The organism is Kouleothrix sp. (genome assembly GCF_046328425.1).
In the GTDB taxonomy this organism is placed as follows: Bacteria; Chloroflexota; Chloroflexia; order Chloroflexales; family Roseiflexaceae; genus Kouleothrix.
Map to the genome: position 1 here is coordinate 1 of NZ_JAXLWP010000026.1, position 57,671 is coordinate 57,671.

48 protein-coding genes, 1 tRNA gene and 1 riboswitch are annotated in these 57,671 nt (G+C 66.1%); of the genes, 13 read left to right on the plus strand and 36 right to left on the minus strand.

Features of this window, described 5'->3' with window-relative positions; all coding sequences use genetic code 11:
• Positions 1 to 275: phosphoribosyl-ATP diphosphatase (gene hisE / locus U0177_RS21740; protein ID WP_409572767.1), on the plus strand; the 275-nt coding region annotated here is incomplete at its 5' end.
• A 9-nt stretch (positions 276 to 284) separates the two neighbouring features.
• Positions 285 to 2,999 (plus strand): ATP-binding protein, encoded by a 2,715-nt coding sequence (locus U0177_RS21745; RefSeq protein WP_409572768.1) that lies wholly within the window; start codon positions 285 to 287, stop codon positions 2,997 to 2,999.
• On the opposite strand, the gene U0177_RS21750 is transcribed toward U0177_RS21745, so the two are convergent.
• The 4 genes from U0177_RS21750 to rpoN form a co-directional block, all read right to left on the minus strand.
• Positions 2,883 to 3,182 (minus strand): GlsB/YeaQ/YmgE family stress response membrane protein, encoded by a 300-nt coding sequence (locus U0177_RS21750; protein ID WP_409572769.1) that lies wholly within the window; start codon positions 3,180 to 3,182, stop codon positions 2,883 to 2,885. The genes U0177_RS21745 and U0177_RS21750 overlap by 117 nt on opposite strands.
• Positions 3,183 to 3,307: 125 nt before the next feature.
• Positions 3,308 to 3,745: a hypothetical protein gene (locus U0177_RS21755; protein ID WP_409572770.1), complete on the minus strand. Its 438-nt coding sequence runs from the start codon at positions 3,743 to 3,745 to the stop codon at positions 3,308 to 3,310.
• Entirely contained in the window at positions 3,742 to 4,038 is a 297-nt protein-coding gene (locus U0177_RS21760) for a YggT family protein (RefSeq protein ID WP_409572771.1), read from the minus strand. Before U0177_RS21760 ends, U0177_RS21755 begins: the two co-directional genes overlap by 4 nt.
• Positions 4,039 to 4,054: 16 nt before the next feature.
• Complete coding sequence (gene rpoN, locus U0177_RS21765) at positions 4,055 to 5,434, minus strand: RNA polymerase factor sigma-54 (protein ID WP_409572772.1); 1,380 nt, start codon at positions 5,432 to 5,434, stop codon at positions 4,055 to 4,057.
• Positions 5,435 to 5,637: 203 nt separating this feature from the next.
• Between rpoN and U0177_RS21770 the strand changes: the two genes are divergently transcribed.
• Entirely contained in the window at positions 5,638 to 6,078 is a 441-nt protein-coding gene (locus U0177_RS21770) for a hypothetical protein (RefSeq protein WP_409572773.1), read from the plus strand.
• Positions 6,079 to 6,214: 136 nt separating this feature from the next.
• Here the strand turns inward: U0177_RS21770 and U0177_RS21775 are convergent, their stop codons facing one another.
• The 4 genes from U0177_RS21775 to U0177_RS21790 form a co-directional block, all read right to left on the minus strand.
• Positions 6,215 to 7,585, minus strand: a complete 1,371-nt coding sequence (locus tag U0177_RS21775) for a sigma-54-dependent transcriptional regulator (protein WP_409572774.1) — start codon at positions 7,583 to 7,585, stop codon at positions 6,215 to 6,217.
• A 168-nt stretch (positions 7,586 to 7,753) separates the two neighbouring features.
• Positions 7,754 to 9,037, minus strand: a complete 1,284-nt coding sequence (murA, locus tag U0177_RS21780) for a UDP-N-acetylglucosamine 1-carboxyvinyltransferase (protein WP_409572775.1) — start codon at positions 9,035 to 9,037, stop codon at positions 7,754 to 7,756.
• Between the two features lie 35 nt (positions 9,038 to 9,072).
• On the minus strand, positions 9,073 to 10,167 hold the full coding sequence (locus tag U0177_RS21785) for a hypothetical protein (RefSeq protein ID WP_409572776.1): 1,095 nt from the start codon (positions 10,165 to 10,167) through the stop codon (positions 9,073 to 9,075).
• Between the two features lie 109 nt (positions 10,168 to 10,276).
• On the minus strand, positions 10,277 to 11,311 hold the full coding sequence (locus tag U0177_RS21790) for a phosphotransferase (RefSeq protein ID WP_409572777.1): 1,035 nt from the start codon (positions 11,309 to 11,311) through the stop codon (positions 10,277 to 10,279).
• A 271-nt stretch (positions 11,312 to 11,582) separates the two neighbouring features.
• On the opposite strand from U0177_RS21790, the gene U0177_RS21795 reads away from it, so the two are divergent.
• Positions 11,583 to 11,996 (plus strand): hypothetical protein, encoded by a 414-nt coding sequence (locus tag U0177_RS21795; protein WP_409572778.1) that lies wholly within the window; start codon positions 11,583 to 11,585, stop codon positions 11,994 to 11,996.
• Positions 11,997 to 12,004: 8 nt separating this feature from the next.
• On the opposite strand, the gene U0177_RS21800 is transcribed toward U0177_RS21795, so the two are convergent.
• Positions 12,005 to 13,255 carry an MFS transporter gene (locus tag U0177_RS21800; protein WP_409572779.1) on the minus strand — a complete coding sequence of 417 codons (1,251 nt, stop codon included), beginning with the start codon at positions 13,253 to 13,255 and terminating at the stop codon, positions 12,005 to 12,007.
• Between the two features lie 7 nt (positions 13,256 to 13,262).
• Complete coding sequence (locus U0177_RS21805; RefSeq protein ID WP_409572780.1) at positions 13,263 to 16,001, minus strand: LuxR C-terminal-related transcriptional regulator; 2,739 nt, start codon at positions 15,999 to 16,001, stop codon at positions 13,263 to 13,265.
• Between the two features lie 230 nt (positions 16,002 to 16,231).
• Here U0177_RS21805 and treS point away from each other — a divergent pair, with 230 nt between their 5' ends.
• Complete coding sequence (treS, locus tag U0177_RS21810; protein WP_409572781.1) at positions 16,232 to 18,301, plus strand: maltose alpha-D-glucosyltransferase; 2,070 nt, start codon at positions 16,232 to 16,234, stop codon at positions 18,299 to 18,301.
• A gap of 332 nt (positions 18,302 to 18,633) precedes the next feature.
• A complete protein-coding gene (locus U0177_RS21815; RefSeq protein ID WP_409572782.1) occupies positions 18,634 to 18,915 on the plus strand; it encodes a helix-turn-helix domain-containing protein in 282 nt (93 codons plus the stop codon).
• Between the two features lie 25 nt (positions 18,916 to 18,940).
• On the opposite strand, the gene U0177_RS21820 is transcribed toward U0177_RS21815, so the two are convergent.
• On the minus strand, positions 18,941 to 20,383 hold the full coding sequence (locus U0177_RS21820; RefSeq protein ID WP_409572783.1) for a glycoside hydrolase family 32 protein: 1,443 nt from the start codon (positions 20,381 to 20,383) through the stop codon (positions 18,941 to 18,943).
• A gap of 424 nt (positions 20,384 to 20,807) precedes the next feature.
• Between U0177_RS21820 and U0177_RS21825 the strand changes: the two genes are divergently transcribed.
• Positions 20,808 to 21,227, plus strand: coding sequence for a DUF6194 family protein (locus tag U0177_RS21825; protein WP_409572784.1), 420 nt, complete (start codon positions 20,808 to 20,810; stop codon positions 21,225 to 21,227).
• Between the two features lie 51 nt (positions 21,228 to 21,278).
• On the opposite strand, the gene U0177_RS21830 is transcribed toward U0177_RS21825, so the two are convergent.
• The 15 genes from U0177_RS21830 to U0177_RS21900 form a co-directional block, all read right to left on the minus strand.
• Complete coding sequence (locus U0177_RS21830; protein ID WP_409572785.1) at positions 21,279 to 21,848, minus strand: putative immunity protein; 570 nt, start codon at positions 21,846 to 21,848, stop codon at positions 21,279 to 21,281.
• 389 nt (positions 21,849 to 22,237) lie between these two features.
• Positions 22,238 to 23,269 (minus strand): LLM class flavin-dependent oxidoreductase, encoded by a 1,032-nt coding sequence (locus U0177_RS21835; protein ID WP_409572786.1) that lies wholly within the window; start codon positions 23,267 to 23,269, stop codon positions 22,238 to 22,240.
• Positions 23,270 to 23,504: 235 nt separating this feature from the next.
• The gene (locus U0177_RS21840) at positions 23,505 to 24,851 is read right to left on the minus strand and encodes an NtaA/DmoA family FMN-dependent monooxygenase (RefSeq protein ID WP_409572787.1); all 1,347 of its coding nucleotides are present in this window, start codon (positions 24,849 to 24,851) and stop codon (positions 23,505 to 23,507) included.
• 173 nt (positions 24,852 to 25,024) lie between these two features.
• The gene (locus U0177_RS21845) at positions 25,025 to 26,179 is read right to left on the minus strand and encodes an LLM class flavin-dependent oxidoreductase (protein WP_409572788.1); all 1,155 of its coding nucleotides are present in this window, start codon (positions 26,177 to 26,179) and stop codon (positions 25,025 to 25,027) included.
• Between the two features lie 12 nt (positions 26,180 to 26,191).
• On the minus strand, positions 26,192 to 27,298 hold the full coding sequence (locus tag U0177_RS21850) for an LLM class flavin-dependent oxidoreductase (RefSeq protein WP_409572789.1): 1,107 nt from the start codon (positions 27,296 to 27,298) through the stop codon (positions 26,192 to 26,194).
• The gene (locus tag U0177_RS21855) at positions 27,295 to 27,786 is read right to left on the minus strand and encodes a GNAT family N-acetyltransferase (RefSeq protein WP_409572790.1); all 492 of its coding nucleotides are present in this window, start codon (positions 27,784 to 27,786) and stop codon (positions 27,295 to 27,297) included. Before U0177_RS21855 ends, U0177_RS21850 begins: the two co-directional genes overlap by 4 nt.
• 41 nt (positions 27,787 to 27,827) lie before the next feature.
• Positions 27,828 to 28,394 (minus strand): NADPH-dependent FMN reductase, encoded by a 567-nt coding sequence (ssuE, locus tag U0177_RS21860; RefSeq protein WP_409572791.1) that lies wholly within the window; start codon positions 28,392 to 28,394, stop codon positions 27,828 to 27,830.
• A 163-nt stretch (positions 28,395 to 28,557) separates the two neighbouring features.
• Positions 28,558 to 30,381 (minus strand): ABC transporter substrate-binding protein, encoded by a 1,824-nt coding sequence (locus U0177_RS21865; RefSeq protein ID WP_409572792.1) that lies wholly within the window; start codon positions 30,379 to 30,381, stop codon positions 28,558 to 28,560.
• A 90-nt stretch (positions 30,382 to 30,471) separates the two neighbouring features.
• A complete protein-coding gene (locus U0177_RS21870; protein ID WP_409572793.1) occupies positions 30,472 to 31,413 on the minus strand; it encodes an ABC transporter permease in 942 nt (313 codons plus the stop codon).
• A 2-nt stretch (positions 31,414 to 31,415) separates the two neighbouring features.
• Positions 31,416 to 32,372: an ABC transporter permease gene (locus tag U0177_RS21875; RefSeq protein ID WP_409572794.1), complete on the minus strand. Its 957-nt coding sequence runs from the start codon at positions 32,370 to 32,372 to the stop codon at positions 31,416 to 31,418.
• Positions 32,373 to 32,455: 83 nt separating this feature from the next.
• Positions 32,456 to 33,589, minus strand: coding sequence for an aminotransferase class V-fold PLP-dependent enzyme (locus U0177_RS21880; RefSeq protein WP_409572795.1), 1,134 nt, complete (start codon positions 33,587 to 33,589; stop codon positions 32,456 to 32,458).
• Positions 33,590 to 33,894: 305 nt separating this feature from the next.
• Complete coding sequence (locus tag U0177_RS21885) at positions 33,895 to 35,226, minus strand: cysteine desulfurase (RefSeq protein ID WP_409572796.1); 1,332 nt, start codon at positions 35,224 to 35,226, stop codon at positions 33,895 to 33,897.
• A gap of 126 nt (positions 35,227 to 35,352) precedes the next feature.
• Positions 35,353 to 35,532, minus strand: a riboswitch (SAM riboswitch).
• Between the two features lie 417 nt (positions 35,533 to 35,949).
• Complete coding sequence (groL, locus tag U0177_RS21890) at positions 35,950 to 37,608, minus strand: chaperonin GroEL (RefSeq protein WP_409572797.1); 1,659 nt, start codon at positions 37,606 to 37,608, stop codon at positions 35,950 to 35,952.
• A 134-nt stretch (positions 37,609 to 37,742) separates the two neighbouring features.
• Positions 37,743 to 38,048: a co-chaperone GroES gene (gene groES / locus U0177_RS21895; RefSeq protein ID WP_409572798.1), complete on the minus strand. Its 306-nt coding sequence runs from the start codon at positions 38,046 to 38,048 to the stop codon at positions 37,743 to 37,745.
• Between the two features lie 671 nt (positions 38,049 to 38,719).
• A complete protein-coding gene (locus U0177_RS21900) occupies positions 38,720 to 39,040 on the minus strand; it encodes a hypothetical protein (RefSeq protein ID WP_409572799.1) in 321 nt (106 codons plus the stop codon).
• Between the two features lie 1,405 nt (positions 39,041 to 40,445).
• Here U0177_RS21900 and U0177_RS21905 point away from each other — a divergent pair.
• The 3 genes from U0177_RS21905 to U0177_RS21915 all read left to right on the plus strand — a co-directional run bounded on the left by U0177_RS21905 (position 40,446) and on the right by U0177_RS21915 (position 43,260).
• Complete coding sequence (locus U0177_RS21905; RefSeq protein ID WP_409572800.1) at positions 40,446 to 41,354, plus strand: cation diffusion facilitator family transporter; 909 nt, start codon at positions 40,446 to 40,448, stop codon at positions 41,352 to 41,354.
• 39 nt (positions 41,355 to 41,393) lie between these two features.
• Positions 41,394 to 42,071: a DUF6796 family protein gene (locus tag U0177_RS21910; RefSeq protein WP_409572801.1), complete on the plus strand. Its 678-nt coding sequence runs from the start codon at positions 41,394 to 41,396 to the stop codon at positions 42,069 to 42,071.
• 274 nt (positions 42,072 to 42,345) lie between these two features.
• Positions 42,346 to 43,260: an aminoglycoside phosphotransferase family protein gene (locus tag U0177_RS21915; protein ID WP_409572802.1), complete on the plus strand. Its 915-nt coding sequence runs from the start codon at positions 42,346 to 42,348 to the stop codon at positions 43,258 to 43,260.
• Between the two features lie 264 nt (positions 43,261 to 43,524).
• Here U0177_RS21915 and U0177_RS21920 read toward each other — a convergent pair whose 3' ends face one another.
• From U0177_RS21920 to U0177_RS21930, 3 genes are all read right to left on the minus strand, one after another.
• A complete protein-coding gene (locus U0177_RS21920) occupies positions 43,525 to 45,057 on the minus strand; it encodes an APC family permease (RefSeq protein WP_409572803.1) in 1,533 nt (510 codons plus the stop codon).
• The gene (locus U0177_RS21925; protein WP_409572804.1) at positions 45,057 to 45,395 is read right to left on the minus strand and encodes a hypothetical protein; all 339 of its coding nucleotides are present in this window, start codon (positions 45,393 to 45,395) and stop codon (positions 45,057 to 45,059) included. The genes U0177_RS21920 and U0177_RS21925 overlap by 1 nt, the downstream gene beginning before the upstream one ends.
• 338 nt (positions 45,396 to 45,733) lie before the next feature.
• Positions 45,734 to 46,669, minus strand: a complete 936-nt coding sequence (locus U0177_RS21930) for an NAD(P)-dependent oxidoreductase (RefSeq protein ID WP_409572805.1) — start codon at positions 46,667 to 46,669, stop codon at positions 45,734 to 45,736.
• A gap of 426 nt (positions 46,670 to 47,095) precedes the next feature.
• On the opposite strand from U0177_RS21930, the gene U0177_RS21935 reads away from it, so the two are divergent.
• Positions 47,096 to 48,235: an FIST signal transduction protein gene (locus U0177_RS21935; protein ID WP_409572806.1), complete on the plus strand. Its 1,140-nt coding sequence runs from the start codon at positions 47,096 to 47,098 to the stop codon at positions 48,233 to 48,235.
• Positions 48,236 to 49,555, plus strand: coding sequence for a PAS domain-containing sensor histidine kinase (locus U0177_RS21940; RefSeq protein WP_409572807.1), 1,320 nt, complete (start codon positions 48,236 to 48,238; stop codon positions 49,553 to 49,555). It abuts the gene before it with no gap.
• A 7-nt stretch (positions 49,556 to 49,562) separates the two neighbouring features.
• Here U0177_RS21940 and U0177_RS21945 read toward each other — a convergent pair whose 3' ends face one another.
• The 5 genes from U0177_RS21945 to U0177_RS21965 all read right to left on the minus strand — a co-directional run bounded on the left by U0177_RS21945 (position 49,563) and on the right by U0177_RS21965 (position 54,541).
• Positions 49,563 to 50,633, minus strand: a complete 1,071-nt coding sequence (locus U0177_RS21945) for a M42 family metallopeptidase (protein ID WP_409572808.1) — start codon at positions 50,631 to 50,633, stop codon at positions 49,563 to 49,565.
• Positions 50,634 to 50,950: 317 nt separating this feature from the next.
• On the minus strand, positions 50,951 to 51,955 hold the full coding sequence (locus U0177_RS21950; RefSeq protein ID WP_409572809.1) for a hypothetical protein: 1,005 nt from the start codon (positions 51,953 to 51,955) through the stop codon (positions 50,951 to 50,953).
• 42 nt (positions 51,956 to 51,997) lie between these two features.
• A complete protein-coding gene (locus tag U0177_RS21955; RefSeq protein WP_409572810.1) occupies positions 51,998 to 53,263 on the minus strand; it encodes a glycosyl hydrolase family 18 protein in 1,266 nt (421 codons plus the stop codon).
• Positions 53,264 to 53,295: 32 nt separating this feature from the next.
• Positions 53,296 to 53,661, minus strand: a complete 366-nt coding sequence (locus U0177_RS21960; RefSeq protein ID WP_409572811.1) for a metallopeptidase family protein — start codon at positions 53,659 to 53,661, stop codon at positions 53,296 to 53,298.
• A 262-nt stretch (positions 53,662 to 53,923) separates the two neighbouring features.
• Positions 53,924 to 54,541 (minus strand): RNA polymerase sigma factor, encoded by a 618-nt coding sequence (locus U0177_RS21965; protein ID WP_409572812.1) that lies wholly within the window; start codon positions 54,539 to 54,541, stop codon positions 53,924 to 53,926.
• A 659-nt stretch (positions 54,542 to 55,200) separates the two neighbouring features.
• On the opposite strand from U0177_RS21965, the gene U0177_RS21970 reads away from it, so the two are divergent.
• A tRNA-Gly gene (locus tag U0177_RS21970) sits at positions 55,201 to 55,274 on the plus strand.
• 66 nt (positions 55,275 to 55,340) lie between these two features.
• Here the strand turns inward: U0177_RS21970 and U0177_RS21975 are convergent.
• Positions 55,341 to 56,444 carry an ABC transporter ATP-binding protein gene (locus U0177_RS21975; RefSeq protein ID WP_409572813.1) on the minus strand — a complete coding sequence of 368 codons (1,104 nt, stop codon included), beginning with the start codon at positions 56,442 to 56,444 and terminating at the stop codon, positions 55,341 to 55,343.
• A gap of 77 nt (positions 56,445 to 56,521) precedes the next feature.
• Positions 56,522 to 57,535, minus strand: coding sequence for a LacI family DNA-binding transcriptional regulator (locus U0177_RS21980; protein ID WP_409572814.1), 1,014 nt, complete (start codon positions 57,533 to 57,535; stop codon positions 56,522 to 56,524).
• Positions 57,536 to 57,671 lie beyond the last annotated feature (136 nt).

Consider the following 57,671-nt stretch of genomic DNA (forward strand, 5'->3'; position numbering starts at 1 on the left):
CCATCCTGGCGCAGCTGAGCGATGTCATCGCCCAGCGCGCGGCCGAGCGCCCCGAGGGTTCGTATACAACCAAGCTGCTGAATGGCGGCGTCGACCGGATCGGGAAGAAGATCGGCGAGGAGGCGGCTGAGGTGATCATCGCCGCGAAAAATGCCGCGCCCGACGAGCTGACATGGGAGATGGCCGATCTGCTGTATCACAGCCTGGTGCTTCTGGTACAGCAGAATCTGCCGCTCGACGCGATCTGGCGCGAGCTGCGGCGGCGGCACAGCTAAAGGATTGCTATGGAGACGCAGGCGGGATGGGTGCTGGTGGTCGACGGCGACCAGTCGGCGTATGCGCTGTACCGGCAGGTGCTCGGCGAGCTTGGTTTTGCGGTCGACCTATGCGGCAACGGCACACAGGCGCTGCTCGCGCTTTCGCGGCGGAACTTCGACCTGGTGCTGATCGACCCGCGTGCGCCCGATGTCCAGGGCATCGACGTGCTGTCGCAGGTGTACCGGCAGCCCGCGCCGCCGTCGGTGGTGGTGCTGAGCGCCGATCTGCAGCCCGATATGCTCGAGGCTTCGGTGAGCCAGGCCGGGCCTGGCCTGCTGGCCAAGCCATTCGACGACGGCCAGCTGCGCGCCACGATCGAGGCAGTCGGGCGCGAGCGCGACGCCAGGCTGAGCCAGGGCATCGGCCAGGCCAACCGCGCCGTGACACGCACCGGCGACGAGATGCACCCGCTGTATCTCCAGATCGTGCGGATCGTGCTGGCGCGCTTCCAGGCCGACCGCGTGTCGCTGATGCTGTGGAACGACGGCAGCGACCTAATCAACGTTGTGGCCTCCGAGGGCTTCCCATTTGCCAAGCCCGGCGACACCTCGGCGCTGCTGCACGATAGCCTGTCGGGCTGGGTCATCCGGCATATGGAGCCGCTGCTGCTCGAGCCCGATAGCCCGCTGCCGTTCGATATGCAGAGCAGCTGGCGCAACAATGCGCTGTTCTCGGGGATGTGTGTGCCGATCGCCGTGCGCGGGCGCGTGCTCGGCGTGCTGACGGCCGCGCGGCGCGCCGAGAAGCAGGCGTACACCAGCACCGATCTCGACTCGATGATCGCGCTCACCTACCAGGCGGCGTGGATCATCGAGTACATGCAGATCCAGCTGCAGTCGCAGCGGCGAACCCAGTTCCTGGTGCGGCTGTACAACCTGAGCAATGCCCTGCTTGCGGCGAAAAATGTGCCGGCGCTGCTGCAGATCACCCTTGAGCACCTGAGCGAGACGCTGCCCGATGCCAGCGGCTATGTCTTGCTGCGCGACGGCGAGTCGCCGGGGATCGAGCAAGTGGCGACGCTGAATGCCAGCGGGCGCGCGCTTACCGACCTCGACGAGCTGCGCGACGACCCTGGCCTGGTGGGGCAGGTGCTGGCCGACGGCGTGCCGCGGCTGCGCCAAGCCACCGATCTGCGCGAGCTGGCGCTGTGGGAGCAGCGGCTGCTCGACGATCGCGAGCAGGTGCTGTGCTGCGTGGCGCTGAAAACCGATATCGCGGTATATGGCGCGATCGAGATCGTGAGCCGCCCGGTGGCGTTTGGCGAAGAAGAGCTGCAGTACCTGGTGGCGGCCGCCGCGCTGATCGCGCCGGCGATCGAGAAAGTGCAGCGCTACGCCACGGCGATCGAGTCGGCTGGGCGCTACGGCGCAATATTTCAGAACGCCCCCGACGCGCTGCTGCTGATCGATCTGGCGTCGGGCACGATCGTGGCGTCCAACCCGGCGGCCGAGCGCCTGAGCGGCTACAGCCAGGCCGAGCTGGCCGCGATCGCGCCGGCCCGGCTGATCGCGCCGAACCGTGCCGGCCGCGCTGGCGTGACGATTGCCGACGTGCTGGCCGGGCGCGTGGCCGACTACGAAGGCTACCTGCGCACACGCAGCGGCTACAATGTGCTGGTGTCGCTGGCCGCCGGCGTGCTCGGCTACGACAACACGCGCTACCTCATGCTGGCTATTCGCAACAGCGCCGAGCTGCAGCGCCAGGCCCAGCGCCAGGCCCAGCAAGAGAAGCTTGACGGAATGACGCGCCTGACCGCCTCGATCGCGCACGAGATCAATAACCCGCTGCAGGCGCTGCACAACACGCTGCACCTGCTCGTGAGCCGCCAGTTTGCCGACGACAAGCGCGAGCGGCTGCTGAGCATGGCCCAGATGGAAGTCGACCGGCTCACCGCGATTGTGCGGCGCATGCTCGACTTGCACCGCCCGGCCGTCGACGACATGCGGCCCAGCTCGGTGCACAGCTTGCTCGACGGCGCGCTGGCCGGCCTGGCGCCGCAGCTGCAGCAGCACCACGTGCTGCTCGAGCGCGACTGGCACGATCGGCTACCGCGCGTGATGGCGATCGGCGGGCACTTGAAGCAGGTGTTCCACGACCTGATTATCAACGCGGTAGAGGCAATGCCCAGCGGCGGCCGGCTGACGATCCGGACGCGCTCTGAAGAGAACGGCGACAGCGCGGCGCGCGTGCTGATCGACTTCATCGACAATGGGCCGGGGATCACCGAGAACGAGGCCAAGCTGATCTTCGAGCCGTTTTACACCACGAAGCGCACCAATGTTGGCCTGGGGCTGGCCGTAAGCTATAGCATCGTCGAGCGGCACGGCGGCTCGATCTCGGTGAGCAGCAGCCCCGGCGGCAGCACGTTCCGAGTCTCGCTGCCGGCCGCGCACTCAATCGAGATCGAGAAAAATGTCCTGACTTCGTTTGCGATGCCTGCCCGGCTTCGCCGGGCGAGCATCGCAAATGAAAATTCGGGGGCGGCAAAGCCGCCCCCGAACCCCCACATACAGCAACTGACTGGCTGGCGTAGGCGGTGGCTCTGGCTTTGTGCGCCACGCGGCTTAGCGACGCGCGAACAGCCGCGAGCGCCCGCTGTTGCGCAACAGCTTCAGCGCGTACAGCAGCGCGACCGAACCGAGCAGCGCCCAGAGCAGGCTGAACGGCTGGTTGCCAATTAGCAGCGGCGGGATCAGGTTGGGAATGCGCAGCAAATTGGCGAGCACCGTGCCGAGATATGCGCCAATCACGCCGACGATAATCGATACCAGCAGAGTGCCGGGGCTGAACGCGACGATCCATTGGGCGATCGCGCCGCAGATGCCGGCGATGACGAGCAGGGTGAGCAGCTGAAGCAGATCCACAATGCCTCCTCGATCGCTGTGTTTCAGAATGCAATTGGCCTGGCGCTGATACTGTAGCGCAACCTGCGCTGCACGTCAATAGACTTTAAGGCCCCGGAATTTCTTCGGGAGCCTCGAAGAGGCGTTCAGCGGCGCGGGTCGTCCATGTCGATCGTGCGCGGGCCGGCGAGCTCGCGGTAGCGCTCGGCGTACGACCAGTGCTGCTCGCCAAGGTTGAACAGCCGCGCGGCGAGCCAGCTGGCGGTGAACGTCGGGATGACATTGGTGAACGGGATGAGCGCTTCGATCACGGCCTTGTTGCGCAAATTGGGCAGGCCCATGCGGTCGAGCACCATCCACATGATCGGCGCCGAGAAGATGTCCAGCCCGAAATCGAGCAAGTCGAGCAGCACCACCAGCGGCAGTGGCACGTAGCGCATCGTGGTGAAGAAATCGGCATCGCGCGGGATGCGCAGCTGGCGGATCTGCCGCACCAGCATCAGCAGTCCGAGCAGCGCGATCACCACGCACACCCCCATGATAATCGCCAGAGTCGAGAGCAGCTGCCACAGGGTTGTGTTCACGAGTTTTCCTCCAGATGGCGCTGGGCGCGCCGCCGCAGCCCGGCAATCAGTAGCGCTGCCGCGATCAGCGCCGCCAGCAGCGCCAGGGTCGAGATCTCGAGCGTGGCGCCAAAGCGCGGCTGCCCGGCGTCGAGCGTGGCCAGCCACGCGGGCGGCGCGGTGAGCGCCAGAAACGGCCCAAACACCGGGTTATCGGGGCGCGCGGCCAGCAGGCGCAGCAGCAGCCGTGCGGCAACCAGCGCGGCCAGCGCGCCAACGGCCCCGGCGGCGATATGACGTATGCGTTGTGGCACTGTGTTGCACCTTCCGCTAGCGCAGCGTCGAGGGCAGGATGCCGAGCTGGCCGCGATACTTCGTCACAGTGCGGCGGGCCACATCCATGCCGCGGTCGCGCAAAATCTCGACGATGTCCTGGTCGGTCAGCGGCGTGCTCTCGTTGGCAATCAGCTCTTGAATTATATCCTTGATCGACAGCGAGGCGGTGAAAAAATGGCTGAACGGCACGATCGCTTTGCTGGGAATCTGCACGTACTTGTTGGCGGTGGCGCGGCTCACCGTCGACTCGTGCACGCCCAGCGCGGCGGCCACCTCGGCGCGTGTCAGCGGGGCGAGGTGGCGCACGCCATAGCGCAGGTAGGCCTCCTGGCGCTCAATCAGAAACTCGGCGATGCGCCGGATGGTCTCGCGGCGCTGGCGCATATTCGTCAGGAACAGGCGCGCGCGCGTCACGAATACGCTGAGGTGCTCGCGTTCCTCGGCCGAGATATTGTGCTGCTGGCGCCCGGCCGACTGGGCAAGCTCCTGGTAGAGCGGGTTGAGGCGCAGGTAGAAGCGGCGCGACTCGACCACCTCGGCCACGAGCTGGCCGTTTTCTTCGCGGATGACCACGTCGGGCAGCACGAACGACGTATCGGCGCTGCTGGCACCGTCGTTGGTGCGCTCGAGCGGGAACGGCCGCAGGTACTGGCGCATGAAATCGCGCGCGGCCACAACGTCGTCGTAGCTGATGCCGAGCGCCTGGGCGATCGCGCCGTAGCGGTGCTCGCCTAGGTCGAACCAGTGATCGCGGATGATCGCGCGGAGGTGCGGGTTGCTGACACCCTGGCGCTCGAGGCGGTCGATCTGGATGAGCAGGCACTCCTGAACATTGCGCGCGCCAATGCCGGCCGGCGCCAGATCCTGCAGCTTCAGCAGCACCTGCTCGATCTGCTCGGGGGCGACGCGCAGCGCGTCGGCAAGCTCGTCTAGCGCGCCATCGAGGAAGCCGTGCTCGTCGAGCGAGCCGATCAGGTAATCGGCGATGCTGTGGTCGGCCTCGGGCAGGCTGATATGCAGGTCGCGCTCAAGCGATTCGCGCAGTGTCGAGGGCGCGGCGATCGCCAGCAGCGGGTCGAACTCGTCGTCGGCGGGCGCGGCGCTCGAGTCATCGCGCTCGGCCTCGGCCAGCTTCATATCTTCGTGCAGGCAGTAAATGCAGGTAGCGCCGCTGAGCGGCCGGCCGCAGCGGCTGCACAGCGCCTCGTCGCTCTCGGCCTGCTCGAGCGCCGGGTTGTCTTCCAGCTCGGTCTGCACGAGCTGCTGGAGCTCTTGTGTTGAGAGAACCAGCATATTATTCAGCGCGATCAGCGCCGGCGATGCTTTCATCTGCTGCTGGGGCAGCAGATTCATGCCCATGCTCATATCCATCATACCTGAAACCTCGCGGCTGCTGTATTCGTCCTATCAGTATCACAATCGGCGCATCAGCCGGGCATCAGCGCGGACTCATCGCCGGTTACGACCCGCAGGCGTACACTCGATGGCGATGGCACGTTATCTGCTGACAGGGGCCGGTAGACGCGGCGCTACGGCTGGAGCTTACCAGAGCGGGCGCCGGAGCAGGAGGGCATCGAATGATCAACGTACCCGCCCAAGGAGTCGCGCAAGCGCGGCCGGTGCCAGTTCTGCGCGCCAACCCGGCGCTGTTTTGGGGAATCTTTGTGCTTGTCGGGGCCGGCATTGCCGTCGCGCTTCTCCTGATCATTTCCACGCTTCCTAGCCGCTTGCCACTTGCGCGCAGCGCCGATATTCAAACTGTTCGTGAGGCGATCTGGGCCCGTGTGAATGGCGATGTGAGCGATCCACTGGTCGAGCTTGCGCCCGGCGTCACCGCCCGGCAGAGCGCCATGCGCGGATTTTCGGTGGGTGGCCGCACGTACTACTACTACTTCGAAGGCCAGCCAGGCTTCGACCCGCTGAGCCGCGGCACGCTGCCAGCTGATGCGATCGAGGTTGTGCTACGCGACGGCTCAGGGCCTCAGGTACTGGTGATCTACCAGGTGCTGCGCCCATAACCTCTATAAGCAATATGTGTGCCATAGCCTGGCGCCCGCGGTGCGCGCTCAGGCCTACCCGAAACCGAGGGTGGAGGCAGATACATCGACGCAGGTGGCCATGCCACCTGCGTCGACGCGTTGGCGGCACGCTGGTTTACTGTGCGGCGTGCAGCCGTTTCTGAAAATCGTCGATCGCCAGGCCAAGCCGCTGGGCGGCGTCTTTTTCGTCGCCGTCGCTCTGCTGAAGCGCTTCGTAGATCATCACGCGCTCGACCTCGGCGAGCACGTCGAGCAGCCGCTCGCGGTTGCGCACGCGCGTGGCCAGATCGACCTGGGTGGGAATGCCGTGCTGCGAGAGGTTCAGATCGTGGCTGGTGATCACATTGCCCTGCGAGAGCACCACGGCGCGCTCGATCTCGTTTTCGAGCTGGCGCACATTGCCGGGCCAGTCGTAGCGCTCGAGCCGCGCAAGCGCCTCTTCCGAGATCTTGGTAAGCGGCGCGCCGGGCTTGTAGCGGTACTTATCGAGGAAATGCTCGACCAGGATGGGGATATCGCCGCGGCGCTCGCGCAGCGGCGGCATGTGGATGTTGATCACATTCAGGCGGTAGTAGAGGTCTTCGCGGAAATTGCCCTGTTTGACTTCATCGAGCAGATCGCGGTTAGTCGCGGCGACGACGCGCACGTCGACCTTGACCACGCCGGTGCCGCCGACGCGCTCGATCTCGCCCTCTTGCAGCACGCGCAGCAGCTTTTTCTGCACCGGCAGGGTGATCTCGCCGACTTCGTCGAGAAAGATCGTGCCCTTGTGGGCCTGCTCAAAGCGGCCCTTGCGCTGGGCCACCGCGCCGGTAAAGGCGCCTTTCTCGTGGCCGAACAGCTCGCTTTCGATGAGCGTCTCGGGCAGCGCCGCGCAGTTGACTTTCACGAGCGGGCCGTTGCGGCGGGCCGAGTTCTGGTGGATCAGGTTGGCGGCCAGCTCCTTGCCGGTGCCGGTCTCGCCGGTGATCAGCACCGAGGCATCGGAGGCAGCGACGCGGCCGATCGTCTTGTAGATCTGGCTCATGGCTGGGCTGCGGCCGATCATGCGCTCGCGCAGATCAGCGCGCTGCTCGAGCGATTTCACGCGTGAGGCCAGCTCCTGGTGCTCGAACAGGCGCTTGATCACCACCAGCACTTCGTCGAGGTCGAAGGGCTTTTGCAGGTAATCGTACACGCCCATCTGCATGGCGCGGATCGCGATCGACGAGGTGCCGTGCGCGGTGATCAGGATCACCGGGATATCGCTACCCTCTTTGCGCAGCCGCTCGAACAGATCGAGGCCGTTGATGCCAGGCATCTGCAGATCCATCAGCAGCAGCCCGTAGCCATGATCGCCCTTCAGCTGTTCGAGCACGGCGGTGCCGCTGCCGACGCCTTTCACCTGGTAGCCTTCTTCGGTGAGCAGGTCGGTGAGCATATCGATCGTCGCGCTCTCGTCGTCGGCGATCAAAATTGTGCCTATCGATTCGTGTTGGGGCGCCACGTCTGTCTCCAAGAGGCTTCATCGGAAATAATCATTCGGAGGGGCAAAGCCCCACCAGGAGAGGATTTTTGGAGGCCTCGGGCCCCAAGCCCCCACCATGTTATTTCCAATAAGGCCTACTACAGGGCCGTTTGGTTGACACTAGCCAGGGATTGCCGCGCTATTGTATCATACTCGCTCGATCTGTGCCCCAAGCTGCTGGAGCCGCTGCTCGATGCGCTCGTAGCCGCGGTCGATCTGGCCGATATTGTAGATCACGCTGCGGCCCTGCGCGCACAGCGCGGCGATCAGCAGGGCCATGCCGGCGCGGATGTCGGGGCTGGGCAGGCCTTCCGGCTCGCCGTACAGCTGGCTTGGCCCCACTACCACGGCGCGGTGCGGGTCGCACAGCACGATCTTTGCGCCCATCGAGATCAGCCGGTCGACGAAGAACAGCCGGCTTTCGAACATCTTCTCGTGGATCAGCACGGTGCCGCGCGCCTGGGTTGCCACCACCAGCGCGATGCTGATCAGGTCGGGGTTGAAGCCGGGCCAGGGCGCCGAGTCGATCTTTGGGATGGCGTTGTGCGCGTCTTCCTGCACGTGCAGATCCTGGCCGTCGGGCACCACAATATCGTCGCCGTCGTCGTCCCAGCGCACGCCGAGCTTGCCAAAGGCGATCCGGGTCATGCGATGGTCGCGCGGGCGGGCGCCGGCGATGCGCAGTGCGCTGCCAGTGACGGCGGCGAGGCCGATGAACGAGGCGACTTCCATGAAATCGGGGCCGATCGTATACTCGCCGCCGCCGAGCCGGGCGACGCCGTCGATCGTGAGCATGTTCGTGCCGATGCCATCGATGCGCGCGCCGAGCATGTTCAAAAAGTGGCACAGATCCTGGATGTGTGGCTCGGAAGCGGCGTTGCAGATCGTGGTGGTGCCCTCGGCCAGCACCGCGCCCATGATCGCCTGCTCGGTGGCGGTGACGCTCATCTCGTCGAGAAAGAGATCGGCGCCGCGCAGCCGCTGGGCGCGCAGGATGTACTCGGTTGGCGTAACCTCGATCGTGGCGCCGAGGCCGCGCAGCGCCAGGAAGTGCGTGTCGAGCCGGCGGCGGCCGATCATGTCGCCGCCGGGGCGCGGCAGCGTGACATAACCGCGGCGGGCCAGCAGCGGGCCGGCCAGCAGGATCGAGGTGCGGATCTTACGCGCCATGGTGGTGTCGGGCTCGGCGGCGCCAACCGCACCGGCCGCGAAGGCCCAGCTGTGGCCGGCGCGCTGCTCGATCGCCACGCCGAGCTTGCGCAGCAGGGCGATTTTGATGCCGACATCGCCGATCTGCGGCAGGTTGTGCAGCACCACCTCGCGCTCGGCCAGCAGTGTGGCGGCCAGCAGCGGCAGCGCCGCATTTTTATTGCCGGCGGGCGTGACGGTGCCGGCAAGCTGGCGCCCGCCTTCGATGATGAACCGTTCCACTCTTCCTCCTGCGAACTTGGCAGTATCTATGGGGCTTACTGTGATGGTGGTAGCTCGCGCGGCTTGCGGCGGAACGGGTTCAGCCGCCCGAGCCGCTCGCCGAGGCTAGGGCGCTCAGCGGCGCCAATCTCGGCGGCGCTGCTGCGCGCGCGCGCGATCAGCTCGGCGGCGCGCTTGCGGCCCTGTGCTATCGCCTCGCTCGAGATGCGCTTGATCTGCTCGGTGGAGACGAGGTCGCCGCTTTCGTACCAGCGCCACGCAGTGACGCCAGTGGTGTAGGTGCCGGCGTAGGACACCGCGATCTTTGGCACCAGGCCCCACACCGGAATGAGGCCAACCAGGCTGCGCGCGGCCTGGCGCCACAGGAACGCCCCGCCGACCACCGGCAGCACCTCGCGGATGCGCGCCTGGAAGTCGGGTGGTGCGCCGTAGGCCAGCGCAAGCCGGTAGACCAGCAGCGCCTGGTTTTTCGTGAGCACGAGGATATCGGCGGCGGCGAAGGGCACATTCACCAGCGGGATCTGCTCGGGCAGGCCCGAGGCCAGCGCGTAGGTGGCGTTGGTGAAGGCCACGCTGCTGATCAGGTCGCGGGCGAAGATCGCGCGCAGGCCGGGCAGCAGGCGCGCCGCGGCCAGGTGCAGCTCGCCGGGCAGGCGCGCCAGCACGGCGGTGGCGAGCCGGTCGGCGGCGTCGAGCGCCTGCGGGTCGAGGATGGCGACGGTGCGCGCGCGCAGCATTGGCGAGAGGAACGCCTGCCCGGCCTGCGTCTGGTCGCCATACAGCAGCGCTACGAGAAACGGCACCGGCAGCGCCTCAAGCCGGCCGAACGCGGCCAGCTCGGCAGCCGAGAGGGTGTTGCGCGCGTCGATCGCCAGTATCAGCATATCGACGGAGCCAAGGCCGTTGGCGCGCTCGGCGGCGCGCGCGAGCGGCACGATATCGAGCGGGTCGGGGCCGGCGGCGGGGTAGCGCTCGTGGCCCTGGTGCAGCAGCCGGTCGAGGGCGTCGAGCGCGGTGTTATGCCCAATACAGGTGATCACGAACGGCCGCTCAGCTTCTTCCCGAATGGCGTTGACGTCGATCTCGCGCAGCGTCGAGAAGATATTTCCGAAATCGCTCCACTTGGGCACGGTACACCTCATTGTTGTCTGAAAGGCTGCCGGCGATATTGCACATGCTATGCCAGCGCCGATCTCGCGGCCAATTATAGCATGGCCGCTGCTGCGCATATGCTGATGGCTAGCTGACACTGTCCGCCTGGCCGAATGCGCGCTGGTCGGTGGCGATGGCGACGGCCACGACGTTGCCGGGCGCGAACTGGCCGGCGATCTGGCGCAGCACTACCGGCCGGTCGTCGCCGCCGGCGGCGCTGGCGAGCAGCTGCTGGCAGCTGACGGCGATGTCTTGCACGATGCGCTCGTAGCGGTAGTAGGCCAGCGCCGCCGGGCTGATAGCCGCCGGGCCATAGCCTGCATAGAACTGGGCCGCCTCCGCGTCGCTGTTCCAGATGCCGCCGATCCCCGCGCCGATATACATCAGGTCGTGCTCTTTCGGCGCCAGCACCAGCGTGTCCCAATCGACCAGGTAGAGCTGGCCGGCAGGGTCGATCAGCAGGTTGCCGGCGTGGATGTCGCCGTGGCACAGGCACAGGTCGGGCGGCTGCCGGCGCAGCATGCCGGCGAGCTGTTCGGCGCGGGCGATCAGCTGCCGGATGGTGCGCTGCTGTGCCACAAGCAGCCGCGCGAACTCGGCCGCCACCGGGTCGGCGAATGGCTGCCCGGCCGCCTGCTGGAGAAAGGCCGCGAGCAGCTGGCGCCAGGCCGGGGTGTAGGTTTCGTGCGGAACCGTGGCGAGCAGAGCCGGCGGCGGCGCCGCGGCGTGCAGCTGGCGCAGGCTGGCGCCGAACTCGGCCCACTGGCGCGGCGACAGCGCCACATCCCAGCCGGACTCGCCGCTGATGAATGGGTAGAGGATTGCGGTGAAGGGCGCGAGCGGCGCCGACAGCGCGCCGGTTGCGCGGGCTGCGATCGGCGCGATCAGCTGGCGCATGCCCGACTGCGCCAGCCAGTACGGGATGCTGACACTCGCCTCGGGGAAGTGGCCGCGGCGCAGCTTCAGAAAGTAGACGCGGCCATCGCTCGCAACGGCACGATACACGGCGGTGTCGGGGTCGGCGCCGAGCGGCAGAAACACAATTTCGGCGATCGACAGGCCATACGCCGCGCCGAGGCAGGCGCTGATCGCGGTTTCGTGAAGGTCGGGTGGTTCAAGCACTGATGGCTTCCTTTCTACTCAGGCGCCTCTGGTGTGCGTGGTATAATTGCACACATTCGCCTGCGGCAGCACGATACATAATCATCCCGCTTGGTGGGGCGCGGGGGCGGCTTTGCCGCCCTCGCGGATGCTGTTTCGCGCTGTGGCAGAGCGGCGGCTCTGCCACAGCGCGAAAAAAGAAAACCTTTGGAGGGTCGCAGACCCTCCAAACCTCCCGCTGGATGATGGCCAATTTCCAAGCCCCTTATTGGAAATACGTAAAGAGAACGCAATGACACAGCGGCTATTTTCAGCATCGGCGGCGCGGATCGCAGGGCAGGTGGCGACGGTTGGCTTTTTGCTGGGGATGCTGCTTCAGCTGCTGCTCGCGCTGGGCGCGCTGCCGATCAGCATGGCCTGGGGCGGCAGCCAGGCGGCGCTTACGCCAGGGCTGCGGCTCGCCAGCCTGGCTGCAGTGGCCGTGCTCGGCGGCTGCGCGCTGATCATTCGCCGCAGGGCCGGGCTCTCGGGGGGCGCGCCTGCCTCGCGGCTGGTCAAGATCCTGGCGTGGGTCATAACGATCTACATGGTACTCAACACATTGGGCAATTTTGCATCGGCTAGCGGCGGCGAGGCCGCGCTGTTCGGCCCGCTCTCGCTGGTGCTGGCGCTCGCCTGCTTTGTGGCGGCGGCGGCGCGTAGCTAGAGCGGCCACTACCCCACCACGGCCGTGCCTGCGCTAGCCTGCACGGCGCGGCGCGCAACCAGCGCCAGCAGCAGGGTGGTGGCGACCCACAGCCCGCCGGCAGCGGCAAACAGCAGCGGCACGCTGCGATCAGCAATCAGGCCGGCGAGCGCTGTCGAGAGCGGCGCGAGCAGCTTGCCGGCGCATAGTGTCGCGCCGAGCACACGGCCAAGCTGATCGGGCGCGGCGCGCTGTTGAATGCTCGTCTGCGCGAGCACGTCGATCAGCCCGATGCCGGCCCCTAGCAGCGCGGCAATCGCCATAAACAGCGGCGTGGTGGTGGCCAGGCTCATCAGCGCGAGCAGCAGCCCGCTTGCGAGAATGCCGCCAAACAGCTTCGCCACGCGGCGCGCGGGCCGCCCGATCACTCCGCCGAGCAGCGTCCCCAGCAGCGACCCGCCCGCGAACAGCGCCATCGCCGTGCCGAGCAGCTCGGGCCCGCCGTGAAGCGGCCCCTGCGCCATGGCCACGAAGCCGACGTCGAGCGGGCCAGCCAGCGCGAGGTTGCCGAGCAGCATCAGGGCGACATACAGCGCCAGCTCGCGGTCGGCGCGAATGCTGGCGGCCACGGGGCGAATATCGTCGAGCAGCGTAGCGCGGGCGCGCGGCGCTTGTGGCATCGGGCGCATCAGCGTCAGCAGGCCTGCCACGGCGAAAAAGCTGGCGCTGTCGATGGCGAATGCCAGCGCGGCGCCCGCGTTCTGCAGCAGCCAGCCGCCCGCCAGCGGGCCGACGATCCCGCACACGAGCATGCTGCCTAGAAACAGCGCGTTGGCCTGCGCCAGCACTTTGCCAGGCACCAGCAGCGGTGTCATCGAGTAGGCCGCAGGGGTGAGCAGCCCTTCGAGGCCGCCCACGAGCACGGCCACCAGCGCGATCGTCCACAGCGGCGCGGTGCCTGCGCCGGCCAGCCCCACCAGCGCCAGCAGCAGCGCCGCCAGCGCCAGGTTGACAAAGCGCAGCAGCCGGCGGTGCGACAGCCGGTCGGCCAGCGCGCCGCCGAATGGCATAAGCAGCGCGCGCGGCACCGCAGCGGCCGACAGCACGAGGCCCAGGGTAGCGGCCGAGCCGCTGCGCTGAGCTACCAGCCACGCAAGCGCGAGCAAATAGCACTGGTCGCCAACCTGCGAGATACTCTGGCCGAGCACGAACAGCCGGAAGTCGCGCGGGAACAGTAATCCGCGGGCTGCTCCAAGCCGATCGGCAATGCGTGAAACCATACTCGCCTCAGCTCTCGTCGAGTAGCCCGAGCTCGCGGGCGCGAGCGGCGGCGTGTGTCCGGTCGCGAGCGTCGAGCTTGCCGTACAGGTGGTGCAGGTGAGTTTTCACGGTGCCGACGCTCAGCACCAGCGCGTCGGCGATCTGCTGGTTCGATTGGCCGGCGGCCACGCGCCGCAGGATCTCGAGCTCGCGTGGCGTAAGTGGCTCGGCCAGCGCGCCAGCGCGCCTGGCTGCGTCGCGCGGCTCGGGGCCGGCGCTGGCCGGCAGGCTGACGGTCGGCGCACCCGCGTCGAGCAGCAGGCGCGGCGCGCCGATCGGCTCGGCCATTTCGAGCGCGCGGCCAAGTGCGGCGTGGGCTGCCTTGGCCTGGCCAAGCGCGCCGCACGCGCTCGCGCGCAGCAGCAGCAGCTCGATCGCGAGCAGGGCATCGCCGCCGTCTTCGGCCGCCGGCAGCCGTTCGTCAATCAGCGCGAGCGCCTCGGCGGCGCGGCCGGCGGCCACCAGGATGCGCAGGTACGTAACGAGCTCGAACGCCTGCGAGAGGAACAGCGCGCCTGGCGGCGGTGTGTAGCCGCCGGCCCACTGCCTGGCGCGGCCAAGATCGCCCTGCACCAGCGCCAGCCGGGCGTCTACGGCGCCGGCCCAGCCCACCACCAGCGGCAGGTTGAAATCGTGCGCGGCGAAGCTCAGAAAGGCTGCGCTGGTGGCGCGCGCCTGCTCGGGCCGGCCCTGGGCCTGGCGCAGCAGCGCCAGCGTGGCATAGCCAAACGGCAGCGCATCGCGCACGCCGCCCTGCTTGGCCAGCGCCACCCCGGCCTCGAGCTGGTGCTCGGCCTCGGCCAGGTCGTCGCGGCCGTAGGCCAGCTCGCCCAAGCCAATCATCGCCCAGCCTGCCGTCGGCAGGCGAACCGCCGCGCCGAGCACGTGCTGCTCGGCGCATGCCAGCGCCTGCGTGAAGGTCGCGGCTGCGTCGGCCCAGCGGCCCAGGCTGCGGTAGAGCAGGCCCAGCAGGCAGCGGGTGGTGATCGCATTGTGGCGGTCTGCGGCGTCGAGCAGGCCGATCGCGGCCTGGTATGGCGCGACCGCCGCGCGCAGCTGGCCGCTCATGTGCAGCGCCAGCGCCAGGCCCATGGTCACAAATCCACGGGCGTGGCGGTCGCCTTCGTCGAGCAGCGCCAGCGCCTCGTTGGCGCGGGCGATTGCGGCGGCATAGCTGCCGCGCACGCGCAGGAGCTGGCTCTCGAGTGCCACCGCCCAGGCGCCGATGCTGCGGCGCTCGGCCTCGGGCAGGCTAGCCGCCGGCAGCTCGGCGGCGATTGCGTCGAGCAGCGGCGGCAGCGCGTCGGGCTCGGCGGCGCCGAACAGCGCCCGCGCCAGCAGGATGCTCAGCGACGGCGAGCGCTGGACCGTGGCGGCCGGCAGCGCGCGCAGCAGCTGGATAAGCTCGGCGAAGCTGCCGTGGCGCAGCAGCTGCTCGGCGCTCTGCTCGATCAGCCCGGCCGCCGCCGCGCTATCGCCGCCAGCAATGGCGTGGCGCACGGCAGCGTCGAGGTAGGCCGGCCCCGAGCGCGCCAGCTCGCCGGCATACCAGGCGGCCGCGCGCTGGTGCAGCGTGGGAACGATCTCCGGCGCGGTTTCGTACAGCCGCGCGCGCAGCACGTCGGCGAACAGCTGGTGGTAGCGATACCAGCGCCGCTCGGCGTCGAGCGGCACCAGAAACAAGTTTTTGCGTTGGAGCTCGGCCAGGATCAGCTGGCTGTAGGCCGGGGCGTGTTGAAGGCGGCTAGGCGCCTGCGGCGCGCCGTCGATCCCCAGCAGCGCATCGCACAGCGGGCCGCACAGCTGCTCGAGGATGGCGGTTTGCAGCAGAAACGCGCGAATATGCGCGGGCTGCTGGCCGATCACTTCGCCGGCCAGGTAGTCGACGATGTAGTGGTGGCTGCCGGCAAACGCCGCCACGAACGCTTCGGGGTCGCTCTGCTCGTGCAGCGCGAGCGCCGCGAGCTGCAGCCCGGCGGCCCAGCCTTCGGTGCGGCTTGCGAGCGCCGCGATCGAGCGTTCGCTCAGGCGCAGCCCCGACACGTCGCGGATCAGCGTGCTGGCTTCGTCGAGGCTGAAGCGCAGATCGTTGGCGCGCAGCTCGGTCAGCAGCCCGCGCGCCCGCAGGCGCGCCAGCGGCAGCGGCGGGTCGGCGCGCGCGGTGATCGCCAGGTGCAGCTGCGGCGGCAGGCGCTCGACCAGCAGCGCCAGCGACTCGTGGATGCTCGCGGCTTCGATAAACTGGTAGTCGTCGAGGATCAGCACGTAGGCGCGCTCTGGCGCATCGCCGGGCGGCAGCAGCGCCAGGCTGTTGAGCAGCGTCGACGCCACCACTGGCAGCGGAGCGGGCTGGGGTGCGCGCAGCAGCCCCAGCGCCGGCGCGCCACAGCCGGGCGCCAGCCGATCGCAGGCGGCGCAGACATACGACCAGAAGCGCGCCGGGTCGTTGTCTTCGGCGTCGAGCGAGAGCCACACGCTGCGCGCGCTGGATGCAGCCAGCCAGGTGCAGATCGCCGTGGTTTTGCCCGAGCCGGCCGGCGCCGAGATCAGCGTGAGCGGGCCGCGCTGGCCCTGGCGTAGCCGCTCGGCCAGGCGCGGGCGCGGCACCAGGCCAGGCCGGATCGGCGGGCTCAGCAGCTTGGTGGCGAGCAACACCGCTGCGTCGCCGCGCGCCTGCTGCTGCCTTGGTTGTCCGCCCGTCGTCATATCTGCCCACCGCTGCCAGCGCACTCACTCATCGGCTGGCAGTATAGCGTGCGGCGCGGCGGCGCGCAAACTCGCCGCACATGTTCACCGCCGAAACCGCCGCACTGCAGGGAAGGTGCAACAGATTTTGCACTTGCCCTGCTAAATTGGCCAGAACCCAGCGCCGAACGCCGTAAAGTGTAGTACTATGATGGGCATACGGTACCGTACTGAATTCGCTGGATGGATATATGACACAGCCCGACCCTGAGTATATCGACTGGCTTGTCGAGCAATCGATGCTCCACAACGCCAAAACGATCGCGACCCGCTACGCCGGCCAGGCGCGCCTGTGGCAGCAGCCTTACGCCGAAACGCGCCCGCGCGCGGCGTCGGCGCTGGCTTCGGTCTGGTTCACTGCCTACCCGGCCTCGATCATCACTCGCGAGGGCGATTCGGTGCTGCACACCCTTGGCGGCGATCAGCTGTGGAGCGCGCTCTCGGCGATTGGCATCCAAGGCGTGCATACCGGGCCAATGAAGCTAGCCGGCGGCATACGCGGCCACGAGTTTACGCCGACGATCGACGGAAATTTTGATCGGATCAGCCTTGCGATCGACCCGGCCTTCGGCACCGAAGAAGAGTTTATCGCGATGAGCCGGGCCGCCGCCGCGCGCAATGCCGTGGTGATCGACGATATCGTTCCGGCGCATACCGGCAAGGGCGCCGATTTTCGCCTGGCGACCATGCAGTTTGGCGACTACCCTGGCCTGTACCATATGATCGAGATCCAGCAGGAGGATTGGCCGCTGCTGCCCGACGTGCCAGAGGGCCGCGAGGCTGTCAACCTTTCGCCGGCCACCGTCGACTTGCTGCGCGACAAGGGCTATATCGTCGGGCAGCTGCGGCGGGTGATCTTTTTCGAGCCGGGCGTCAAGGAAACCGACTGGAGCGCCACCGGCGTGATCGGTGGCGTCGACGGCGTGGCCCGGCGCTGGGTGTACCTGCACTACTTCAAAGAAGGCCAGCCGTCGCTCAACTGGCTCGACCCGACCTTCGCCGCACAGCGCATGATCATCGGCGATGCCCTGCACTCGCTCGACACGCTGGGCGCGCGCGTGCTGCGGCTCGACGCGAATGGCTTTCTCGGCGTCGAGCGCCGCCTCCAGGGGCCGGCGTGGTCGGAAGGCCACCCGCTGTCGCTGGTCGGCAACCGGCTGATCGGCGGCATGGTGCGCAAGGCTGGCGGCTTTTCCTTCCAGGAGCTCAACCTGACGGTCGACGATATCGCGGCTATGTCGCAGGGTGGCGCCGATCTGTCGTACGATTTCATCACCCGGCCGGCCTACCATCACGCGCTGCTCACCGGCGATACCGAGTTCCTGCGCCTGATGCTGCGAACCATGCACGAGTACAGCATCGACCCGGCGTCGCTCATCCACGCGCTGCAGAACCACGACGAGCTGACGCTCGAGCTGGTGCACTTCTGGACGCTCCATGCCCACGATACGTATTCGCTCGGCGGCCAGAGCTGGCCGGGCGAGATCCTGCGCGAGCACCTGCGCACCCAGATGTACGAGCGGCTCACCGGCGAGAATACGCCCTACAACCTGCGCTTTGTTACGAACGGCGTGGCCTGCACTAGCGTGAGCGTGATCGCGGCGGCGCTGGGAATTCGCGATCTCACCCAGCTGACCGACGAGCAGAAGCAGCAGATCCAGCGCATCCACCTGCTGCTCGTGATGTACAACGCGTTTCAGCCGGGGGTGTTCGCGCTGTCGGGGTGGGATCTTGTGGGCGCGCTGCCGCTGGCGCCTGCGGCCGTCGAGGCGCTGATGGCCGACGGCGATACGCGCTGGATCGAGCGCGGCGCCTACGATCTGGTGAATGTCAACCCCGATGCGGCGGCGTCGCAGGCCGGGCTGCCCAGGGCGGCTACGCTGTATGGCCCGATCAACGAGCAGCTGCAGCGCCCCGACTCGTTCGCCAGCCAGCTGCAGCGGCTGCTGGCGGTGCGCCAGGCGTATGGTATCTACGCCAGCCGCCAAATCCTCATTCCCGAGGTGGCGAGCCCCAGCCTGCTGGTGATGGTGCACGAGCTGCCCGACGCGCGCGGCACGCAGGTGACGGCGCTGAACTTCGGGCCGGCGCCGCTCGAGGAGACGATTGTGCTGCCGAATGTCCAGACTGGCCCGGTCGTCGATATGCTCAACGAGACGGTCGAGGGCGACCTGTCGAAGACCGGCGAGCTGACGATTCGCTTGGATGGTTACGAGGGCCTGTCGCTGCGCATCGTCGGCGCGCTGCCAACGATGGGGTAGGCCCAATACCTTTCAAATAGCCACGAAGACTCGAAGGCGCGAAGCATGTGTAGCTTCCTGTTGCCTTCGAGTCTTTGCGCCTCTGTGGCAAACGTTCCCGGTCACCATGTTTGAAAGGTATTGGGGCTGGGCCACAGCTAGCCGCGTTTGTAGCCAGCGTAGTATGGTCGTTCGCCCGCGGTCATGCGCCGCCGAGCTGCTTTTTCTCACTGGCCACTGCACCTGCGAGCGGCGCCGCCGCTCGCATTGCTATGTTTCAAAGGAAGCTCTGGAAGTTCCCATCTACGGGACTAGGGTCGCACTATTTGTGCGATGCTCCGCTTGGAGCGACTATGCCCAAGCGGATGCAGGATCTTCCAGCAGAATACCTCAGCCACAGACGCGCGCTCGCACAGGCGATTGGCGCGCGCGTGCGTGTGCGCCGCGAGCAGCTCGATTTAACGCAGGATGTGCTGCGGACGCGCATGGAGCTCGAGCAGGTATTCGTCAGCCGGACGCAGTATAGCCGGATTGAAAATGGCGAGGCGCTGCCGAATGCCGCCGAGCTGCTGGCGCTGAGCGCCATCCTGGCTGTGTCGCTCGACTGGCTGCTGCGCGGCGCCACGGCGCCGTAGCTGCCTCTCGCCGTGAACCGGCGGCTCACCAGATCGCGCCAAGCTCCCAGGCGTCGAGTGCAACCACAGTGGCGCTACCCCCCGAGGCGAATAGCTCGAGGCCCGCGCTGCTCTCGCGTGTGGGGTAGGCGCGCCCCGACACGCACGCGCGCTCGTTGGCGAACACCTCGACGATCGAGCGATCGACGAAGATCCGCAGCCGCAGCGGCTCGCCGGCCGCCAGCTCGAGCGGCCCGCTATCGACGCCGCCGTGGGCCGAGCCGCTCAGGCTGGCGCGCGTGGTGTCGAGCGCCAGGCGGCGCTCGGCGCAGTGGTAGCTCAGCCGGGTTTGCTCGGCGCCATCCGGCGAGCGCAGCATAAGCGCGCCTACCTCGGCCGCGTCGCCCGGCGCTAGCTCCAGCATGATCTCGATCGTGTCGCTCGACACACCTGCCAGCAGCGCGTTTGTTTCGGCCACACCGACGGCCTGCGCGTGAATGTGCCGGCCGCGCAGCTGCTCAAGCTCGGGCGCGGGGCGCTGCTCGAGCACGCCGGCGGCGCCAAGCGCGAGGATCCGCGGCAGCGACATCGCGCCCGACCAGCCGGCCGCGCGCTGGGCCGCGTCGTCGCGCTGCTCGCGCATCCAGCCAAACATCACCCGTCGGCCGCTCGCGTCGCGGAATGTCTGGGGCGCATAGAAGCTTGAGCCATAATCCAGCTTGCCCAGGCGCGCCGGCGTGAAAGCGTGGCGCGCGTAGTCACCGACAAACGCCACGGGGTAGTAGAGCTGCCCTGCGTCCCACACCGACACAGCCAGCACGTGCTGGCCGCCGAGCTCGAAGAAATCGGGGCACTCCCACATCGAGCCGGTCCATACCGGGGCGGTGGTGCGCGCGTCGCCGACACACAGCGGGCCGACGTACTCCCAGGCGTACAGGTCGGCCGAGCGGTATAGCAACGCCGCGCCGCCGGCGCCACGGATGCCGCTGCCGATCAGCTGATACCAGACCGCGTCTTCTTGCCAGATCGTGTGATCGCGGTACTCCACCAGATCGAGGCCGGGCGGCGGCGCGGCGATAACCGGGTTGCCGGCGAACTTCTGCCAGGTCTGCATCCCATCGGCGCTGGTGGCCACGCAGGCGCGCTGCCCGACCGCGCTGTTGCCGCTGTACACCAGCGTCGGCACTCCGTCGTGATCTACCGCACAGCCCGACCAGCAGCCCAGCTCGTCGGGGCCGCCCGGCTCGGGCGCGAGCGCCAGCGGCAGGTGGCGCCAGTGCACCAGATCGGCGCTGACGGCGTGGCCCCAGTGGATCAGGGCGTGGAACGGGCCTGCCGGGTTGTACTGGTAGAACAGGTGGTACTCGCCATTCCAGTGGATCAGGCCGTTCGGGTCGTTCAGCCAGTTGGCCGGCGGCAGAAAGTGGTAGCGCGGCCGGTGGCGTGGGTCGGGCGCGGCCGTTGGTAGCGCCACAGTGGTTGGATGCACGGGCATACTCCTTCTCACGCCATGCGCGATGCCCGGCCGGGCGCGCCGCCGGCATGGCGTGCACTGGAAGCGTGCTTCGCGTGGCACAGTGCACGGCTACCTGCGCGCGTGCACTCGGGGCGTATCGGCGGCACGGCAAATGCTGAGACAGCATTAAACGGGGTTTGGGGCCTTTGTTACCCAGGCCTCGGCCCGTTTGTGTCCGATAACGGACGTTGTTGAAAATAAATAGGGCTTACGCAGTTGGCGTGTTCTGCCTTCGGCAAAGCGGTACTATCCTCGTGTATTGTATGCGGTTGTTCTGCGCGAAACGTGGAACAACCGCATACAGAGGATGGAGAAGTACCATGCTGCCGCAGGCTGCAATCTCGTCGCTTGACGAAGCGAAGAGCGCAAATGCGTAACTCCTAATGGCGGGGCGCGTATGCTCGACGAAGCAGCGATCACCAGCTACATCACAGGCACGTTTGAGGGTGTCGAAACCATGGCCGCGATGGGCTACACGTTCTTTTTCTACGGCGCCGATCGGATGCTGCCGTTTGCCACGCTCGCCAGCGCCGACAACGAGGGCGATCGGGTGTCGAATCTGGATCGGCCGGGTGTGTTTCGCCTGAATATCGGCGTCAGCAGGTCGACATTTCAGTCGTTGTTTGGCGCCGGCAAGGTCGACACCAGCGCGTATGATTTTACCGCGCTCGACACGCTCATGCCCCACCCCGACTACGCGGCGCAGTCGTTTCTCTGCGTGCTGAACCCCAGCGATGCGACCTTTGAAACGCTCCGGCCACTGCTGAGCGAAGCCTACAATCTAGCCGTCAGAAGAGACGCCAGGCGCCGCGCGTAGCCGAACATGCGTATTTCCAAACCCGACTTCAGGGCCAAAGGCTTGCCGAAATCAGTGCGCCGGCTGCTGAGCGCGGATGCCCGCATCCAGCTCGTAGAGCAGCAGATCCAGCCTGGTCGTGCCTGCTTGGCGAGCGGGCATGTGCAGCAAGACTTCGCGGACTTCCGCCGGGGCGTGCGCGAGCGCCCAGCGAACCTCTGCGTCGCCGACACTTGCATCGCCGGCGTGGTCGAGCTCGAGGGCCAGTGCGGCATACGCCGCCGGCCCGACGATGTGCTTGGTCTGATGCACATCCGCTAGCGGATGTGTGTACGCACTCGCCGCCGCAAAGCCTGCGGCGCGGGCGGCAGCAGCTGCGGCGGGAATGCCGACCTCGCGCGCAGCGGCGTTCGCCTCCATGGCAAGCGAGCGCAGCCGGGCTGTGCGCTTGTTGCCGGCGGCGAACTCGCGGATGCCTTCAATCGCCGCACGGGGCCGCGAGTCGCTCACAGCGCGTGTCTCGAATGTGGGCAGCGCTCTCTCGGCGCAATCCGCGGCCCAGCCTGCAATCGCCCTAAGCGACTCCATGGTCAGCGTGAAATATCTGGACTCACGAGCCATCCGGCTGCTCCTCTGCGGCATTGATAGTGTTGGACGCCGCTGGCGTGCGGCCGAACGTGCGGATGTTGCCGATAGAGCGAGCATCCACAGATGGCACCGATTGCACAGATAATGCTCGTGTCTCCGCCAACGATTGGCCTGGATTGAACAATTCGTTCACTTTGCGATGGGCATGATACACCAACAACAAGCGGTAGACAACCCGGCCGCGCTCGTCCAAGTGCATTTGTATCGCTCGAAGCGAAGAAATGCCATGTCATGCTGAACGAAGCTCCGCTCCCACGACGCCGAATCATCGAGGGAGTGAAGCTTCGCTCAACATGACAATGAAGTACAAGGAAACTTTGTTTACAAAGTAATGAGCCTATCGGCGGCGTGGCGTCTGCGCGCATGGTATGTTCGCTGGCGCTCTAGCGCGCGCTGGCGAGGCCCTGCAGCTCGAACACCTCGGCCAGCAGTTCGTATGAGCGCCGGCGCAGCGCGTGGTCTGCGATGCTGGTCACAATCGTCAGCTCATCGGCCCCAAGCCGGGCCGCCAAGTCGCTCAGCTCGCGCTGCACCCGCGCCGGGCTGCCGTAGACTGTGGTGAACACGCGCAGCTTCTCCTGATCTTCGGGCGTGAACGTGTAGGCGCGCGCCTCTTCGATCGTGGGCGGCGCGCCGCGCTCGCCGTTGATGCGCCGCAGCGCCGTCAGGTCGCCGGCGAGCTTGAGACCCTCGGCCAGATCGTCGGTCTCGGCGCAGATCACCGACACGCTGGCCAGCGCGTGCGGTTGGGCGAAGTACACGCTGGGCTGGAAGCCGGCCTTGTAGGCGCGAATCGCCGGCGCGGCCTCGCCGGGGCTGAAGTGATAGGCGGCCGCGAAGCCGCGCCCGCGCTCGGCGGCCAGCTGGGCGCTGCGCTGGCCGGAGCCAAGCAGCCAGATCGGTGGAAACGGCACGCCTTCCGGCGACGCGATCACGTCGCGCAGCGGGTGGTCGGTGGGGAACGGCGATGGCGCCACCTCGGCGAAACCCTCCAGCTCGGCCACCAGCCGCGCGATGTCGTCGGCCGCGCCCAGCGCCGTCTCGCTGCCGCGCAGCGCCAGCGCGGTGCGCGGATCCTGGTTCGGCGCGCGGCCGATCCCCAGGTCGATGCGCCCAGGCGCCAGGGCCTCGAGCGTGCGAAATAGCTCGGCGACCTTCAGCGGCGCGTAGTTGGGCAGCAGCACGCCGCCCGAGCCGACCCGGATGCGCCTGGTCAGCTGGGCGATCACGCCGATCAGCACCTCGGGTGCCACCGCCGCCAGGCCGGGGAAGTTGTGGTGCTCGGCCAGCCAGTAGCGCTCGTAGCCCAGCTCGTCGGCCAGCTGCGCAAGCTCGAGCGTGTTCCGGATGGCCTGCTCGCCCCCTCCGTGCGCGGGGAGCGGCATCAGGTCTAGGATTGAGAGTGGGATTGGCATAAATGCTCGTTCTTCCTTGATTATTTTAGGACTTACGCAGTTGGCGACCTCAGCCTTCGGCAGAGCGGTACTCTATCTCCATATCGTGTCCATTTTCCGCGCCCCGCGCGGAAAATGGACACAGAAGATGAGCAAGTACCATGCTGCCGCAGGCTCAATTCCGTACCGTGAGGAAGCCGAAACACGCAAGTGCGTAACTCCTATATTTTTAGGACAGCGGCTGGTATAACGCGCGCTAGTGCACCAGCGCCGCGTCGCCGACCCATGGGCTGACCGGCCGCTCCAAGCCGAGGTGCTCGCGGAGCGTGGTGCCGCTGTACGCCGTGCGAAACAGGCCGCGCCGCTGCAATTCCGGCACTACAAGCTCGACAAAGTCGTCGAGATCGTTTGGAAACACGGTTGGCGTCAGCAAGAAGCCGTCGCTTGCCTCTTCCTCAAACCAGTGCTGGAAGTGGTCGGCCACCTGGCTCGGCGAGCCGACCAGCGTCCAGCGCGGAACGGCCTTGTCGATCAGCTCTCGCAGGGTCAGATTTTCGGCGCGCGCCAGCGTCTTCCAGCGCTCCAGGAGCGGCCCATTCACCTCGGGCTGGCTGGTGTCGATATCCGGGAATGGCCCGTCGAGATCCACGCCGGCGAAATCGTAGCCGCTTGGCTCGCTGAGCAGGTAGCGCCCAAGCGCCGGGGTGAACAGCAGCTCGCGGTAGTAGGCCGCCTTGGCCTGCGCCTCGGCCTCGGTCGGCGCGACAACGACAGCCAGCCCGGGCAGCACGCGCAGCTGGTCGGTCGGGCGGCCATAGCGCTCCATGCGCTGCTTGACGTCGGCGTAGTGCGCCTTTGACTCGGCGATGTCGCGATAGGGGCTGAAGATCACGTCGGCGATGCGCGCCGCCAGGTCGCGCCCGTCGTCGGATTGGCCGGCCTGCACGATCACCGGGTGGCCCTGTGGCGCGCGCGGCACGTCGAGCGGCCCGCTCACGTCGAACCACTTGCCGTGGTGGTCGAGCGCATGAACTTTTGCCGGGTCGGCCCGTCCGCCGGCAAGCGCGTCATCCTCCCAGCTATCCCACAGCTGCTTGATCAGCGCGACAAACTCGCGGGCGCGGTCGTAGCGCGTGGCGTGCTCGAGGTGCTTCTCTTTGCTGAAGTTGAAGGCGATCTGGTCGCCGCCCGAGTCCTTCGCCGCCGAGTTGCTGAAGCTGGTGACGACATTCCAGGCGGCGCGGCCGGCGCTGACGTGATCGATCGAGGCCAGCTGGCGCGCCAGCTCGTAGGGCTGGTTGTACGTCGACGAGATTGTCGCCGCCAGCCCGACGTGCCGCGTGACGGCGGCGAGCGCCGGCAAGAGCGCCAGTGTGTCGGGCCGGCCATTGACGATCGAGCCGAAGAACTTGTCGCGGTGCTCGCGCACCACCAGGCCCTCGCCAAAGAAGATGAAGTCGAGCAGGCCGCGCTCGGCTGTTTGGGCGAAGCGCACATAGGTCGCGAAATCGTCGTGCTTGGCATGGTCGGGGTGGCGCCAGGCGATCGTGTGTCCGACGCCCTGGAAGAAGGCGCCGATGTGCAGCTGCTTGCGTGTAGTCATTTCTATTCTCCTTGCAGGCTTGGCGCGCTAGGCGCCAGGCGGCGCAGCCTTGGTGGTACCTCATCCGGCTGGTCGCGTGCTGTGCGTGGGGGTTCGTAGGCGGCTTCGCCGCCCCCAAATTTTTACGATGCCCTGCCCGCCAAAGCCGGGCAGGGCATCGCAAAAGCAAGCGATCAAACAGGGCTGGCATCATAGGCCGTAAATGCCTCAGAGGGCGCACCGGCGTACTGGCTGCCGGGCTGGGCAAGCCCCAGATGCTCGCGCAGGGTGCGCCCGCCGTACTCGGCGCTCAGCAGGCCGCGCCGCCGCAGCTCGGGCACCAGCTCGTCCGCGAGCGCCTCCAGGTCGCCTGGCAGCATGGCCGGCAGCAGGTGGAACCCGTCGGCAGCGCCGGCGCGGAACCACTCTTCCAGCAGATCCGCCACCTGCGCGGGCGTGCCGATCGCGCGCAGCAAATCTGGGCCGCCCGCCGCAGGCGCGCGCGCGTCAAGCTCGGCCGCGCGCGCCTGGGCTAGCTCGGCTGTGGCGCCGAGGATCGGCAGCACGCTCTGCAGCACCCGTACATCGCGGCCGGCTGTGGCAGCGGCCTGCTGGTGCTCGGCGTAAGCCTGCTGGGCGGCCACAAGCGTTGGCTGGCGCAGCACGAGCACATCGGCCAGCGCGGCCGACAGCGGCGCGCCGGGGTCGCCACGGTCGACGGCCACGATCACCACGTGGCCCTGCGGCGGGCGGTAGGTAATCTGCGGGCCGCGGATTTTGAAGTGCGCGCCGACGTGGTTGATATGGTGCAGCTTGGCCGGGTCGAGGTACCGGCCACCCGCGCGATCGAGCACGACCGCGTCGTCTTCCCAGCTATCCCAGAGTTTGCGGCTGACCTCGACGTACTCTGCGGCGATCAGGCGTCGCTCCGCGTCCGGCAGGGCGCGCGGCTCGCCGTAGTTCTGCGCCTCGGCGCTGCTCGCGAGCGTGGTGACATCCCAGCCCGCGCGGCCGCCGCTCACAAAGTCGAGCGTGGCCAGCTCGCGCGACACCGTGAACGGCTCGCTGTAGGTCGTCGGCTTGCTCGCCACCAGGCCCACGCTGCTGGTCTCGGGGGCCAGGCGCGCCAGCACCGTCAGTGCGTCGAGCCGGCCGACCGGCCACTCGCCCGTCACCGCGCGCCCGTCTTCCAGCAGCACAAAGTCAAGCCGGCCGCGCTCGGCGGCCCGCAGCAGCTGGCGGTAGTGGCCAAGCTCGGTCAGGCGCTGCGGCTGGCTGGCCGGCGCGCCGGGGTGATACCCGAGCCCGCCGATCGACGCGCTCAGGATGAGCCGTTTGAGCTCGCTCATACGAGTGACTCCTTATATCAAAAACGCCGGCACGATCCCCGGCGCGCTCGTTTCGAATGCGCCCTGCTGGCGAGCCGCAGACGCGCCGCTCCATACCGTGCTCGGCACCTCGCGGCGCAACACCGGCGCCACGTCGGCGGCAAAGCGCTCGACCTGCTCGCGCTGCTCGGCTTCGGTCAGGCCGTCCACGCTCACGCTGAGCACCTGGTGGCCGAAGGCGGCGTGGTAGCGCAGTATTTTTTCGATCACCTGATCGGCGCTGCCGACCAGCACCGGCCCGTTGGCGATGTTATCTTCCAGGTTTGCGAACGGTGGCTTATTGTGCTGCGCTGCGGCCGTCGCCATGAGCGCGTCGTAGTAGGGCCTGAATCGGCGCACCGCCTCCTCTGGCGTGCCTGCCAGGTACAGGCTGCCCGCGCCGGAGCCGACAATCGCCCGGCTGGGGTCGTGGCCGTAGAACGCCAGACGCTCGCGGTAGTGCTCGATCAGCGCCTGGTACTTCGAGCGATGGTGGAAGGCGTTGGCCGAGAACAGCGGCTCGCCATACCTGGCGGCCAGCTCGGTCGAGCGCGTACTCGAGGCGCTGCCGTGCCAGACCGGGATGGGCTGCTGGAACGGGCGCGGCTGCGTCGTGATGCGGTCGAGCGGCGGGCGATAGCGCCCCTGCCAGGTTACCTCTTCCTCATCCCACAGCCGCCGCAGCAGTGCGTAGCGCTCGGCCAGCGAATCCCACTGCTCGTCCTCGGTGATGCCGAACAGCGGGTAGTGGCGCGGGTCGTTGCCCTTGCCGATAATCAGCTCGAGGCGGCCGCCCGAGAGGTGGTCGAGCGTGGCGTAGTCCTCCGCTACGCGCACCGGGTCGAGCACGCTCAGCACCGTCACGGTTGTCAGCAGGCGAATGCGGTTTGTCCGCGCGGCAATCGCCGTCAGGATGACTGGCGGCGACGACGACAGAAACGGCGCGCCGTGGCGCTCGCCCACGCCGTAAGCTTCGAAGCCGAGCCGCTCGGCCAGTTCGGCCTGCTTCAGGATGTTCTGGAACTTCTGCTGTGCCGTGAGCGTCTCGCCGGTAATCGCGTTGGGCAGGTTCATCACCAGGCTGAACAGCGCAAACTTCATCTGATCCCACCACGCTCGACCAACAGGTCTTTTTGGTAGGCCAGCACGCGATCCCAGGTGCCGCTGAAGCGCGGGATGCTGCGGTAGCCGACCAGCTCGTACAGTGCTGCTGCGTCGAGCTGCTTCGGGCCGGTCTGGAGCTTGATCGTGGTGTAGCCGAACTCAAGCGCCAGGCGTTCCATTTCGGCCAGAATCGCCTGGGCCACGCCTTTGCGGCGAAACGCGCGGCGCGTATACATACGCTTGACTTCGACCGTGATCGGGTCGAGCGGCCGCAGCGCGCCACAGCCGACGGGAAAACCGTCGATCCGCGCGACGATAAAAGCCGCGCGCGGCACTTCGACATCTTCGGGCTTGAAGCCGGCGCTGCCGTCGCTCGTCTCGTAGAGTGCGGCCAGCTCGGCGCTCAGCTCGTCGATCAGCTCTTTCGCATCGGCGCTGCGCACATCCTCGGCGGTAGCGACAATCCGGTCGGTGATCGTTGTCATATACTCCTCGCTACCTTCTGCAATGCAAAGGGCAAAACCTGCTACGCGGCCCGCTCGTGAACGGCCTGCACGAGCGTGGTACCTGTATTGAGCTCGTCGGCGAAATAGCGCAGCGCGCTGTCGAGCCGTGCGTCCAGCTCGGGGTCGAGGTGCAAGCCGTCGCCGGCCAGCTGGAGCTGCGCGTCGACGATGTACACGCCCTGCAAGATATGCTGGCCGCCCAGCGCGGCGAGCACTGGTCGCAGCGCGTAGTCGATCGCCAGCAGGTGCGCCGGCGAGCCGCCGGTCGCGATCGGCAGCACCAGCTTGCGCGTCAGCGCGCCTTGCGGCAGCAGGTCGAGGAAGGCCTTCAGCACGCCGCTGTAGGCCGCCTTGTACACCGGGGTCGCGATGATCACACCGCGCGCCTGGCGCAGCAGCGCGGCCGCCTCCAACACCGCCGGGCTGTCGACGCGCCCATAGATCAGATCTTCGGGCGGCAGGTCGCGCACGCTCAGCGCGCGCGTGTGCAGGCCGTGGCGCTCCAAGGTTTGGCGCACGTGCTCCAGCACAGCCGCCGAGCGCGAGCTGGCCGAGGGGCTGCCCGCGATGGTTAACACATCAAGCATGTACAATCCTTCCAAATTGGCTACTCGTGCAAGCGTTGACTACACGAACGCTTGCTCCTGCCTGGGCAGAGCGCTTCTTTCGTATGGCGTGCGCTTTTCCGCGTGACACGGAAAAGCGCACAGACCGAAGCAGCCGCATATGTCGTATGCGCGAAAAGCTGCGCTAGCCCTTTGTGTCGGTGAGGTATATGCTCAGCTTCTGGCCACGGTACACACTTCCATCCGTCACCGGCGCGCCGGATTTGTTATGCGGGATGCCCTGCACGTACGGCTTGAAGACGTTGGTGAACAGCGGGTAGTACAGCGGGATGTATGCCGCATCGTTCAGCAAGGCTTTCTCGGCCTGCAGGTACAGGTCGGCGCGCTTGGCCCGATCCTGCTCGCCGGCCGCCGAGTCCACCAGCTTGTCGAAGGCGTCGCTCTTCCAGGCAAAGCGCCGCCGCGCCGCCGAGCCATACCAGATCGCGGTGTAGTGGTTGCTCGGGTCGGGGTAGTCGGTGTACCAGATGTAGAACACAAACTGGTACTTGCCGCCGAACAGGTTGCTGATGAATACCTTGCTGTCCTCTGGGCTGTCGATGGTGACGTTGAGGCCCAGGTTCTGCGCCAGCTGCTGCTGCAGCACCTCGCCCACCAGCTTGCCGGTCGGGCCAACCGGGCGCAGCGTCAGGGTCACATCCGGCCAGTTCTTGCCGCCTTCGTAGGGCGTGCCCTTGAGCTTGCTCTTGGCCAGGTCGGGGTCGAACTTGTAGGCGTCGACCAGATCGGGGTACTTTTCCGGGTCGAGCGCGTAGGGCTGGCCTTGGGAAATCAGGCTATAGGCTGGGGTGCCCAGGCCATAGATCACCTTCAGCAGCGTTTCGCGATCGATCGCGTGCTGCAGCGCCTGGCGCACGCCCAGCTGGTCGAACGGCGGTTTGTTGACCTCGGGCGACAAAAACGCGGTTGCCGGCGTGGGTACAAGCACCAGCTGCTTGCTCAGGTCGGGGTCGGCCTGCAGGCGCGGTATCTCGCTGGCGGGGATGCCTTGCGGCTCACGGTAGTCGAGCTCGCCGCTCTCGTAGGGCAGCAGGCCAGCGTTGTACGGGATGATCGAGGCGATCGCCCGCTTGAGCTTCGGCTTGGGCGCGATCGCGAAGTCCTCGTTGCGCTCGAACTCCAGCGCCTTGTTGTGCTCCCACTTCACCAGCTTGAACGGCCCGTTGCTGACGATATTCTCGGGCTCGGTCCACTTGTCGCCGTACTTCTCGACGCTGGCGCGGTGCGCCGGCAGCGCCGAGGCGTAGCCGACCAACAGCGGGAAGTACTCGCGCGGGCCGTTCAGCGTGATCTCCAGCGTGTACTTGTCGACCGCCTTGACGCCGAGCTTGTCGGCACTGCCACCCTTGCCGGCGTTCCACTCTTGCGCGCCTTTGATGTCATACAGGATCGCGGCGTAGCTGGCTGCGGTTTTGGGGTCGAGCTGGCGCGTGAAGCTGTACACGAAGTCTTCGGCGGTCACCGGGTCGCCGTTGGTCCACTTGCCCTTCTGATTGATCTTGAAGGTGTAGACGGTGCCGTCGGGCGAGACGCTCCAGCTCTCGGCGGCATAGGGCTGCGCCTCGTAGTCGGGCGAGAGCACCGTCAGGCCGGCGAACAGGGTCGGCTCGCCGCCGTTGTACAGATCCTTGTTGAAGTCGTGGCTGGCCGGGTCGGCGTTGTAGGCGAAGCGGAACACCTGCTGCTCGTCGGGCAGCGGGTTGCCAGTGGCGCCGGCCGCTGCGGGCGCGGCGGTCGGTGCAGCCGCTGCGGGCGCGGCGGTCGAGTCGGCCGGCGCTGAAGTGCCGACGCCGCAGGCCGCCAAGAGCGCGCTGGCGCCACCCAGGCCTAGCGCCGCCAGAAACTGCCGGCGGCTCATGCCGCTGGCCTGCGCGGCGGCCCCAATCCGTTCGGCGAACAGCGCGCGCTGCTCATCGTCCTCTAGCCATCGCTTGTTCGTACGGGTCATAGCCAGTGCCTCCTCTGCAATCAGGTTGCGGAATCTATCGGCGAACGCCGGGCGGCGGGGCGGCACTGGACCGCCGCTGCGGCGCGAAGCCTACTCGTGGGCGCGTGGGTTCAGCGCGTCGCGCAGCCCATCGCCAAAGGAAGTGAACGCGAGCATCGTCAGCCCCAGCGCTACCGCCGGGAACACGGCCAGGTGCCAGGACGAGCGGATATACAGAATGTTGTCGCTGACCATCTGGCCCCAGCTTGGCATGGGCGGGCTGATGCCGATCCCGATGAAGCTAAGCGACGCCTCGGCCAGGATGGCCTGGGGTATGCCAAATGTCACCGTCGTGATGATCACCGAGAGGGTGTTGGGCAGCACGTGCGCCAGCAGAATGCGCCAGGGCGGCACGCCAACTGCGCGGGCGGCCTCGATGAAGTCGCGCGTGCGCAGGCTCAGCGCCTGGGCGCGCACCACCCGGCAGAGCGTCAGCCAGCCGGTGATGCTCAGCGCCACGAGAATATTCGTCAGCCCAGGCCCGAGCCAGCTCATCAGCAAGATCGCGAACAACAGGTTTGGGAAGGCATACAGCACGTCGACTACCCGCATGATCACGGCGTCGGCGCGCCCGCCGTAGAACCCGGCGATCAGGCCGAGCGGCACGCCGACGGCGAGCGCCACGAGCTGGACGCTCACGCCGACAAACAGCGAGATGCGCCCGCCGTACACCAGCCGCGCCCACAGGTCGCGCCCGGCGTTGTCGGTGCCAAGCCAGTAGCGCGTATTCGGGAGCGCGCGCAGGCTGGTGTAATCTTGGGCGGCGTAGCCTCGCGGCGCCACAAACGGCGCGAGCACAACCAGCAGCACCAGGAGCACCAGAAAGATTACGCTGGATAGCGCCGCCGGGTCGCGCCGTAGCCGCCGCCAGACATCGCCCCACAGCGTGCGGTGCCGCTGGGGCAGCGCCTGGGCCGGTGGCGCCGCGGCGTTGTTCGGATGCGCCGGCGCTTGAGCCGCCGCGGCAATCGTAAACTCCTGCTCAAGGCTCATGTTCAGCTCCTGTGGAGCAGCCGCGCCGCCGCGCGCGTGCGCGGGTCGAGCGCCCCATACAGCAGATCGACCACCAGGTTGGAAAGCACCAGCGCCGCGCCATACAGCACCACCAGCGTCATAATCACGGGGTAGTCCTTGGCGAAGATGCTGCTGACGAAGAAGCGGCCCATGCCTGGGACGGCAAAGATCGTCTCGACCAGGAACGAGCCGGTGGCGATCGCGGCGAAGATCGGCCCGGCAACCGTGACGACCGGCAGAAGTGCCGATTTGAGCACGTGCCGGTAGAGCACCACCCGCTCGTGCAGCCCTTTGGCCCGCGCGGTGCGTACATAGTCGCCGCTCAGCTCGTCTAGGATGCCGGCACGCGTATAGCGTGCGAAGATTGCCAGCGGGCCTAAGGCCAGCGCCAGGGTCGGCAGGATCCATGTCTGGGGCTGTTCCCAGCGCACGCTGGTGGCCGGCAGCAGCCGCAGCACCAGCGAGAACACCAGGATCAGCAGCACGCTCACGACAAAGCTCGGTAGCGCGATGCCGCTGGTTGTCAGCAGGGTCACCGCCCGGTCGAGCAGGCTGCCTCGCCGCGCGCCGGCGAGAATGCCGAGCGGTATGCCCAGCCCGAGCGCCAGCGTGAAGGCCATGGTGCCAAGCTGCAGCGATACCGGGAAGGTGTCGCGCAGCAGCTCGCTCACCGAGCGCGATTTGAAAGCGTACGATGTGCCGAAGTCGCCCACCAGCATCCCGCCGATAAAGCGCAGGTACTGCTCGGGAAGCGGGCGGTCGAGCCCGTACTTCGCTTCAATGTTCGCGAGTACCTCGGGCGGCAGGTCGTTGCCGCCGAAAATCGCCGGGTCGAACGGGCTGCCGGGGATGGCGTGCATCACCAGAAAGGTGATCAGCGTCATCGCTAGCAGTGTTGGAATGATCGCCACGAGGCGCTTCAGGAGGTAATATGTCATAATACTAAACTAAATAGATCGAAAAAGTCAACAATAAAATCGGCAAAAAATGCTGCTGCGCATGCACAAGCGCAGCAGGCGTATTAGCGGCGTTTGCTGAGCGCCGAGCCGACGCGCAGCACATCTTCCTCGCTATTGTAGAAATGAGGTGCGAAGCATAGCCCGCTTGGCCTGCGTGTGGCGACAATGCCGGCGGCCAGGAGGCGATCGTAGGCCGCCTGCGGCGTGGGGTGTTCGAGAACGATAATGCCGCTGCGGTGGCGCGGGGCGGCGTGCGTGCGCAGCGTGTGGCCGCGCTCGCGCAGGTCGCCAATCAGTATGTCGGTCAGATCAAGGATGCGCTCGGCGATCGGCGCCTCGCCAATCTCCAATATCATCTCGAGCGCCGCCGCGAGCCCGGCGATCGCGAGATCGCCCGATTCGCCGATAGTGAAGCGCTCCGAGCTGGTGTGGAGCGTGAAGCCGTAGTCGCGGACATTGATCGGCGGCAGCGTGCTGGTGGCGCCGACATACGCGCCCGGCTGAAGCCGGTCGAGCAGGTCGTGGCGGCAGTACAGCAGAGCGGCGCCAGGGATGCCGAGCAGCCAGCGCCCGGCATCGGCCACCAGGAAGTCGATCTGGTAGGCTTGCACATCCACCGGAAATGCGCCGAGCGTCTGGCTCGCGTCGACCACGAAGAACAGCCCGCGCTGTCGCGCGGCGGCTCCGAGCGCGGCCAGGTCGTGCCTGAACCCGGTGGCGGGGAGCGCGCTGCTCAGCGCCAGCACACGGGTGCGCGAGTCGATCCACCGGTCGAGCTGCTCAAGATCCAAGCCGCCATCGCTCTGCGCAATGCGCTTCACCAGAATGCCCCGTGCGGCCAGGTTCATCCACGGGTACACGTGCGCCGGATCTTCGCCGTCGAGCACCAGCACCGTCGTGCCCGGCTGGAGCGGCAGGCTGTTCGCGGCGGTATTCAGGCCAATGACGGCATTCGGTACGATCGCGATCTCGTCGGCGCGCGCGGCGTGGATCAGTGCCGCCGCACGCTGCTTGATCCGCTCGGCTGTTTCGGCCAGCGCGTCGCGCACTTGGCTGGGTGGCGCAGCCAGCGCGCGCTCGATATGCGCCTGGATAGCGCGAGTGACATGGTTGCCGAGCGGTGCGCCGGTGGCGTGGTCGAGAAAAGCGTAGCGCTGCGTAATCGGAAAGGTATCACGGTATGCGGCGAGTTCCATCGGCGCCTCCATGGATTGCGATACTCCTTAGGGTATCGCGATCCCCTACCCTTTCAGGCCACTATCAAGCTTACCTGCGACGATACTAAGGATCTTAATATACTTGATCATAATTGTCAAGTAAAATTTGTATTCTTGTGTTCAATAGACTTTATCGGAAATAAGGGAGCCAGGGGGGCTTTGCCCCACCAACAGAGGATTCTTGGGGGCCGCAGGCCCCCTAAACCCCCACCATTGTTATTTTCAATAAAGTCTAATAGACTTTCTCCCACTCTAAGCCGGTATGGCGCCGGCACCAGAGAAAGCTAGGCCAGCGCGAAGCCGCGCGCCTGCACCACCTGAGGCGTACGGCAGTCGGCAGCCCTGGCGGGCGCAGTTTGCACCGGATGGCGCTGTATTGCCGCGAGCCCATCGACGAGCGCGTCGACATCGGCGAAGTCGTTGTAGATCGTGAAGCTGGCGCGCGCGCTCGAGTCCAGCCCGAGCAGCCGGTGCAGCGGGTGCGCGCAGTGGCGGCCCGAGCGGATGGCAATACCGCGCTGATCGAGGGCGGTGGCGATATCGTGTGGCGCAACGCCATCGACGGTGAACGTCACGACGCCGCCGCGCAGCTTTGCATCGCGCGGGCCATAGATGCGCAGGCCGGGGAGGGCGCTGAGGCGACGCAGGGCATACTCGGTCAGTGCGCGCTCGTGCGCGTGTACTGCGGCCAGGCCAAGCTTGCCGAGGTACGTGACTGCCGCGCCCAGGCCGATCGCCTCGACAAATGCCGGCGTGCCGGCTTCGAACTTCAGCGGCGCGTCTTCCCATACAACCCTGTCAAAATCGACATCACGCGCGACATCGCCGCCCGTCAAGAACGGCGGCATCGCGGCCAGTAGCTCGGCGCGGCCGTAGAGCACGCCGATGCCGGTCGGGCCGAGCATCTTGTGCCCCGAGAACACCGCAAAATCGGCATCGAGCGCGCCAACGTCCAGCGGCATGTGCGGCGCCGACTGGCACGCGTCCAGCGCGACCAGCGCGCCAAGCGCGTGCGCCCGCTCAATGATCGGGCGCGGGTCGGTGATCGTGCCGAGCACATTCGAGACATGCGCAAAACTCACCAGCCGCACGCGCGGGGTCAGCAGCGCGTCGAGGCACGACAGATCAAGCGTGCCTTCGGCAGTCAGCGGGATGCGCTTTATATTCAGGCCGCGCTCGCGTGCCAGCTCCAGCCAGGGCAGGTAGTTGGCGTGGTGCTCCAGGTCAGTCAGCACGATCTCGTCGCCCGGCCGCAGAAAGGTGCGGCCGTACGAGTACGCCAGCAGATTAAGCGCCTCGGTTGCATTGCGTGTAAAGACGATCTGGCTAGCAGAGGGCGCGCCGATGAAATCGGCAATGCTGGCGCGCGCTTGCTCGTAAAGCTCGGTGATGCGCATGCTGAAGCTGTAGGCGCCGCGATGGACATTCGCGTATGTCGAGCGGTACGCCTGCTCCATGGCCTCGAGCACCGCCACTGGCTTCTGCGACGATGCCGCGCTATCGAGAAACACAACCGGATGGCCGTGGATCTGCTGCTGCAGCGTTGGAAAATCCTGCCGGATGCGCGCGACATTGAGGGGTGTGCGTGTACAGGCGCCAGTGGTGTCGGTAATCACGTGATCGTCCTTTCATCAGAGCGGAAATAAAAAACGCCCATCGTGCTGGACGACGGGCGCCCGCTGATGCGGACCAACAAAACGCCTTTTCCACGACACATGGAAAAGGCGTACATCAGCGTTCGCCTCTCATCTTCCAGTTTGCGCTGCCGGAGTTGGCACCCTAATGATCGAGCGGCCGTTCGGGGCGAGAGGCACGCGGGGCGAAACACTTCGCCACCACGCCTCTTCAGCTCGGAACGCCACGTTCTTTCCAGGGTTGCCGAGGCTTCATCGGGCCGGTCCCTCCACCTCTCTGGATAAGAGTATGCGCTATTCAATTATGCCGGCAATGATACATTACTTGCCTGAAATTGTCAACTTTCACCCCAGCCATAGCCTGCCCGATCATAGGCGCAGATGCGCGTTGTGGGCTCAATCTGGGGCGGAACACGCGCCGCTCCTACATTGTTATACCAATTCCGTTTGATTACTTGTGTTTTCTTGTGCGGCGCCGGCAAGCCGGGCGCGCACAGAAAAGAAATTTCGGGGGCGGCGAAGCCGCCCCGAACCCCCACTATAATCCGAGCGATCAGCCGGATTTGGTATTATGCTCGAATTGCAGCGTGCGGGCGGCAGTATGCCGCCCCTACATTGTGATCGGGAAAAAACAAGCGCAGGCAGCATCGGTATTCGATGCCGCCTGCGCACCATGAGCTGGCACCCAGCTATGAGCTTGTGATCCTAGAAGTCCATGCCACCCATGCCGCCCATGCCATCCATGCCGCCAGGCATTCCACCACCACCAGCGTTAGCCTCAGGGATGTCTGTGATCAGCGCCTCGGTGGTGAGCAGCAGCCCGGCGATCGAGACAGCGTTCTGCACTGCACTCCGCGTCACCTTCACTGGGTCGACCACGCCCTGCTCCAGCATGCTGCCAAGCTCGCCGGTCAGCACGTTGTAGCCGTAGCTCGTGTCGCCCTTCTCCTTCTGGTGGCGGCGCACGGTGTTGATGATCACCGCCCCATCCTCGCCCGCGTTCTTGGCCAGCTGCCGCATCGGCTCCTCGAGCGCGCGGCGCAGGATCTGCACGCCGAAGCGCTCGTCGTCGTTGTCGACTTTCACGCTGTCGAGCGCGCCTAGCGCGTTGATCAGCGCCACGCCGCCGCCCGGCACAATGCCTTCCTCGACGGCCGCCCGCGCGGTCGAGAGCGCGTCCTCGACGCGGTGCTTCTTCTCCTTCAGCTCGGGCTCGGTGGCGCCGCCGACCTTCAGCACCGCCACGCCGCCGGCCAGCTTGGCCAGCCGCTCCTGCAGCTTCTCGCGGTCGAAGTCCGACGTCGTCGTTTCGATCTGCGCGCGGATCTGCGAAACGCGTGCCTGTATTGCCTCCTGATCGCCGTGGCCTTCGATGAAGGTGGTGTTGTCTTTGTCGGACACCACGCGGCGCGCGCGGCCGAGGTCTTCGGTGGTAGCGCTGTCGAGCTTGCGGCCGATCTCCTCGGAGATCACCGTGCCGCCGGTCAGGATGGCGATGTCCTGCAGCATGGCCTTGCGGCGGTCGCCGAAGCCCGGCGCTTTGATCGCCAGGACGTTGATCGTGCCGCGCAGCTTGTTCACCACCAGCGTCGCCAGCGCCTCGCCGTCGATATCCTCGGCGACGATTACGAAGTTCTTGGTGACCTGCAGCACCTTCTCGAGCACCGGCAGAATCTCATTGATGCTGGCGATCTTCTTGTCGGTGATCAGGATGTACGGCTCCTCCAGATCTGCTTCCATTTTGGCAGTGTCCGTCACGAAGTAGGCCGAGATATAGCCACGGTCGATCTGCATGCCCTCGGTGTATTCCTTCTCGAAGGCGATGCCCTTGCTCTCCTCGACCGTGATCACGCCGTCTTTGCCGACCTTCTCCATCACCTCGGCGATCAGGTCGCCGATCTCGCTGTCGGCGGCCGAGATCGTCGCGACGTGCGCGATGTCGGCGCGGTCGCGCACCGGCTTGGCCAGGCTCTTCAGCTCGGCCACCAGCGCCTCGGCGCCCTTGTCCAGCCCGCGCTTGATCAGCATCGGGTTGGCACCGGCGGCGACAACCTTGAGGCCCTCGGTGACGATCGCCTGGGCCAGCACGGTGGCGGTGGTGGTGCCATCGCCGGCCACATCGTTGGTCTTGGTGGCCACCTCGACCAGCAAGCGCGCGCCCATGTTCTCAAACGGATCCTTGAGCTCGATCTCCTTGGCGACGGTGACGCCGTCGTGGGTGACGGTCGGGGCGCCGAACTTCTTGTCGATCGCGACGTTGCGGCCGCGCGGGCCGAGCGTGGTCTTGACCGCGTCGGCAACAATGTCGACGCCGCGCTTGAGCGAGCGCCGGGCCTCCTCGTTGAATTTGAGTTGCTTCGCCATAGGGCTGGGGAGTCCTCTCTGTGAATAACGCAGTCAGTAGTCAGTGGTCAGTGGCTAGAAGAAGGTGCTATCACCGAAACGCAATGCTTGCGATGATTTCAATGATCTTCTGAATGCTGTATTCTTACTTCTGACTATTCGGAAATGATGCCCAGAATATCTTTCTCGGATAGGATCAGGTACTCGACGTCGTCGACTTTGTACTCGGTGCCGCTGTACTTGGCGAACAGAACTTTGTCGCCAGCCTTGACGTTCATCGGCACGCGCTTGCCATTATCGTCCAGCCGGCCCTCGCCGACGGCCAGGATAGTGCCTTCCATCGGCCGCTCTTTGCTGGCGGTGTCGGGCAGCAAGATGCCGCTCTTGGTCTTCTCCTCGCGCTCCGCTGGCTTGATCACCACGCGGTCTGCCAGCGGCCGAATGCGAAACTCTTCTGCCATAGTCGTTGGCCTTTCACTTCTTCTGAGCGATCCTTGTAGAACCGATCAGATACAGGTTGAACAATCCGCGCCAATCGTTGGCGGAGGTACGAGCATCATCTGCGTCATCTGTGCAATCAGTGGATGATCGCTCTATGAGTGGGAGTTATACCGATGGCAAGGGCTGTGGATGCACAGGCTGGCCGTGCTGGCTGTTCCGGGCCGAGGGTGTGCCAATACGCAAAGAACTCATCGTGTATATACACATTCTAACACATTTCCACATAATAAATTACACTGTTATGCCAAATTGATTTTATAGCGACAATCCTTATAATGAGTGTGTATATACTAAAAGAACAAAAGGTGCAGTACTATGAAGATAACGCGTCGATCTGATAATGGGAAGAGCGGGCATTTACTGATTTCGGTGCCTGCCAGCCGGGTCGCTGAGGTCGAGTCCGCGCTGACCTTTCTTGAGGAGAAGCGCGAGCAACGCGGGTCTCAGGTCGTAATTGACTTAATCGTGCGCTCGGCGCTACGCAATGGATGGCGACCTCTGCCTTCGGAGGGTGATTCAACTACCCGCTAGCTGATGAGGGCGCGCTGCTGGCAGCGCCCCTGTTTCGCCTTTTTCTGCTCTTGCGCCGCTGGATAGTGCTGCTGTATGCGAAGAAATCGCCCCACGCGCACTAAACCTGCGCTGCCGTGTACTGCACGACTTCATCGTGATAGCAGAACCATTCCCGCTGGCGATCAGTGTCGCCGTCCAGCCGCACGAGGCAGCTATCGCGCGGCACGCGGAAAATCTCGACGATCGTCCCTGTCCTGTTCAATAGCTCGGGAAACGACCGCCGCCCCTGCCGAATGATGATCCGATCCCCGACCACAAGCTCGCGCTCTACGGGCGGGAGCACATGCGAACTGCCGGGTTGCTCCGGTGTATTTTGTTGAACAGCGGATAGCGCATCCCCTGCTGGTGGGCTATCGATGCGTGTGTGTGCCTGGGCCATGGTTGGCTTCCTCTCTGTATAGCTCCAATTTGGAGCTATCGTGACATAAACGCTTCAGTTCCTGTATATACATATTATAGCACAGTTTAATATTTGTGGCTTTTCCAAGATATACTATTGAAATTGTGTATATACAGATTTGTGAAGGGTCTGACCTGCCGCGGCAGTGCCTGCGCGCAGACACTTCAACGCGCGTCGATCGACGCCAAAGTTCACGAGGTGATCGATCTGGCGTAACAAGGCACACCAAGCTGCGAGGCGTGGAGTAGCGCCTCTGGGCACGCGAGGCGGCCAAGCCGTGCGCGAACATTCTATGTGACTGTAGCGCGATAGCGAAGGTGAGTCCGGATGCGAGAGGCCGTGGTGCCGAGCAAGGAGGGGGTGAAGATTGCGGATTTTCCTGTTGGGCGTGTCCAATTTCCGCGCGCAGCGCGGAAATTGGACACACGATGATCAAAAAGTACCGTGCTGCCGCAGGCACCATGCACGGCTTTGGGAAGCCGAACAGCGCAACTAAGTAAGCCCTAAATCGATAGACTTGCCCTGCTGCTGAACATGCCCGCCCGATGACTTAGATGTGTGCTCACGTCACGGCAACACTGCTCTTCACTCAGCCGGATGGCCGAACGGCACATCGGCCTGCCAGGTTTCATTGGTCAGGCGATTCACGAATGTGAAGTGCACCAGCTGTGTGTGCCGGTCAACTTGGTGCCCACCCCAGCGCCAGGGTGGGGCAAGCCGACCGTCGGCTTGTGTGGCAGGCATGGGTGTACGGAGTGGCCCCAATATCTGGGATTCGTCGAGACGAACGCTGAACGTCGCACCGCCATTGGGCGCGAAGATAACGAGTGGGTATCTTCCTGGCATTACTGTTCTTCCGTGTTGAAGAGGCGCAAGGGAGGGGCCTGCTGCCCACAGCAGGGAGGCGCATCTTGAGTTGCGCTCAGTATAACACGCTTGTGAGCTAAACGATAGTACTCAGAATTCTACTCCGTCGTGCGGGCGGCGATATGGCGCCTCTACATTCGTGGATTTGTGTGTATTTTCAGCGCGCGGGCGGCGATATGGCGCCCCTACATTCGTGGATTTGTGTGTATTTTCAGCGTGCGGGCGGCAGCATGCCGCCTCTGCATCTCATGGATTTGCGTGTATTTTGGGCGTGCGGGCGGCAGCATGCCGCCCCTACATTGCCATGCTCGGATTGTAGGGCGCAGGCGGTGATATGCCGCGCCTCCATTGTCACCGCGATGAATCAAACCAATCCTCGGCGCTTTGCGCAGCGCTGTTCATCGGCCGGCATCCATGGTATGCTGCATCAGCGTCTCGGGCAGTAGCTTGTGCCGCCTAACCCTGATCTGCGAGGAGTGTAATCCTTTCCCTTTGAAGCTACCGAAAGGAATTTGGGTTGGCAGATCATCACACGCATTCCCACGCGCCGGCGAATTATGGCCGCGCCTTTGCTATTGGGGTTGCGCTCAATCTGGGGTTTGTGATCGCCGAGTTTTTCTACGGCAAGGCCACGCGCTCGCTCTCGCTGGTGGCCGACGCGGGCCATAACCTCGGCGATGTGCTGAGCCTGCTGCTGGCGTGGGGGGCAATGCTGCTCTCGCGGCGCCTTCCGTCGCAGCGGCGCACCTATGGCTTCCGCCGCTCGTCAATTCTTGCCTCGCTGATCAACGCGGTGGTGCTGCTGATCACGGTTGGCGCGGTTGCGTGGGAGGCTATTCGCCGCTTATCAAACCCCGAGCCGGTCGGCGAGCTTACGGTGATCTGGGTGGCCGCGGCCGGCATTGTCGTCAATGGGTTCACCGCGCTGCTGTTTATGGCCGGCCGCGAGAGCGACCTCAATATCAGGGGGGCTTTCTTGCATATGGCCTCGGATGCGGGAGTATCATTCGGTGTGGTAGTCGCCGGCGTGGTTATGCTTCTGACCGGCGCGTACTGGCTTGATCCGCTGGTGAGCCTGGCGGTAATGGGCGTGGTGCTGGCCGGCACCTGGGGGCTGCTGCGCGATAGCCTCAATCTCGCGCTTGATGCGGTGCCCGAAGGGATCGAGATGCCGGCCGTCGAGCGCTATCTGCGCTCGCTGCCGGGCGTTGCCGACGTGCACGATCTGCATGTCTGGGGCCTCAGTACCACGGAAGCGGCCCTGACGGCACACCTGGTTATGCCGGATGCGCCCTGCGAGGATGGCCTGCTCAGCCGCATATGCGCCGAGCTGCACGATCAGTTTGGCATTGAGCACGCGACGGTGCAGGTGGAGCGCGGCGACCCCGAACACCCGTGTGGCCTGGCGCCGCACCACGTTGTCTGATCGTGGGAGCAGGCGCAGGGTGTACAAAGGATGGTTGGTATGATCTCTTCACGCATCTGGGGAACGATCGGCAGCCTTGCAGCATTGGCGGCGGCCGGGGCAGATCTGGCGCTCCAATATACGCCAGATCCTGCACATCTTGGGTCACTTGAGTATAGCTATTTTCTGGACGTTTCACCAGAGCGCATTGCCGTTGGATTTTACCTGGGGGTGATTGCCATTCTCATGCAGATTGCTGGATTTTGGCAGATCACGCTGGGGCTGGCACCAGCTGGTAAGCGCTTCGCAATTTCGTTTTTTGTGGTCGCCTCGTTTGTCACCGCCCTTGGCGCGGTGTTTCATGCACATGCTGCCTTGCTGGGGCTGGTGGTTCAGGCGCGCGCTCGCGCCGCAGGTGACGCACAGCAGGCGTTCAGCAGCCTGATAGCAGAACTTGTCTCATACCGCACCATCCTCGTCGTCGTGCTGTTTGTTGGCCTGCTGCTGTTCTCTCTCTGGTATGTGTTTGTGGTTGGGTGGAAAAAGACAGCCTACCCGCGCATTGCGGCTGTGTTCAATCCGCTGCTGCTCTTTATTGCCTTTGGCATGATAGGCGCGCTTATTCCGCCGCTCCGTCTGGTTCTTCTGCCTGCGGGGATTAACCTTGCGAACTTGCTGTTTTTTGCTCTCGGTACATTGCTCGCGCGCCGTGATGGTTCGCTCGCGCCAGCAGGATGAGCTCTATGTATGGCAGAGCACGGGCGGCAGGATGCCGGCCCTACATTGCCACGCTCGTATTGCAGAGCACGGGCGGCAGCAGGCCGCCCCTACATTGTGGCCAATCAAGGCAATTCTTGCATTGCAGAGTGTGGGCGGCAGGATGCCGGCCCTCCATTGGATGAATCACACCAATTCTCGCATGGCAGGGCTGCAGGGTGCCTTCAAGACTTTGAGTCTTTGTGGCAAACGTCCTATGCTCACCGTATTTGAGGGGTATTGCGCCTAGATGAGTATGGATCCAACAAGTGCATCCGCCGGGACGCCGGCTGCCGAGTGGGCGATCGACGCCGCGCTGGTTGCTGAGCTGCTCGCCGAGCAGCATCCTGATCTGGCAGATCTGCCGCTGCGCGAGGTCGACGCGGGCTGGGATAATGCGCTGTTTCGCCTTGGCGATGACCTCGCCGTGCGCCTGCCGCGCCGCGCGATCGCTGCGCCGCTGATCCTCAACGAGCAGCGCTGGCTGCCACAGCTCGCCGATCGCCTGGCGCTGCCGATCCCCACGCCCGTGCGCGTTGGCGTGCCTGCGCCGGCCTACCCCTGGCACTGGAGCGTCGTATCGTGGCTCGCGGGCCTCCCCGCCGATCAGCACGCGCCTGATGCCGCGCAGGCCGCGCCCTTCGCGGCGTTCCTGCGCTCGCTGCATGCCCCCGCTCCCGCCGATGCTCCGCCGAATCCGTTTCGCGGCGTGCCGCTGCATCAGCGCGCAGCGGCCGCCGAAGCGCGCATGCAGCGCCTTGCGAGTATCTCTGGCCTGATCACGCCGCAGATCGGGAAGATCTGGCAGGCCGCGCTGGAAGCTCCGCTCGACCTGCCGCCAACCTGGCTCCACGCCGATCTGCACCCGCGCAATGTGCTCGTCGAGCGCGGGCGTATCAGCGGCATTATCGATTGGGGTGACATCACAGCGGGCGATGCCGCGACCGACCTCGCCGCGATCTGGATGCTGTTTGCCGAGCCGCAGGCGCGCAGCGATGCCCTCGCGGCCTACGGCGACCTGTCGGCGGCAACGCTCAGGCGCGCGGCAGGCTGGGCGGTTCTGTTCGGCGTGATGCTGCTCGACAGCGGCCTGGTCGATAATCCGCGCAACGCTGCCATTGGTGCGCGCACCTTGCAGCGCGTGGCGGAGCCGGGCGAGCGCGTGGTGTAGCGGGCAAGCAAGGCGAGCCGGCGCCGCATATGCTTGGGAGATTGGGATAGGCAAAGCGAAATTCTCTTAGGAGTTACGCACTTGCCTTGTTCGGCTCGCTCAATCGGGCGCTTGTGCCTGCGGCAGCATGGTACTTCTCCATCTTCTGTATGCGGTTTTTCCGCGCGAAGCGCGGAAAACCGCATACAATAAATAAGGATAGTACTGCTCTGCCGAAGGCTGAGCACGCATACTGCCTAAGTCCTATCTCTATTGCACACAACATCAGCTATGCAGGTACCACGGCACGCCGACGATCACAATGCGCTCGTCGCCGTGCAGCAGCAGCAGCGCTTTGAGGATCTCGCCCTCCTGATTGTGCAGCAGGTAGTGGTACCAGTGGCGCTCGATCAGGTCGGGGATGATCACCGCGATCTGCCGATTGGGGTGCTCGTCCTTGATCGCGTTGATATAGCTCAGCAGCGGCCCGACCAGCCGCCGGTAGGGCGACTCGATCACGGCGAGCTGCGGCGCCGGCAGGCCAAGCTCGCGCACCGGCTGTTCCACCATCTCCGGCCACAGCGCCGCGAGGTCGTCCATCTTCTCGCTTGTGCGAACCTGCACGGCGTAGACTTCGTCGGAAAGCTTGAGCGCGAAGCGTAGCGATTTGTGCGCTACCCGGTCCCACCCTTTGATCGGCATGATCACCACCGGGTGGCGCAGGCCGCGTAGGTCGAGCGGCTGGTGAAAGGCAAGCTCGCGCGCGACGCCGCTGTAGTGCCGGTACACGGCGTAAAACACCAGCAGCATCGCCGGAATCAGCAGCAGCGTGATCCACGCGCCCTCGGCGAATTTTGCCACCAGCACCACCGCCAGCGTGATCGCCGTCGCCGCCGCGCCCACGCCGTTGATCGCGATATTGCGCCAGGTGTGCGGGCCATTTGCGCGCCACCAGTGCGCGACCATGCCGGCCTGTGAGAGCGTGAAGGCCAGGAAGGCGCCTACCGCGAACAGCGGGATCAGCCGGTCGGTGATGCCGCCGAAGATGATCAGCAGGATGGCGGCGAACGCGGTGAGCACGTAGATGCCAAGCGAGTAGACTAGCCGCCGGCCGGGCGTGCCGAAGCCATGCGGCAGGAAGTTATCGCGCGAGACGACGTGGCACAGCCTGGGAAACCCGGCGAAGCTGGTGTTCGCCGAGAGCGACAGCACGGCCAGCACTGCGCCGAGCGTCACGTAGTAAAAAACGCCGCGGCCAACCACCGCGCGCACCAGCTGCGAGAGCACGCTCTCGTACCCCGCCACGCCCGGCGGCGTCGCGCCGATGCCGTAGGCGCGCGACAAAAAGGCGATGCCGGCCAGCAGCACCACCAGGATGGCGACAATTGCCGTGAGTGTGCGCCGCGCGTTGAGCTGCGCCGGGCTGCGAAACGCGCCAACGCCGTTGCTCACCGCTTCCACGCCGGTCATCGCCGTGCAGCCGCTGGCGAATGCGTGCAGCAGCAGCCACAGGCTCAGCGTGGTGGCCGGCGCCGGCTGCGCCGGCAGCGCGTCGGCCGGCGCGGGGTGCCCGCCGCTCAGCAGCGCCTTCGCAACCCCCAGCGCCAGCACGATCAGCAGGCAGCCGACGAACAGGTACGTCGGGATCATAAAAGCCAGCCCGGACTCGCGCACGCCGCGCAGGTTGATCACCGCGATCAGCAGCAGCGTCGCCAGGCACAGCGGCAGAATGTAGGGCTGCAGAAACGGCAGCGCCGACACCAGCGCGCCCACGCCGGCCGAAATGCCCACCGCCACGTTTAGCATATAGTCGAGCATCAGCGCGGCAGCGGCCAGCAGGCTTGCCGCCGTCCCGGGTTCTCTTTGGCCACGGTGTACGAGCCGCCGCCGCTGGGGTAGGCGGCGATCGTCTGGCGGTAGGAGAAATAGACGATCAGCAGCAGGCAAATGATCACCGCCGTGATCGGTAGGATGTACAGCAGGCCGAGCGCGCCAAGCGGCAGCAGCAGGGTAAGCGCGGCCTCGGGGCCATAGGCCGACGAGCTGAGCGCGTCGAGGCCCAGCATGGGAATGCCCGCCAGCGAAGGCCTGACTTTCTGCCCTTCTTCTTCGTGGGTTGCTAGCGGCCGGCCAAACAGACGATCCGCGAGGGACATAGGCTTCCTCATAGCAAAGTTCGCTCGATAACTACACTCTGGCGGGGGTGGGCGCGGCTTCGCGCCCGGGATTTCTTTTTGAGTTGCACTTCGTGGCGAAGCCACGCAGTGCAACTCGCTCTACACGTGTAGGATTTACACAAGCCGGCGCGCTCCGCTCTTCGGCAGAGCAGTTCTCTTTATTCGAATCGTATGCGGTTTTCTGCGCTCCGCGGGGAAAAACCGCACACAGGCATAGCGTGAGCCATAAGCATGCCGAAGCACACAGCCCGCGCAAAGAGTGCCTCGGGCGCGTGGGCTGCGTGCTTCGGCATGCTCGGGCCTGCGGCGCCGTGTGGTTAGCCCGCGTCGGCCGGGTGGCGCACCTCCCACGGCGCGGTCCACGCGCCGGCCACGCGCAGGTCGATCCCGGCGTCCTCTTCGATCAGGCGGCACACCGACATCTCGCCCGCGTCTTCGCCGTAGCGCGCGGCGGCCTCGCGGAAGCGCGCATAGGTAGCCTGCGTCAGCTCCGAGCGCGTGCCCACCTGCTGCACCAGCTCGTCGATCAGTTGGAGATCCTTCAGGCATAGCGCCAGGCGGAATGAAGGATCGTAGTGCCCTGCGAAGATCGACGGCACGTCATGCTGAAGCACAAAGCTGTCGGCCGCGCCGCCCTTCATCGCCGCCCACCACACCTCGGGCGCCAGCCCGGCCTTTTTGGCCGTCACCATTGCCTCGCCGATCGCGGCGGCGTGGATCTTCCACAGCTGGTTGTTCACCAGCTTGGCCACGTAGCCATTGCCGTAGCCGCCGACGCGCCGCGTTTCGCCCAGCGCGGCCAGGATCGGCTGCACGCGCGCGACCGCGTCGTCGTCGCCGCCGACAAACATGATCATATCACCGCGTATTGCCGCGTCGACCGAGCCAGTCACCGGCGCGTCGACGGCGAAGCCGCCGGCCTGCTCGAACTCGGCCGCCAGCTCGCGCATAAGCGCCGGGCTGCTGGTGGTCAGGTCGATCCATCCTTTGCTGCGGCAGTCGCCGCTGAGCAGCCCGGCCGCGCCGCGAACCACTTGGGCCACCTGCGCCGGCCCAAACACCATGGTTATTACTACATCGGCGTGGCCGAGCACCTCGGCTGGGCTGGCGGCCCAGCGCGCGCCGAGGGCGACCAGCGGCTCGGCCGCCTCGCGCCGAAGGTCGTGTACCGTCAGCTCGAAACCGGCGCGCAGCAGGTTGCGCGCTGCGGCGCCGCCCATCATCCCCAGGCCAATAAACCCAAGACGCGGCATACGCAGGCCTCCACTTCGCTTGCAATCGCCCGCGCGACCTTTGCAGTGCGGCGCGGGCCTGGTACGGTATAGGCGCCATTCTAGCAGAAGCCGCCGTGGCACGCGTGCCCTTCGTGCGCCGGGGTGCTGCCAAAGTTTGGCGCGCTTTCTGGTAGAATAGTGCCGGCTCGTGTCCCTCGCAGGATGCCCGGCCCGCTCCTTTTCTGGTTCCAGGCTCGCCTGCTCTGTGCTCGGAGCGCGTATGCCGCGCGTGGCGCTTGCCACATCACGCAGCATGGTAGTATTGACGTGTGCGCGGCGCCGGAAATGTGCCAGGGAGTGGGCTGCGCGCTGCAACCTTTTCGTTCCTGACGCGGTATAACGCCTGAAATACTGGAATCGACGCCGGACGTGCGACGCACCCGGCGCCTTCGACATGAGGAATGTATGCGCAGCGAGCAACTATGCTGGATGCCACCCAGCGGCTGGCAGACCGCGCGACCAGGCGAGCTCGGCGACGAGGCTCAGCTGGTGCTGGTGTTCGGCGGCACCGAGCAGCTGCACGATCCACAGCCGATCGCCGCGCTGCGCCGCGCCTACCCGCGCGCGCGGCTGTTCGGCTGCTCGACTGCCGGCGAAATATGCGGCGACAGGGTCACCGACGGCACGCTCATCGCCACTGCGATCCACTTTGCACATACGCAGATCGACATCGCGTGCGTCGGCGTCAGCGCGATCGACGACAGCTTTCGCGCGGGCGCGCAGCTGGGGCGCGCGCTCGTGCAGCCCGACCTTACGCATGTGCTGGTGCTCTCCGACGGCATTACGATCAACGGCAGCGCGCTGATCGAGGGCCTTGCGAGCAGCCTGCCGCCGGGCGTGACGATCACCGGCGGCCTGTCGGGCGATGGCGAGCGCTTCGGCCAGACGCTGGTGCTGGCCGACGGCGCGCCCGCGCCGGGCCTGGTGGCCGGGCTGGGCCTGTACGGCAAGCGCCTGAAGGTCGGCTTTGGCTCGCTGGGCGGCTGGGATCCGTTTGGCCCCGAGCGGCTGATCACCCGGTCGTCGGGCAACGTGCTGTACGAGCTCGACGGCCGCTCGGCGCTGACGCTGTACAAGAAATACCTTGGCGAGCACGCCGCCGAGCTGCCCGCCGCCGGGCTACTGTTCCCGCTGAGCCTGCGCACGCGCACCGGCGAAACCGGCCTGGTTCGCACCGTGCTGTCGGTCGACGAAGAGGCCCAGAGCATGACCTTCGCCGGCGATATGCCGCAGGGCGCATACGCCCGCCTGATGATGGCCAACTTCGACCGGCTGATCGACGGCGCGATCGGTGCGGCCCGCACCAGCTACCACGCGATCGGCGACACGTCGCCCGACCTCGCGATACTGATCAGCTGCGTCGGGCGCAAGCTGCTGCTCAAGCAGCGCGTCGAGGAAGAGATCGAAGGCGTGCGCGATGTGCTTGGCCCGCACACGCCGATCACCGGATTCTACTCGTACGGCGAGATCTCGCCTTTCACGCCCGGCGCGAACTGCGAGCTGCACAACCAGACCATGACGATCACGACGCTCGCCGAGGAGTAGATGCCCGATCAGCTGCATAGCTTGCTGAAGCGCCAGCTCAAGCGCCACTTTGGCCCCGACGAGGCGATCACGCCAGAGTGGCGCGCGTTTGTGGCCGCTGTCAACCAGGCCTACCGCCAGTTCGACGACGATCGCCGGCTGCTCGAGCGCTCGCTTGAGCTTACCTCGCAGGAGCTGATCGGCGCGAACTCCGAGATGCGCGTGGTGTTTGAGCGGCTCATCAACAGCAGCGCCGACGGCATCCTGGCCTTCGATACCCAGTGCCGCTACCTGGTGTGGAACCCGGCGATCGAGCAGCTGTTTGGCCAGCGCGCCGCCGACGCGCTGGGCCGGCGCGCCGCCGACGTGCTGCCGAACTTCGTGGCCAGCGGCGAAGATCTGCTCTACCAGGCCGCGCTGGCCGGCCATACCACGGTGGCGGCCGACCGGCGCTATACCCTGCCCGGCAGCGAGCAGCCGGGCTTTTTCGAGGGCTACTACTCGCCACTGTTCAACGAGTCGGGCACGATCATCGGCGGCCTGGCGATCATCCGCGACATCACCGAGCGCAAGCGCGTCGAGGCCGAGCTGCAGCGCGCCAAGGAGGCGGCCGAGGAAGCCAGCCGCGCGAAAAGCGCGTTTCTGGCAAACATGAGCCACGAGCTGCGCACACCGCTCACCGCGATCATTGGCTACAGCGAGCTGCTGCTCCGAGAGTCCGATGGGCTAGGCCACGCCGAGATGCTCGGCGACCTGGGCAAGATCCTGTCGGCCGGCAAGCACCTGCTGTCGCTGATCAACGATGTGCTCGACTTCAGCAAAATCGAAGCCGGGCGGGTTCAGCTCGATCTGCAGACATTCGACCTCGCGCCGCTGGTCGACGACGTTGTGACGACCATGCGCCCGCTGGCGGCCGAAAACGCCAACTTCCTGCGCGTCGAGCTTGGCGCCGGCCTGGGCGCGATGCACTCCGACCAGCTGAAGATCCGCCAGACGCTGATGAATCTGCTCAGCAACGCCTGCAAGTTCACTCGCTGCGGCGCCATTGTAGTCACCGGCGAGCGCGAGATCGTCGACGGCGCGCCATGGGTGCGCCTGACCGTCGCCGATACGGGGATCGGCATCAGCGAGGCGCAGCTGGGCATGCTGTTTCAGCCATTCGTGCAGGGCGACGCCTCGACGACGCGGCGGTATGGCGGCAGCGGGCTGGGCCTGGCGATCAGCCAGCGCTTCTGCCAGTATATGGGCGGTGAGATCACCGTGAAGAGCGCGCTCGGGCAGGGCGCGGCTTTCACCGTGCGCCTGCCCGCCGTCTTGCCGGTGGCCGCGCCACGCCGGTAGCGCGGGGTCAGCGCGCGCGCGGCACGAAGTCGGTGTCGGGGGTCAGCGTGCGTACGAACGCGGCGATCAGCCGCGCGGCGTACTCGACATCGTCGAGCTGGATCATCTCGTTGGGCGAGTGCATGTAGCGATTGGGGATCGACACGACCGCCGTCGCCACGCCGCCGCGCGACAGGTGGATGGCGTCGGCGTCGGTGCCGGTGAGGCTGGGGCTCACGCCAACGCTGTAGGGAATGCCCTCGCGCTCGGCGATCTCGAGCAGCAGCTCATAGGCCACCGGGCTGTTGGTCGAGCCGCGCTCGATCACCGGGCCGCCGCCAAGGCTCACCTCGCCCTGGCGCCGCTTGTTCGCGTCGGGGTGATCGGTGGCGAAGGTCACGTCCACGACGATCGCCACCTGCGGCTCGAAGCTAAACGCGGCGGTGCGCGCGCCCACGAAATCGCCCACCTCTTCCTGGCTGGTGGCCACCGCCGCCACCGTGGCCTGGGGGCGGTCGGCCGCCAGCAGGCGCAGCGCCTCGGCCACGGTAAACGCGCCAATGCGGTTGTCGAGCCCGCGCGACACCAGGCGGCGGTGCGGCAGATCGTAGCACGGCGCGTCGATCACGCCGGCAGTGCCGACGCGCACGCGCTCGAGCGCCTCGGCCTTCGAGCGCGCGCCGATATCGATCCACATATCGTCGATCTTGCTTGCGTGCTCGCGCTCGTCGGCTTTCATCAGGTGGATGGGCTTCTTGCCGACCACGCCAATCAGCTCGCCGGCGCGGCCCAGCAGGCGCACGCGCTGGCCCACCAGCACCTGCGCGTCCCAGCCGCCGACGCCGGCAAACGACAGAAAGCCCTCGTCGTCGATATACGTCACCACGATGCCGATCTCGTCGATGTGGCCGGCGAGCAGCACGCGCGGCGCGCCGCCGTCGAGCGCGGCAAACGAGTTGCCGCGCACGTCGCCCCACACCCGGTCGGCGAACGCGCCGGTGTGGCCGCGCCACAGCTGCGCGGCGGCGGCTTCGTCGCCCGAGGGGCCGGGCGTGGCCAGCAGCTGCTTCAGAAACGCGATACCCTGGTCTGTGAGCATGGCTCTCCCTCCAAAGCTGTACCAACTCCGTTTGACTACTTGTGTTTTTGTGCTGGGCAAGCACATGCTGCACAGTGGTTATATGGTGCGGCGCGGCGAAGCCGCCCCGCACCCCCACCGTGCAGGGTGTATTTGCCCAATACAGATTACTTGTGTTTTCTTGTGCGGCGCCCGGCTTTGCCGGGCGCCGCACAAGAAAAAGAAATTTCGGGGCGGCGAAGCCGCCTGAACCCCCACCATAATCCAAGCGAGCAGCCGGATTTGGTATGAATAACCCAAGGCCAGCCATACACACTTCGTGCGCTGGAGCCGGCGCGCTAGCGCGCCGCCTGCGCAGGTATCGCCGCCGGCTGGGCCGCCGCAGGCGCCGCAAAGAGCTGGCCGGCATACTCGAGCTGGCGCGCGGCGTCGCCCATGCGCAGCGTGGCGCGGTTGGCGTACTGGATGCTAAGGGTGCTGTAGAACTCGAGCATGTCGTCGAGTGCCTTGCGCTCGATCTCGAGCCCGCCGAGGTAGGCGTTATGCGCCGGGGCCATAGCCGGCGGCGGCGACAGCGCGTCGAGCGTGCGGTACGCGCTGTCGATCTGCTCGCGCAGCGCGCGCGCCGCCGCCGCGTGGCCGATCGACGAGCCGCCGGGGTGGCTGGTGGCCTCGCGGTAGGCCGCCACTGCCGCGCGCAGCTGCTCGCGCGGGGCCGCCACCGCGCTGAGGTAGGCCAGCAGCCGCGCCTCGCGCGCGCTGGGCGGCTCGGCCTGAATGATCGCCGGGCGCGCCGGCCGCGCGGTGGCCTGGGCGGGCGGGCGCGCCGCTGCCAATGCCAGCGCCTCGTTGCGCGCGATCGTATCGCGCAGCACCAGGTTGAGCCCAAGTGTCAGCAGCAGCAGCAAGATCGGAATCAGCCACAGCACCAGCCGCGCGCGGCTGGTATCGCGGCGCGTTCGGCGCCAGCCAACCCACCATGCCTCGTGCTCGTGCGCCTCGGGCGCCGCCTGGGGCGCTGGCTCGGCCACGCGCGGCTCGGGCGCCGGAACCGGCTGCGCGGCGATCTGGCCACGCTGCTCGAGCCAGGCTAGGCCCTGCAGTGCGCGCTCGTTGTGTGGGTTCACCGTCAGCACCGAGCGCAGGCAGAAGGCGATCTCGTCGGGGGCGTCGAGCACACCCGAGAGCCACAGCCAGCCCAGCTCGTGGCGTGGATCGAGCTGCACCGCGCGCGCCAGCAGCCCGGCCGCCACCCGGCGCTGCCCGCCGCGCGCCGCAGCCACGCCGCGCTCGAACAGCCGCGCCGCCTCGCGCTCGTTTGATTTAATCGCGGTCTCAGCCATTGCGTGCGCCTAATAGACACGAGCTACGTGTTTGAAACATGCCTAATGCTGCGGCAGCGCGTTGTTCAGCATCCGCTGCGACTCGAACGGATCTTGCAGCAGCTTGGCGCGGATCACATCCCAGCTCTTCGGGTCTTCGCCGCCGAGCCGCCAGATCGCGATCCCCGCCAGGTCCATCTCCTGCACCAGGCCCAGCTTGGCCTCGAGGCCGCGGCTGGTGGCGAACCAGACCTTGCGGCCCTTGTAGGTGATCCAGCTCTCCTGGATCGCGCCATTCGCATCGCTCTCGGCGAAGTTAACCGTCAGGCCGTAGGTTTGAATCAGGTCGTTGATCGCTTGCCAGATCTGCGGCGTGGCATCGCCGCTACCAGGCCAGTTGTAGCCATAGAACGGCACGCCGATCACCACCTTGGCCGGGTCGACCACCGACTTGGCGTAGTCGGCCACGGCGCGCACCCAGTACACCGGTGCCACCGGGCCGGGGCCACCGCCGCGCCAGTGGTAGTCGTAGGTCATGATCCGCATGCGATCGACGGCCGAGCCGATCACCGACCAGTCTTGAAAGCGACCAAGTCCCTCGTTGTTGGCGGTCTTCGCGTGCACCGCGATCGTCAGCTGCTTGCCCTGGCCGTGCAGCGCCTGCCCAAGCTCGACGACAAAGGCCGAAAATTCGTCGCGCAGGCTGCTCTCGAGCAGCTCGTAGTCGATGTCGATGCCGTCGTAGTTATGCGACACAACCTCGGCCACGATATTGCGCACGTGCTGGCTACGCCGCTCGGGGCTGCGCAAAATCGCCGGCACGGGGTCGGGGCCGTCGACGATATTATGCACCGTGGGGATCACCAGCACGTTTTTGCTGTGGGCTAGCTCGATCAGCGCGCTGTCGCGCGCGTCGGAGCCGTGCAGCAAATTGCCGCGCGTGTCGGTCGAGTACCAGAATGGGCTGACTTCGTCGAGAATATCGGCGTTGGCCTCGAACGACTGGCGGTTGATCGAGTCGAACGAGTTGGGCAGCCACGCCGCGATGTAGCGGCCGGTCTTCGGGTGCACCTTGGCGACGCGCGGGTCGTCGTGCGGGGCGACATTCTGCAGCACGTCGGCGGTGTTGGCGGCCACCACGCGCGGTGGCAGCGGCGGCGGCGACGGCGCGGGCGCGGGTGTCTGGGTGGGGAACACCGGCGGCGAGCTGGCCTGGCGCGCGAGGCCCACCGTGTCGACGACCAGCGCCGCCCATACCAGTGTGGCGAGCGCGAATAGAGCGGCGGGCCAGGCCGTGCGCAGAGAGAAGCGGCGTCGACGGATCATCATCTATGGTTTGCCATCATGTGGGCGAGCGCCGGTCAGTACGCGCCCAGCTCGTGCAGGCGGTCATCGCTGATCCCAAAGAAATGCGCGAGCTCGTGCAGCACCGTGCGGCGCACCTGGGCGCGCAGCATTGCCGGGTCGGCGAAATCGCGCTCCAGCGGCTCCTGAAAGATCGTAATCACGTCTGGCAGCAGCGGGTCGGCGCTGCCGCGCGCGGTCAGCGGCACGCCCTCGTACAGCCCGTACAGCGATTGCCCTGGCCCAAGCCGGGCGACGCGGCGGTGCAGATCGGTTGGCCGCCTGGCGATCTGGATCGAGACATTCTCGACGTGCTGCGCGAACTCGGGCGGCAGCGAGTCGATCGCATCAAGCACTAGCTGTTCGAAAGCGTCGGCATCCATTATCTACTACTCCCGCGCGTCATTATACGCTTCGGAAGCATGAGGTGTCAAGCATTTCCGCGAATTACATGCCGGAAAGGTGAGGGGAATCGCAGACACGAGGGCGACAGTCGGGCCGTATTGCGGGGCATGTGCTGTGCGGCGGGGGCGGGAAGATCGGCGGGGCGTGCCGGAGACGCAGAAGGCACAGACGCTGCCGGCATCCGCGTGCGGCAGGCAATCTGTGCGCTCTGTGTCGCCTATCGAGCGGCGGGCTGCCAGGCTACACCGCCGGCACCATCGCGGCCTGCGAGCCAAGCTCCTGGGCCAGGCGGGTGAGGCCGCGGTGCTGCAGCGCCTTGACCGAGCCGACGGTGCGGCCGAGCGACTCGGCGATCTCGGCTAGGCTGCGGTCCTCGTCGAAGCGCAGGCGCAGCACCAGCCGCTGCTCGCGCGTTAGAATATCCATCGCGCCCTTGATCTCGTGGTAGGCGATCCGGCTCATGATCGCCTCGTCGGGCGGGTCGAGCGTGCCGAGCTGGCCTTCGTCGAGCGGCACCGAGTGGCGGCGGCGCGACTGGCGCAGCACGTCGACGGTGCGCGCGTAGGCGATGCGGTACAGCCATGCCGAGAACGGCCAGCCGCGGTCTTCGTAGCGGCCAAGGCTTTCGAGCACTTTCACAAATACATCGGCGCACACATCCTCGGCCTGCACCGGGTCGCCGAGGCGAGCGGCGATGTAGCGCTGGATCTGCGGCGCGTAGCGCTCGTAGAGCGCGCCGATGGCGTCGGCATCGCCAGCCTTGGCGCGGGCGATCAGGCTCGACTCAGGCTCGCTGGCCCAGCGCGGCTCGCCGGCGCTTTCGAATGAGTGAGACGCAAGTTCAAACGTTGGCAGCATCTTTAGCCCCTCTGAAAGCGATCGGCTATAAAGCCTTAATGCGCCGATCGTGCGGTCGGTAGATGTGTGCGACGTAGTTGTAGCGTGCGCGTGACTGCTGTTTCGTATGGGTGGAGTATAGATTTACGAGATGAATGAGCGGTGATCAAATTGGCCTGAGGGATGACGATGATCTGTGGGTGGGGGCGCAGGTGGGTGCGCGTGCGCTGGCGCGCCCACGCCGGCCGAAGCACCCGGTATGTGCTGATCGGGCGTATGTGCGCCTGTTCGGCGCGCCTAACTACGGCGCGTGCCCGGCCTGATGCGCCGGATCGGCCTGAGATAGGCGCCCCGATGACAGCTTGATTACAAAATGCGGGAGCCCCGCCGGCCACTGCACCGATGAATATAAAGGAACGACGCGCTGTCGTAATAACAAATCGTTCATTATTCGGCCGAGCACTTGCTGTGTGGTGAAGGGGCGGGGGCAGCATTGCCGCACCCGAATTTCTTTTGGGGCCTGTTTGAAAGGGGGAGGCGCGAGGGGTTATGCCCCTCGCACTTCCCTTCAGACTGCTTTTGAGAGATGCCTGCTTGGCGAAGCCGGGCAGGCATCTCTCAAAAGGGCGCACACGCCAATTTGACGAAAACGCGGCCAGCCGCTAGAATCGGGCAAGCGCGCGGGAGTGGCGTAGTGGTAACGCGAGAGCCTTCCAAGCTCCAGTCGCGGGTTCGATTCCCGCCTCCCGTACCAAACAGAAACGACGCTGGCATTGCCAGCGTCGTTTATGTTTGGGACGGCCCTGAGCGAGCGGAGGCGCTATGCCAGCGCCTTCTCGCTTTCGCGGTCGAAGACGTGCATCTTGCTCATATCGATGACCAGGTCGAGCTTCTGGCCGACGCGCGCGCTGGTGCGCGGGTCGAGCCGGCTGACCATCTCTTTGCCGCCGTTCTCGACATACGCGAACACCTCGGAGCCAAGCGGCTCGACCACGGTGACATTCGCGGCGAGCTTGGCGTTCTCGTCGACGCCGCGCGGCACATAGTGCGCGTCGTGCACATCCTCGGGGCGGATGCCGAAGTACACCGGCTTGCCGACATTCGAGCTGACCGCGTCGGTCTTGTCGGCCGGGATGGGCAGGTGGAACGGCCCGAAGTCGATCACCAGGCCGCCGGTGCCGCGGTCGAGCTTGCCCTCAAAGAAGTTCATCGAGGGCGAGCCGATGAAGCCGGCCACGAACATATTCGCCGGGTGGTCGTACAGCGTCTGCGGCGTGTCGAGCTGCTGCAGAATGCCGTCCTTCATCACGGCGATGCGCGAGCCCATGGTCATAGCCTCGACCTGGTCGTGCGTCACGTAGATAAAGGTTGTCTTCAGGCGCTGGTGCAGCTTCGAGATCTCGCCGCGCGTCTGGACGCGCAGCTTGGCGTCAAGGTTCGAGAGCGGCTCGTCCATGAGGAACACGGCCGGGTTGCGCACGATCGCGCGGCCGAGGGCCACGCGCTGGCGCTGGCCGCCCGAGAGCGCCTTGGGCTTGCGGTCGAGTAGGTGGCCGATGCTGAGCAGCTCGGCGGCCTCTTTCACGCGCTTGTCGATCTCGGTCTTGGGCGTTTTGCGCAGCTTCAGGCCGAAGGCCATGTTGTCGTACACCGACATATGCGGGTAGAGCGCGTAGCTTTGGAACACCATGGCGATATCGCGATCCTTCGGCGGCACGTCGTTCACCACCCGATCGCCAATGTAGATGTTGCCGTCGGTGATCTCTTCGAGCCCTGCCAGGCAGCGCAGCGCCGTCGACTTGCCGCAGCCCGAAGGCCCGACCAGCACCAGGAATTCCTGGTCGGGGATGTCGATGTTCAGGTCTTTCAGCACCGACACCTCGCCGAAGCGCTTCCACACATGATCGAACTTGATACCGGCCATGGATCTGTTCTCCTTGTACTAATTGCACATCGCAGGTAGTAGACTGGTGCTCGCTGATGCCATACGGCTACCGCACGCTACGTTGGCGCCGGCCCCGTCGAGCGCCTGACGATCAGCCGCGCGCCGAGCGTGGTGCTCTGGGCGGCGCGCGGGCGCTGCTCGATCGCGTCGATCAGCAGCGCGGCCAGCGCCTCGCCGACGGCCCGGCGCGGCTGGCGCAGCGCCGTGAGCGGCGGGTGCATATGCCGCGCCAGCGGCAGATCGTCGAAGCCGACGAGCGAGATATCGCGGCCGATCTCGAGCCCGGCGTCGTAGAGCGCGTGCATTGCGCCGAAGGCCAGCTCATCGCTGCACGCCAGCACGGCGGTTGGCGGCTGCGGCGTGGCCAGCAAGTCGCCGATCGCCTGGTAGCCGTCTTCCTCGCGGCGCCCGGCCTCGACAATAAGCGCCTCGTCGAGCGGCAGGCCGGCCTCGGCCAGCGCGTCGAGGTAGCCCAGGTAGCGCGGCTCGCTCTCGGCCAGCTCGGATGGCAGCTGGATCAGCCCGATCCGGCGGTGCCCCAGGCTCAGCAGGTGGCGCATAGCCGCCTGCGCGCCCGCGCGGCCATCGACCATCACAAATGGGCTGGCGCTGCCCTCGGGCGGCGGGCCGGCGCACACATGCGCAATGCCGGCCTGGCTCAGCGCGCGCGCCCGCGCGTCGTTCAGCTGCATATCGAGCAGCAGCAGCCCGTCGACCCGCCCGGTGCGCGCGAGCTGCACGCATAGCTCGGCTTCGTCGTGCTCGGCGGCATTCGCCAGCAGCATGTAGTAGCCGCGCAGCGCCGCCGCGTCCGTCAGGCCCGCCAGTAGATCGGCCAGCGCCGGGTCGGCGAGGCGGCCAGGCTGGCCGGCCAGCACCAGGCCAAGCGTATGGCTGCGGCCGCGCATGCTGCGGGCGGCGTGGCTGGGCTGGTAGTTCAGCTGCGCTACCGCGTCGAGCACGCGCTGGCGCGTGGCTGCGGTGACAGTGCCGGTGCCGTTGAGCACGTACGAAACAGTCGCCGTCGAGACGTCGGCCAGCTCCGCAACTTGTTTGATCGTCGCCGCCATACGCTGACGTTGAAACGATTCAGTGGTGAAACGATTAAGCGGAGTATATCACCGGGGTAGTAGGTTGTCAATAGCTGAATACTATGAACACCGTTTGATCGCGCTCTTTGTGTACTGCGCTGCTTGGCGCAGCACG

Coding starts and splice junctions, on each gene's coding strand:
- U0177_RS21745 (WP_409572768.1), top strand. CDS start 285: ATGGAGACGCAGGCGGGATGGGTGCTGGTGGTCGACGGCGACCAGTCG.
- rpoN (WP_409572772.1), bottom strand. CDS start 5,434: ATGATGGATATGAGCATGGGCATGAATCTGCTGCCCCAGCAGCAGATG.
- U0177_RS21770 (WP_409572773.1), top strand. CDS start 5,638: ATGATCAACGTACCCGCCCAAGGAGTCGCGCAAGCGCGGCCGGTGCCA.
- U0177_RS21795 (WP_409572778.1), top strand. CDS start 11,583: ATGACACAGCGGCTATTTTCAGCATCGGCGGCGCGGATCGCAGGGCAG.
- U0177_RS21800 (WP_409572779.1), bottom strand. CDS start 13,255: ATGGTTTCACGCATTGCCGATCGGCTTGGAGCAGCCCGCGGATTACTG.
- U0177_RS21805 (WP_409572780.1), bottom strand. CDS start 16,001: ATGACGACGGGCGGACAACCAAGGCAGCAGCAGGCGCGCGGCGACGCA.
- treS (WP_409572781.1), top strand. CDS start 16,232: ATGACACAGCCCGACCCTGAGTATATCGACTGGCTTGTCGAGCAATCG.
- U0177_RS21815 (WP_409572782.1), top strand. CDS start 18,634: ATGCCCAAGCGGATGCAGGATCTTCCAGCAGAATACCTCAGCCACAGA.
- U0177_RS21825 (WP_409572784.1), top strand. CDS start 20,808: ATGCTCGACGAAGCAGCGATCACCAGCTACATCACAGGCACGTTTGAG.
- U0177_RS21830 (WP_409572785.1), bottom strand. CDS start 21,848: ATGCCGCAGAGGAGCAGCCGGATGGCTCGTGAGTCCAGATATTTCACG.
- U0177_RS21835 (WP_409572786.1), bottom strand. CDS start 23,269: ATGCCAATCCCACTCTCAATCCTAGACCTGATGCCGCTCCCCGCGCAC.
- U0177_RS21840 (WP_409572787.1), bottom strand. CDS start 24,851: ATGACTACACGCAAGCAGCTGCACATCGGCGCCTTCTTCCAGGGCGTC.
- U0177_RS21845 (WP_409572788.1), bottom strand. CDS start 26,179: ATGAGCGAGCTCAAACGGCTCATCCTGAGCGCGTCGATCGGCGGGCTC.
- U0177_RS21850 (WP_409572789.1), bottom strand. CDS start 27,298: ATGAAGTTTGCGCTGTTCAGCCTGGTGATGAACCTGCCCAACGCGATT.
- U0177_RS21855 (WP_409572790.1), bottom strand. CDS start 27,786: ATGACAACGATCACCGACCGGATTGTCGCTACCGCCGAGGATGTGCGC.
- ssuE (WP_409572791.1), bottom strand. CDS start 28,394: ATGCTTGATGTGTTAACCATCGCGGGCAGCCCCTCGGCCAGCTCGCGC.
- U0177_RS21865 (WP_409572792.1), bottom strand. CDS start 30,381: ATGACCCGTACGAACAAGCGATGGCTAGAGGACGATGAGCAGCGCGCG.
- U0177_RS21870 (WP_409572793.1), bottom strand. CDS start 31,413: ATGAGCCTTGAGCAGGAGTTTACGATTGCCGCGGCGGCTCAAGCGCCG.
- U0177_RS21875 (WP_409572794.1), bottom strand. CDS start 32,372: ATGACATATTACCTCCTGAAGCGCCTCGTGGCGATCATTCCAACACTG.
- U0177_RS21880 (WP_409572795.1), bottom strand. CDS start 33,589: ATGGAACTCGCCGCATACCGTGATACCTTTCCGATTACGCAGCGCTAC.
- groL (WP_409572797.1), bottom strand. CDS start 37,608: ATGGCGAAGCAACTCAAATTCAACGAGGAGGCCCGGCGCTCGCTCAAG.
- groES (WP_409572798.1), bottom strand. CDS start 38,048: ATGGCAGAAGAGTTTCGCATTCGGCCGCTGGCAGACCGCGTGGTGATC.
- U0177_RS21900 (WP_409572799.1), bottom strand. CDS start 39,040: ATGGCCCAGGCACACACACGCATCGATAGCCCACCAGCAGGGGATGCG.
- U0177_RS21910 (WP_409572801.1), top strand. CDS start 41,394: ATGATCTCTTCACGCATCTGGGGAACGATCGGCAGCCTTGCAGCATTG.
- U0177_RS21915 (WP_409572802.1), top strand. CDS start 42,346: ATGGATCCAACAAGTGCATCCGCCGGGACGCCGGCTGCCGAGTGGGCG.
- U0177_RS21920 (WP_409572803.1), bottom strand. CDS start 45,057: ATGCTCGACTATATGCTAAACGTGGCGGTGGGCATTTCGGCCGGCGTG.
- U0177_RS21925 (WP_409572804.1), bottom strand. CDS start 45,395: ATGTCCCTCGCGGATCGTCTGTTTGGCCGGCCGCTAGCAACCCACGAA.
- U0177_RS21930 (WP_409572805.1), bottom strand. CDS start 46,669: ATGCCGCGTCTTGGGTTTATTGGCCTGGGGATGATGGGCGGCGCCGCA.
- U0177_RS21935 (WP_409572806.1), top strand. CDS start 47,096: ATGCGCAGCGAGCAACTATGCTGGATGCCACCCAGCGGCTGGCAGACC.
- U0177_RS21940 (WP_409572807.1), top strand. CDS start 48,236: ATGCCCGATCAGCTGCATAGCTTGCTGAAGCGCCAGCTCAAGCGCCAC.
- U0177_RS21945 (WP_409572808.1), bottom strand. CDS start 50,633: ATGCTCACAGACCAGGGTATCGCGTTTCTGAAGCAGCTGCTGGCCACG.
- U0177_RS21950 (WP_409572809.1), bottom strand. CDS start 51,955: ATGGCTGAGACCGCGATTAAATCAAACGAGCGCGAGGCGGCGCGGCTG.
- U0177_RS21955 (WP_409572810.1), bottom strand. CDS start 53,263: ATGATGATCCGTCGACGCCGCTTCTCTCTGCGCACGGCCTGGCCCGCC.
- U0177_RS21960 (WP_409572811.1), bottom strand. CDS start 53,661: ATGGATGCCGACGCTTTCGAACAGCTAGTGCTTGATGCGATCGACTCG.
- U0177_RS21965 (WP_409572812.1), bottom strand. CDS start 54,541: ATGCTGCCAACGTTTGAACTTGCGTCTCACTCATTCGAAAGCGCCGGC.
- U0177_RS21975 (WP_409572813.1), bottom strand. CDS start 56,444: ATGGCCGGTATCAAGTTCGATCATGTGTGGAAGCGCTTCGGCGAGGTG.
- U0177_RS21980 (WP_409572814.1), bottom strand. CDS start 57,535: ATGGCGGCGACGATCAAACAAGTTGCGGAGCTGGCCGACGTCTCGACG.